Annotated in this window: 50 protein-coding genes and 2 pseudogenes (2 of these 52 running past the window's edge); 24 read left to right on the forward strand and 28 right to left on the reverse strand. The window is 64.6% G+C overall.

From position 1 onward, the window contains the following. Positions 1-795: the 5' portion of a glycerol kinase GlpK gene (gene glpK, locus AB4Z16_RS22000; RefSeq protein WP_441513472.1), read on the reverse strand. The gene continues 708 nt to the left of window position 1, outside the view; the window shows 795 of its 1,503 coding nt (coding positions 1-795); its start codon is at positions 793-795; the stop codon falls past the left edge of the window. Positions 796-1,010: 215 nt separating this feature from the next. On the opposite strand from glpK, the gene AB4Z16_RS22005 reads away from it, so the two are divergent. Together AB4Z16_RS22005 and AB4Z16_RS22010 are read left to right on the forward strand one after the other, a co-directional pair. Beyond that, positions 1,011-2,129, forward strand: coding sequence for a Ppx/GppA phosphatase family protein (locus AB4Z16_RS22005; RefSeq protein ID WP_441513473.1), 1,119 nt, complete (start codon positions 1,011-1,013; stop codon positions 2,127-2,129). Between the two features lie 9 nt (positions 2,130-2,138). Beyond that, positions 2,139-2,879: an RlmE family RNA methyltransferase gene (locus tag AB4Z16_RS22010; RefSeq protein ID WP_441513474.1), complete on the forward strand. Its 741-nt coding sequence runs from the start codon at positions 2,139-2,141 to the stop codon at positions 2,877-2,879. Between the two features lie 28 nt (positions 2,880-2,907). On the opposite strand, the gene AB4Z16_RS22015 is transcribed toward AB4Z16_RS22010, so the two are convergent. Further along, a complete protein-coding gene (locus tag AB4Z16_RS22015) occupies positions 2,908-4,347 on the reverse strand; it encodes an MFS transporter (protein ID WP_441513475.1) in 1,440 nt (479 codons plus the stop codon). Positions 4,348-4,638: 291 nt separating this feature from the next. Between AB4Z16_RS22015 and AB4Z16_RS22020 the strand changes: the two genes are divergently transcribed. The 8 genes from AB4Z16_RS22020 to AB4Z16_RS22055 all read left to right on the forward strand — a co-directional run bounded on the left by AB4Z16_RS22020 (position 4,639) and on the right by AB4Z16_RS22055 (position 14,474). Continuing rightward, a complete protein-coding gene (locus AB4Z16_RS22020; RefSeq protein WP_441513476.1) occupies positions 4,639-4,956 on the forward strand; it encodes a hypothetical protein in 318 nt (105 codons plus the stop codon). Between the two features lie 192 nt (positions 4,957-5,148). Further along, the gene (guaB, locus tag AB4Z16_RS22025) at positions 5,149-6,642 is read left to right on the forward strand and encodes an IMP dehydrogenase (RefSeq protein WP_441513477.1); all 1,494 of its coding nucleotides are present in this window, start codon (positions 5,149-5,151) and stop codon (positions 6,640-6,642) included. A 70-nt stretch (positions 6,643-6,712) separates the two neighbouring features. Continuing rightward, a complete protein-coding gene (locus AB4Z16_RS22030) occupies positions 6,713-7,123 on the forward strand; it encodes an MAPEG family protein (RefSeq protein ID WP_441513478.1) in 411 nt (136 codons plus the stop codon). 147 nt (positions 7,124-7,270) lie between these two features. Further along, complete coding sequence (locus AB4Z16_RS22035; protein WP_441513479.1) at positions 7,271-8,347, forward strand: DUF2865 domain-containing protein; 1,077 nt, start codon at positions 7,271-7,273, stop codon at positions 8,345-8,347. 223 nt (positions 8,348-8,570) lie between these two features. Further along, positions 8,571-9,581 (forward strand): extracellular solute-binding protein, encoded by a 1,011-nt coding sequence (locus AB4Z16_RS22040; protein ID WP_441513480.1) that lies wholly within the window; start codon positions 8,571-8,573, stop codon positions 9,579-9,581. Further along, positions 9,578-11,263, forward strand: a complete 1,686-nt coding sequence (locus AB4Z16_RS22045; RefSeq protein ID WP_441513481.1) for an ABC transporter permease — start codon at positions 9,578-9,580, stop codon at positions 11,261-11,263. The genes AB4Z16_RS22040 and AB4Z16_RS22045 overlap by 4 nt, the downstream gene beginning before the upstream one ends. 94 nt (positions 11,264-11,357) lie before the next feature. Next, a complete protein-coding gene (locus AB4Z16_RS22050) occupies positions 11,358-13,115 on the forward strand; it encodes an AsmA family protein (RefSeq protein WP_441513482.1) in 1,758 nt (585 codons plus the stop codon). A gap of 255 nt (positions 13,116-13,370) precedes the next feature. Then, a complete protein-coding gene (locus AB4Z16_RS22055; RefSeq protein WP_441513483.1) occupies positions 13,371-14,474 on the forward strand; it encodes an E22 family MetX-like putative esterase in 1,104 nt (367 codons plus the stop codon). Between the two features lie 34 nt (positions 14,475-14,508). Here AB4Z16_RS22055 and AB4Z16_RS22060 read toward each other — a convergent pair whose 3' ends face one another. Further along, entirely contained in the window at positions 14,509-15,474 is a 966-nt protein-coding gene (locus AB4Z16_RS22060) for a GlxA family transcriptional regulator (protein ID WP_441513525.1), read from the reverse strand. 73 nt (positions 15,475-15,547) lie between these two features. Between AB4Z16_RS22060 and AB4Z16_RS22065 the strand changes: the two genes are divergently transcribed. Both AB4Z16_RS22065 and AB4Z16_RS22070 read left to right on the forward strand, forming a co-directional pair. After that, positions 15,548-16,213, forward strand: a complete 666-nt coding sequence (locus AB4Z16_RS22065) for a DJ-1/PfpI family protein (RefSeq protein ID WP_441513484.1) — start codon at positions 15,548-15,550, stop codon at positions 16,211-16,213. A 182-nt stretch (positions 16,214-16,395) separates the two neighbouring features. Next, positions 16,396-17,991: an arylsulfatase gene (locus AB4Z16_RS22070; protein ID WP_441513485.1), complete on the forward strand. Its 1,596-nt coding sequence runs from the start codon at positions 16,396-16,398 to the stop codon at positions 17,989-17,991. Between the two features lie 109 nt (positions 17,992-18,100). Here AB4Z16_RS22070 and AB4Z16_RS22075 read toward each other — a convergent pair whose 3' ends face one another. Both AB4Z16_RS22075 and AB4Z16_RS22080 read right to left on the reverse strand, forming a co-directional pair. Further along, complete coding sequence (locus AB4Z16_RS22075) at positions 18,101-18,916, reverse strand: bestrophin-like domain (protein ID WP_441513486.1); 816 nt, start codon at positions 18,914-18,916, stop codon at positions 18,101-18,103. Positions 18,917-18,979: 63 nt separating this feature from the next. After that, on the reverse strand, positions 18,980-19,609 hold the full coding sequence (locus AB4Z16_RS22080; protein WP_441513487.1) for a MarC family protein: 630 nt from the start codon (positions 19,607-19,609) through the stop codon (positions 18,980-18,982). Positions 19,610-19,903: 294 nt separating this feature from the next. On the opposite strand from AB4Z16_RS22080, the gene gyrA reads away from it, so the two are divergent. Together gyrA and aat are read left to right on the forward strand one after the other, a co-directional pair. Then, positions 19,904-22,621: a DNA gyrase subunit A gene (gene gyrA / locus AB4Z16_RS22085; RefSeq protein ID WP_441513526.1), complete on the forward strand. Its 2,718-nt coding sequence runs from the start codon at positions 19,904-19,906 to the stop codon at positions 22,619-22,621. A gap of 222 nt (positions 22,622-22,843) precedes the next feature. Then, positions 22,844-23,515 carry a leucyl/phenylalanyl-tRNA--protein transferase gene (aat, locus tag AB4Z16_RS22090; protein WP_441513488.1) on the forward strand — a complete coding sequence of 224 codons (672 nt, stop codon included), beginning with the start codon at positions 22,844-22,846 and terminating at the stop codon, positions 23,513-23,515. Here aat and AB4Z16_RS22095 read toward each other — a convergent pair. From AB4Z16_RS22095 to AB4Z16_RS22105, 3 genes are all read right to left on the reverse strand, one after another. Further along, a complete protein-coding gene (locus tag AB4Z16_RS22095; RefSeq protein ID WP_441513489.1) occupies positions 23,512-24,090 on the reverse strand; it encodes an FUSC family protein in 579 nt (192 codons plus the stop codon). The two genes, aat and AB4Z16_RS22095, sit on opposite strands and share 4 nt — an antisense overlap. A 3-nt stretch (positions 24,091-24,093) precedes the next feature. Further along, the gene (locus AB4Z16_RS22100) at positions 24,094-24,729 is read right to left on the reverse strand and encodes a DUF2155 domain-containing protein (RefSeq protein WP_441513490.1); all 636 of its coding nucleotides are present in this window, start codon (positions 24,727-24,729) and stop codon (positions 24,094-24,096) included. Between the two features lie 192 nt (positions 24,730-24,921). Further along, positions 24,922-25,332, reverse strand: coding sequence for an NADH:ubiquinone oxidoreductase subunit NDUFA12 (locus tag AB4Z16_RS22105; RefSeq protein WP_265054815.1), 411 nt, complete (start codon positions 25,330-25,332; stop codon positions 24,922-24,924). 866 nt (positions 25,333-26,198) lie between these two features. On the opposite strand from AB4Z16_RS22105, the gene AB4Z16_RS22110 reads away from it, so the two are divergent. Both AB4Z16_RS22110 and AB4Z16_RS22115 read left to right on the forward strand, forming a co-directional pair. Next, positions 26,199-29,924, forward strand: a complete 3,726-nt coding sequence (locus AB4Z16_RS22110; RefSeq protein WP_441513491.1) for a vitamin B12-dependent ribonucleotide reductase — start codon at positions 26,199-26,201, stop codon at positions 29,922-29,924. A gap of 482 nt (positions 29,925-30,406) precedes the next feature. Beyond that, positions 30,407-31,144, forward strand: a complete 738-nt coding sequence (locus tag AB4Z16_RS22115; protein ID WP_441513492.1) for a hypothetical protein — start codon at positions 30,407-30,409, stop codon at positions 31,142-31,144. 127 nt (positions 31,145-31,271) lie between these two features. Here the strand turns inward: AB4Z16_RS22115 and AB4Z16_RS22120 are convergent, their stop codons facing one another. Further along, a complete protein-coding gene (locus AB4Z16_RS22120; protein ID WP_441513493.1) occupies positions 31,272-32,720 on the reverse strand; it encodes an AAA family ATPase in 1,449 nt (482 codons plus the stop codon). 204 nt (positions 32,721-32,924) lie between these two features. Here AB4Z16_RS22120 and AB4Z16_RS22125 point away from each other — a divergent pair, with 204 nt between their 5' ends. The 4 genes from AB4Z16_RS22125 to AB4Z16_RS22140 all read left to right on the forward strand — a co-directional run bounded on the left by AB4Z16_RS22125 (position 32,925) and on the right by AB4Z16_RS22140 (position 35,651). Then, positions 32,925-33,356: a hypothetical protein gene (locus tag AB4Z16_RS22125; RefSeq protein WP_441513494.1), complete on the forward strand. Its 432-nt coding sequence runs from the start codon at positions 32,925-32,927 to the stop codon at positions 33,354-33,356. Positions 33,357-33,863: 507 nt separating this feature from the next. Next, entirely contained in the window at positions 33,864-34,106 is a 243-nt protein-coding gene (locus AB4Z16_RS22130) for an SLATT domain-containing protein (RefSeq protein ID WP_441470837.1), read from the forward strand. Positions 34,107-34,164: 58 nt separating this feature from the next. Beyond that, positions 34,165-34,638 carry a hypothetical protein gene (locus AB4Z16_RS22135; protein ID WP_441470836.1) on the forward strand — a complete coding sequence of 158 codons (474 nt, stop codon included), beginning with the start codon at positions 34,165-34,167 and terminating at the stop codon, positions 34,636-34,638. A gap of 245 nt (positions 34,639-34,883) precedes the next feature. After that, positions 34,884-35,651 carry a helix-turn-helix domain-containing protein gene (locus AB4Z16_RS22140; protein WP_441513495.1) on the forward strand — a complete coding sequence of 256 codons (768 nt, stop codon included), beginning with the start codon at positions 34,884-34,886 and terminating at the stop codon, positions 35,649-35,651. Positions 35,652-35,684: 33 nt separating this feature from the next. Here the strand turns inward: AB4Z16_RS22140 and AB4Z16_RS22145 are convergent, their stop codons facing one another. The 6 genes and pseudogenes from AB4Z16_RS22145 to AB4Z16_RS22170 all read right to left on the reverse strand — a co-directional run. After that, positions 35,685-37,481: an ABC-three component system protein gene (locus tag AB4Z16_RS22145; RefSeq protein ID WP_441513496.1), complete on the reverse strand. Its 1,797-nt coding sequence runs from the start codon at positions 37,479-37,481 to the stop codon at positions 35,685-35,687. Beyond that, positions 37,478-37,726, reverse strand: coding sequence for an ABC-three component system middle component 6 (locus AB4Z16_RS22150; RefSeq protein ID WP_441513497.1), 249 nt, complete (start codon positions 37,724-37,726; stop codon positions 37,478-37,480). The genes AB4Z16_RS22145 and AB4Z16_RS22150 overlap by 4 nt, the downstream gene beginning before the upstream one ends. Further along, complete coding sequence (locus tag AB4Z16_RS22155) at positions 37,723-38,664, reverse strand: hypothetical protein (RefSeq protein WP_441513498.1); 942 nt, start codon at positions 38,662-38,664, stop codon at positions 37,723-37,725. Before AB4Z16_RS22155 ends, AB4Z16_RS22150 begins: the two co-directional genes overlap by 4 nt. A 212-nt stretch (positions 38,665-38,876) precedes the next feature. After that, entirely contained in the window at positions 38,877-39,590 is a 714-nt protein-coding gene (locus AB4Z16_RS22160) for a DUF2971 domain-containing protein (protein ID WP_441513499.1), read from the reverse strand. A gap of 230 nt (positions 39,591-39,820) precedes the next feature. Then, positions 39,821-40,429, reverse strand: a complete 609-nt coding sequence (locus AB4Z16_RS22165) for a LysR substrate-binding domain-containing protein (protein ID WP_441513527.1) — start codon at positions 40,427-40,429, stop codon at positions 39,821-39,823. Positions 40,430-40,579: 150 nt separating this feature from the next. Next, positions 40,580-40,711 (reverse strand): annotated as a pseudogene (locus AB4Z16_RS22170) (LysR family transcriptional regulator); the annotation flags it as partial. A 93-nt stretch (positions 40,712-40,804) separates the two neighbouring features. Between AB4Z16_RS22170 and AB4Z16_RS22175 the strand changes: the two are divergent. Continuing rightward, the gene (locus AB4Z16_RS22175) at positions 40,805-42,220 is read left to right on the forward strand and encodes an aldehyde dehydrogenase family protein (RefSeq protein ID WP_142022995.1); all 1,416 of its coding nucleotides are present in this window, start codon (positions 40,805-40,807) and stop codon (positions 42,218-42,220) included. Positions 42,221-42,281: 61 nt separating this feature from the next. Here AB4Z16_RS22175 and AB4Z16_RS22180 read toward each other — a convergent pair whose 3' ends face one another. The 7 genes from AB4Z16_RS22180 to AB4Z16_RS22210 form a co-directional block, all read right to left on the reverse strand. Further along, the gene (locus AB4Z16_RS22180) at positions 42,282-43,172 is read right to left on the reverse strand and encodes a LysR family transcriptional regulator (RefSeq protein ID WP_142022871.1); all 891 of its coding nucleotides are present in this window, start codon (positions 43,170-43,172) and stop codon (positions 42,282-42,284) included. Positions 43,173-43,266: 94 nt separating this feature from the next. Further along, positions 43,267-43,614, reverse strand: coding sequence for a hypothetical protein (locus tag AB4Z16_RS22185; protein WP_142022872.1), 348 nt, complete (start codon positions 43,612-43,614; stop codon positions 43,267-43,269). Between the two features lie 28 nt (positions 43,615-43,642). After that, positions 43,643-44,107 carry a nuclear transport factor 2 family protein gene (locus AB4Z16_RS22190; protein WP_441513500.1) on the reverse strand — a complete coding sequence of 155 codons (465 nt, stop codon included), beginning with the start codon at positions 44,105-44,107 and terminating at the stop codon, positions 43,643-43,645. A gap of 65 nt (positions 44,108-44,172) precedes the next feature. Continuing rightward, positions 44,173-44,721 (reverse strand): carboxymuconolactone decarboxylase family protein, encoded by a 549-nt coding sequence (locus AB4Z16_RS22195; protein WP_142022874.1) that lies wholly within the window; start codon positions 44,719-44,721, stop codon positions 44,173-44,175. 134 nt (positions 44,722-44,855) lie between these two features. After that, positions 44,856-46,925: a 2Fe-2S iron-sulfur cluster-binding protein gene (locus tag AB4Z16_RS22200; protein ID WP_142022875.1), complete on the reverse strand. Its 2,070-nt coding sequence runs from the start codon at positions 46,923-46,925 to the stop codon at positions 44,856-44,858. Between the two features lie 59 nt (positions 46,926-46,984). After that, a complete protein-coding gene (locus AB4Z16_RS22205; RefSeq protein WP_142022876.1) occupies positions 46,985-47,596 on the reverse strand; it encodes a glutathione S-transferase family protein in 612 nt (203 codons plus the stop codon). Positions 47,597-47,782: 186 nt separating this feature from the next. Continuing rightward, positions 47,783-48,673 (reverse strand): pirin family protein, encoded by an 891-nt coding sequence (locus AB4Z16_RS22210; RefSeq protein WP_441513501.1) that lies wholly within the window; start codon positions 48,671-48,673, stop codon positions 47,783-47,785. Between AB4Z16_RS22210 and AB4Z16_RS22215 the strand changes: the two genes are divergently transcribed. Further along, positions 48,641-49,516: a LysR family transcriptional regulator gene (locus AB4Z16_RS22215; RefSeq protein WP_441513502.1), complete on the forward strand. Its 876-nt coding sequence runs from the start codon at positions 48,641-48,643 to the stop codon at positions 49,514-49,516. The two genes, AB4Z16_RS22210 and AB4Z16_RS22215, sit on opposite strands and share 33 nt — an antisense overlap. 1 nt (position 49,517) lies before the next feature. Here the strand turns inward: AB4Z16_RS22215 and AB4Z16_RS22220 are convergent, their stop codons facing one another. The 3 genes from AB4Z16_RS22220 to gcvA form a co-directional block, all read right to left on the reverse strand. Continuing rightward, positions 49,518-50,525 carry a zinc-dependent alcohol dehydrogenase family protein gene (locus tag AB4Z16_RS22220; protein ID WP_142022879.1) on the reverse strand — a complete coding sequence of 336 codons (1,008 nt, stop codon included), beginning with the start codon at positions 50,523-50,525 and terminating at the stop codon, positions 49,518-49,520. Positions 50,526-50,726: 201 nt separating this feature from the next. After that, positions 50,727-51,302 carry an isochorismatase family protein gene (locus AB4Z16_RS22225; protein ID WP_142022880.1) on the reverse strand — a complete coding sequence of 192 codons (576 nt, stop codon included), beginning with the start codon at positions 51,300-51,302 and terminating at the stop codon, positions 50,727-50,729. 439 nt (positions 51,303-51,741) lie between these two features. Beyond that, positions 51,742-52,617, reverse strand: coding sequence for a transcriptional regulator GcvA (gcvA, locus tag AB4Z16_RS22230; protein ID WP_061971254.1), 876 nt, complete (start codon positions 52,615-52,617; stop codon positions 51,742-51,744). Between the two features lie 170 nt (positions 52,618-52,787). On the opposite strand from gcvA, the gene AB4Z16_RS22235 reads away from it, so the two are divergent. After that, entirely contained in the window at positions 52,788-54,203 is a 1,416-nt protein-coding gene (locus tag AB4Z16_RS22235; protein WP_142022881.1) for an amidase, read from the forward strand. 63 nt (positions 54,204-54,266) lie between these two features. Beyond that, positions 54,267-55,508, forward strand: a complete 1,242-nt coding sequence (locus tag AB4Z16_RS22240; protein WP_061971250.1) for an MFS transporter — start codon at positions 54,267-54,269, stop codon at positions 55,506-55,508. Between the two features lie 194 nt (positions 55,509-55,702). On the opposite strand, the gene AB4Z16_RS22245 is transcribed toward AB4Z16_RS22240, so the two are convergent. The 3 genes and pseudogenes from AB4Z16_RS22245 to AB4Z16_RS22255 all read right to left on the reverse strand — a co-directional run. Then, entirely contained in the window at positions 55,703-56,059 is a 357-nt protein-coding gene (locus AB4Z16_RS22245) for a DUF2200 domain-containing protein (protein ID WP_061971248.1), read from the reverse strand. A 112-nt stretch (positions 56,060-56,171) separates the two neighbouring features. Next, positions 56,172-56,618: pseudogene (locus AB4Z16_RS22250) on the reverse strand (alpha/beta hydrolase family protein). 248 nt (positions 56,619-56,866) lie between these two features. Then, positions 56,867-57,004: the end of a LysR family transcriptional regulator gene (locus AB4Z16_RS22255; RefSeq protein WP_061971247.1), read on the reverse strand. 726 nt of this gene lie beyond the right edge of the window; only the last 138 of its 864 coding nucleotides appear in the window; its start codon lies off the right edge, out of view; its stop codon occupies positions 56,867-56,869.

Raw genomic sequence — 57,004 nt, forward strand, 5'->3', positions numbered from 1 at the left:
GCCGTAGGTCGACTTCACCATGCCCGGCGTGAAGCAGGCCTGGCCGATGGTCGCCGCCTGCTGGTCCCCCGCGATACCGCGCACCGGGATCGACTTTCCGAAGAGCTCCGGCACCGTGTCGCCGAAATGCGCGGCACAGTCGCGCACCTCCGGGAGGATCGCCGCCGGAATGTCGAAGAGGCCGAGCAGTTCGGGGTCCCAGATGCCACGGCCGATGTCGAACAGCATGGTGCGCGCCGCATTGGTGGCATCGGTGGCATGTACCGCCCCGCCCGTCAGCCGCCACAGCAGGAAGGAATCGACGGTGCCGAAGGCGAGTTCGCCCGCTTCGGCCCGCCGCCGCGCGCCGGGCACATTGTCCAGCAACCAGGCGATCTTGGTCGCGGAGAAATAGGGGTCGATGCGCAGCCCGGTACGCTGGGCCACGAGGTTTTCGTGGCCGGCGGCCGCGAGATCGGCACAGGCCTGCGCCGTGCGCCGGTCCTGCCACACGATGGCGCGGTGAATCGCCTTGCCTGTCCGCCGGTCCCAGATCAGCGTCGTCTCGCGCTGGTTGGTGATTCCGATACCGGCGATGTCGCCCGCATTCAGCCCCGCCTTGCCGATCGCTGCCCGGGCCGTCGCCAGCACGCTTTCCCAGATATCCTCAGGCTCATGCTCCACCCAGCCGGATGCGGGGAAATGCTGCGGAAACTCCTGCTGGGCCGACGCGACGACCGCGAGCGAGGCATCGAACAAGATCGCCCGCGAGGATGTCGTGCCCTGGTCGATTGCGAGGATGTGTCTGGCAGCCATGGCGAATCCCTTGCCCTTCATGCGTCCTGGCCGGCAGGCCGGCCGGCGGACACTGGCCGATCAGCCGCCGCGGATGCAAGGCCGGCCGGTATCCCTGCAAGGTTCCGCTTGGCACGGGGCTTGCCGTGCAGTTACCTTGACGACGAAGCAACCGGCCGCGCGACGCTGCGGCCCCTGTCCGGCCTTGTGCTGACAGGTCGAGGGATTGGAAAACGGTGGCGGTCGAGGACCGGCAGCAACGGGACGTCACGCATGTGGCGCCGCCGCATAGGCATACCACCGATCCGCAACGGGCCGGTGGCGCGTTGGTTTCCGATGCCTTCAAGAGCTGCAACCCGGCATTGATCCATCAGCAGCCCAGCGCGACCTATGCGGCGCTGGATCTCGGCACCAACAACTGCCGCCTCCTGATCGCGCGCCCGGCGCAGCATGGCTTTCGGGTGGTCGATGCGTTTTCCCGCATCGTCCGCCTCGGCGAAGGGCTCGCTGCCAGCAGCCGCCTGGCCGATGCGGCGATGGACCGGGCTGTCGAGGCGCTGAAGATCTGCCGCGGCAAGATGGCGAATCGCGGCGTCACCCGCGCCCGCCTCGTCACTACCGAAGCCTGCCGCGCGGCGACCAACGGACTGGACTTCATCCGCCGTGTCGCTGCAGAGGCCGAGCTCGCGCTCGAAATCATCGATCAGCGCACCGAGGCGGCGCTCGCCGTCTCCGGCTGTGCAGCGCTGACGGACCCGGCGGCCGAGAGCGTCATCGTCTTCGACATCGGCGGCGGCTCGACCGAGATCATCTGGCTCGGCGGGCGCAGCGAGGCGCGCGACCCCGCTGCCCGTATCCGCGAATGGGCCTCCCTGCCGATCGGCGTCGTTACCGTGGCTGAACGCTATGGCGGCATCGAGGTCGGCCGCGAGCTCTTCGAGCAAATGGTTGATGACTGCACGCAAGCGCTTGAACCTTTTGCAAAAAAGGCTGCGGCCGCCTGCGGCTCCAAGGGCTTCCATCTGCTCGGCACGTCCGGCACGGTCACGACCGTCGCCGGCATCCATCTCGACCTGCCTCGCTATGATCGCCGCGAGGTCGACGGGCTGTGGATGCACCAGCACGATGTCGCAGCCGTCATCGACCGCTTGATCGATATGGACTATGCCGCCCGGGCGGCCAATGCCTGCATCGGCCGCGAGCGCGCGGATCTGGTGCTGGCCGGCTGCGCGATCTTCGAGGCGATCCATCGCGCCTTCCCGAGCGAGCGCGTCCGCATCGCCGATCGCGGGCTGCGCGAGGGCATCTTGCTGCGCATGATGCACGAGGACCGTGCCTGGTGGCGACGGAAATAGGTTGAGGCGATGAGCACCGAAAAATCGGGCGGCAAGGCCGGCAGCGGCAAAGGCTCCGCCGGCGCGCGCGACATGCGCGTCAAGGTGAAAAAGGCCGGCAAGCTCAAGCATTCGTCGCAGCTCTGGCTCGAGCGCCAGCTCAACGACCCCTATGTGAAGCGGGCGAAGGAACTGGGCTATCGCTCCCGCGCCGCCTTCAAGCTCGAGGAGATGGACGACCGCTACAAGTTCCTGAAGCCCGGCCAGCGCCTCGTCGACCTCGGCTGCGCGCCCGGCGGCTGGTGCCAGGTCGCGGCCAAGCGAATCGGGCTTGAGCGCGGCAAGGGATGCGTCATCGGCATCGATCTGCTGCCGGTCGATCCGATCCCCGGCGTCGAACTGATCCAACTCGACTTCATGGCCGAAGAGGCCCCGGCCCTGCTGACCGAGCGCCTCGGCGGCCAAGCCGACGGCGTCATGTCCGACATGGCAGCCAACACCACCGGCCACAAGAAGACCGACCATCTCAAGATCATCGCGCTGGCCGAAGCCGCGGTCGAGTTCGCGCACAGCGTGCTGGCGCCGGGCGGCTTCTTCCTCGCCAAGTTGTTCCAGGGCGGCGACAGCGCCGACCTCCTCACCGCGCTGAAGCGCGACTTCACCACCGTGCGGAACGTCAAGCCAGCCGCGAGCCGCGCCGACTCCTCCGAACTCTATGTGCTGGCGACCGGCTATCGACGGAAGACGGCCGACGAAAGCGCCGACGCCTGAGGGGCGCGATTTCAGGGCGTCGGTGCGCTCACTCCAGCGGCTTCTGGTCGGCGAGCGCCTCGGCCGTGACCTTGCGCGCGCTCACCGGAACGTGGCCTGAGACTTCCGTGCCGGCATCGGGAGCCAGCTGCACCATCCAGAGCGCCGAGGATGCCGAGATCAGCCCGACGATCGCGAAGGCCGGCCAGAAATCGCCGGCTGCCAGAGCCTTGCCGCCGTTGAAGGTGTTGGCGGCCTCCAGCGCGAAGGCGCCGATGGTCACGCCCATGCTGAGCGAGAGCTGCTGGGCGACGCTCGAGAGGCTTGTAGCGCTCGACATGTCGCGGTTGGAGACGTCGGCATAGCTCAGCGCGTTGATGCCGGTGAACTGCAGCGAGCGGAAGCAACCGCCGATCAGCAGCACGGCGAGCATGATCGCATGCGGCGTGGTCGGGGTGAACAGGCCCGACGCGGCGAGAAAGGCGGCGCCGATCACGGCATTGATGGCCAGCACGCTGCGAAAGCCGAAGCGCGCCAGGATCGTCCTCGCCAACGTCTTCATGATCAGCGCGCCGGCTGCCGAAACGAAGGTGATCAGGCCCGACTGCAAGGCGTCGAGCCCGAATCCGAGCTGGAGCATCAAAGGCAGCAGGAAGGGGATCGCTCCGATGCCGGTGCGGAAGATCGAGCCGCCGACGACGCCGATCCGGAAGGTCGGTATCCGGAACAGCGACAGGTTGAGTACCGGATAGGGCACGCGCCGGGCGTGGAACCAATAGGCCGCAAGCGCCGCCGCCCCGGCCAGCACGCAGCCATAGGAAACGTAGACAGGGACGAGGTGCCGCCCCCCGGTCGCCAGGCCGAGCATCAGGCTGGCGAAGCCGAAGGAGGACAGCAGAAAGCCCTTCACATCCAGAGGAGCGACATCCTCCTCGCGGATATCCTCGAAGAACAGGCTCGACAGCACGATGCCGACGAAGCCGATGGGGATGTTGATGAAGAAGATCCAGCGCCAGTCGAAATAGGTGGTGATGAAGCCGCCGAGCGGCGGCCCGACCACGGGTCCGACCAGCGCCGGGACCGTCAGATAGGCCAGCGCGCCGACGATCTCGGATTTGCTGACGCTGCGCAGAATGACGAGGCGCCCGACCGGAACCATCATCGCTCCGCCCATGCCCTGAACGAAGCGCGCGCCGACGAAGGCGCCGAGCGAGTTCGATACGGCACAGAGGATCGAGCCGAGCATGAAGACGCACAGCGCAGAGCGGAAGATCGTGCGGGCGCCGAACCGGTCGGCCATCCAGCCCGAGATCGGGATAAAGACGGCGAGGCTGACGAGATAGGAGGTCAGAGCGAGCTTCAGCGCGATCGGGTCCTCCCCCAGCGACCTGGCGATGACCGGCAACGAGGTCGCGATCACGGTCGAGTCGGTGTTCTCCATGAAGAGAGCACAAGCGACGATGAGAGGAAGCAGTCTGGCGCGTTGCAAGGCGGTAACCTTCCACGCTCACGCTGTTGTGTGAGCGCGTGTTGAATTCATAAGCTAGGTTATTAATGCGAGCACCACGACGTGACGAGAGGCGAAGTTGCTTTTTCCGGCCATTTCACGCGATCGCCACGCGCTCCTGCCATGCACGCACCTTCTGCCCCATCATCAAACACAAATCCGCCATGCGTCCGCCGCACTCCTACACGCATTGGGAAGTCACCATCTTTCTTCCATCCGGCCTGGGTCCGGATCGGCGCGAGGGGCGCGCGTCGTAACCTCCGGAGAGCTGACATGACCCCTGTTTCAACAATTTCGGCGCTTGCGCGCCGTATTCCCGTCGGCGTGCGGCTGGCAGGCCTGGCACTGGTGGCCGGGCTGAGCTACGGCGCAGCCGCCACGCCTGCTTCCGCCGCCATGACCGACTGGCAGATGGCCTGCCAGGACAAGGCCGCGCCTCAGGGTTATGGCGAAAGCATTCGCTACAACAACTGCGTGCGGCAGCGGGATTGCGAGCGCCTGGCGAACCAGATGGGGCATATGACGATGGCCATGGGCTGTTTCGGCGTGATGCCGGATGCCTCGGCCGCCCCTGCGCGGTCGCGCTACTGACGCGAACCGGCTTTTTGCGGACGGTCCCCGGAGCAGCCATGCGCCGGGGACCGTTGTCGCACTGCAAAAGAATCCCGCCCGCCGGACTAGCGAAGGCGCCGGGCGCATGCTAACGGGCCTCGTCAACTCGGCATCGGGCCTCTTGCCCTGCCTCCCCTGGAAAGCCGGTTCCGCCCGGCGTCGGAGTTGACGATGACGCTTTCTCTCGACGGTCTGATTCGCGACGGTTTCACCTTCGACGACGTGCTGCTTGAGCCCGGCCCGTCCGAGGTCATGCCCGCGGATGTCGACATCCGCACCAGGCTCACCAAGTCGATCTCGCTCAACCTGCCGATCATCGCCTCGGCGATGGACACGGTGACGGAGGCGCGCATGGCGATCGCCATGGCGCAGGCCGGAGGCCTCGGCGTCATCCACCGCAACCTGGATATCGACCAGCAGGCGGCGCAGGTGCGCCTCGTCAAGAAATTCGAATCAGGGATGATCGCCAACCCGATCACGATCCATCCCGACGAGACGCTGGCCGATGCGCTGGCGCTGATGAAGAACAACGGCATCTCCGGCATCCCCGTCGTCGAGCGCGGACCGCAGGGCCACAAGGGCAAACTGGTCGGCATCGTGACCAACCGCGACGTGCGCTTCGCCGCCAACCCGGCCCAGCCCGTCTCGGAGCTGATGACCAAGGAGCGGCTGATCACGGTGCGCGAGGGCGTGAGCCAGGAGGAGGCGCGGCGCCTGCTGCACCAGTTCCGCATCGAGAAGCTGCTCGTCGTCGATGACCACTATCGCTGCATCGGCCTGATCACCGTCAAGGACATGGAAAAGCAGGTAGCTCACCCCAACGCGGCGAAAGACGCGCAAGGGCGCCTGCTCGTCGCTGCAGCAACCACGACCGGCGACCAGGGCTTCGAGCGTTCGGAGATGCTGATCGACGCCGGCGTCGACCTCATCGTCGTCGATACGGCGCATGGCCACTCGTCCAAGGTGCTCGAAGCGGTCAGCCGGGTGAAGAAGCTCTCCAACGCGGTCCAGGTCATCGCCGGCAACGTCGCCACCGCCGGCGGGGCGCAGGCCCTGATTGATGCCGGCGCCGACGCGGTCAAGATCGGCATCGGCCCGGGCTCGATCTGCACGACCCGCATCGTCGCGGGCGTCGGCGTGCCCCAGCTCACAGCGATCATGGACGCGGCCTCGGCGGCGTCGAAGGCAGGCGTGCCGGTCATCGCCGACGGCGGCATCAAGTATTCGGGCGACCTCGCCAAGGCACTTGCCGCCGGTGCCTCCTGCGCCATGGTCGGCTCGCTGCTGGCCGGCACCGACGAGACGCCGGGCGAAACCTTCCTTTACCAGGGTCGCTCCTACAAGGCCTATCGCGGCATGGGTTCGGTCGGCGCCATGGCCCGCGGCTCGGCCGACCGCTACTTCCAGCAGGACATCAAGGACGCGCTGAAGCTCGTGCCGGAGGGCATCGAGGGCCAGGTCGCCTATAAGGGCCCGGTTTCCACCGTGCTCCACCAGCTCGCCGGCGGCCTGCGCGCCGCGATGGGGTATGTCGGCGGCCGCAACCTCGAGGATTATCGCAACAAGGCCCGCTTCATCCGCATCACCAGCGCCGGCCTGCGCGAGAGCCATGTCCATGACGTGACGATCGTGCGCGAGAGCCCGAACTATCCGACCCGGTCTTGAGTCGGCGCAGGCTTCGTGCAGCACTGGCCGGGACCATCCTGGCCTGCGCTGACACGAGGCGACCGCGACCGTGACCCTGAAGCTCGTCTATCCCACGCTGGCCCTGATCCTCTGGATCTTCATCGTCGGCGTCATCCTGATTCTGCGCCGGAAGGACGCCTTCACCTCCGGCGCCGTGCGGCACGAAGACGTCCAGGTTTCGGCCGAGCGTTACCCCGTCTCCGCCCGGCTCGCCTCGGCGAACTTCTCGAACCAGTTCGAGACGCCGGTCATCTATTTCGCGCTCATCATGCTCGCGATGGAAGTGGGCGCCACCAGCTATGCGATGGCGGTGCTGGCCTGGCTCTACGTCGCGACCCGCGTCATCCACACGCTCATCCATATCGGCCCCAACAAGCTGCCCGTGCGCGGAGCGGTCTACGGCATCGGCGCCCTCGCCCTGGTCGGCATGTGGATCGGCGTCCTGCTCGCCGTCGTCTGAGCGCCCTCGCCCGCCGCCTTGCCGCCTGTCGTTAAGCATTTCAGGCGTTTGCGGAGCGAGGCGCAGCGAAAACGTTGAATCTTAACGAAACGTAAACTACACCCAACCTGCGGCGGACGGTGAACAAGCGCAGGTTGGAGTGACGCGATGTTGCGTGTCCGTGAGATCCCCGTGCGGGCATTGCCCCGCAGCGGCGTGACCGGTTACGCCGGCTCTGTGAGCAAGGCCCCGGCCCGCTCGCGTGCCGGTCGCTGGGCTGCGGCGACCATCCTCGGCATTGCCGTCGGCTGCGGCGGCATGGTGCTGACGGCTTCGCTGGTCCAGGCTGACGACGATGCAGGCATCCGCTCGTTCTTCCTCGAGGAGGCGGCGCGCAGGGCTGCACGCGCTCCGGCGCAGAGCGCTGCCTATACGTCGACCCGCCCGACCGCCTATGCACCGGCGACGAATGGCTGGCGCCTGCCCCTGATGCAGATACGGCCGAACGGACGCATCGCTCACCCGGCGATCGAGCTCAACCCCTTCAAGCGAATCCCGAAAAAGGTCGCGGCCCGCCCGCACAGGCCGGTCGAAGGCAGCGCCGCCTTGGTTTCCGCCAATAATGCGCAGACTTTCTGCGTGCGGCTCTGCGACGGCTTCCATGCCCCGATCGGCCATCTGCGGTCGGCCAGCGATCTCAGCGCCCATGAGGCTCTCTGCAAGGCGATGAACCCCGGCATTCCCGTCAAGGTCTTTCGTGCGGCCGCCGGCTCGACCAGCATCGACGCCGCCGTCGCAGCCGACGGCCAGCGCTATGCGGCGCTGCCGATGGCCTATAGCCACGAGAAGGCAGCCGACCCGGCCTGCCGGCCGGCCATCGTCCAGGTCGGCGAGCGGCGCATCTCGCTCCTGCGGGACATCACGCTCCGCCCCGGCGACAGCGTCGTCCTCGACGGCAAGGTTTCGACCTTCACCGGCGGATCGAGCTGGCCCTATAGCCGGCGCGATTTCCGTGATTTTCGCACGGCGCCGGAGCTGAGCACGGGCCAGCGCCAGCAGATCGACGAACGGGTCGGCGTTTCACGCATGGAGGCGGAGGCGCGCAGCCTGCGGCGGCAGATGCTGGTGCGGGAGGCGCATCTGCAAGATGAGACCGTGGCCAGCGACGCCGTGCTGCGTGGCTCGATCGATCCCGAGACGCGCGTTGCCGTGCGCCTGATCCCGATCACGGCTGCGTCACGCTGACGCCGCGGAATGACCTAGACTGAAGTCGTACGACTTGCATGGTGCGGAATCGTCCCGCCATTCCAACATCATGGCTCAGATATTAGAATTCATCAAAATAAGAACCAGTCTGGAAATCGTCCAAGACGCTGATTCTAAAGGATGATTCCGTTGACAGCAGTGTCCGCCGCCCTTTAACCGTCGCCCGTCGCGCTTTGGCGCCCTGAACCGACGGAGCGAAGCAATGATCAAGAAGAAGCACCTCCAGGCCCTGACGCTGTCGTCCTGCCTGCTCGCCGCGCCGGCCCTCGCCCAGGAGGTCAATCTCTACACGACGCGCGAGCCCACATTGCTCAACCCGGCGCTTGAAGCCTTCAGCAAGGACACCGGCATCAAGGTCAATGCGGTCTTCCTGAAGGACGGCCTGCAGGAGCGCATCCGCGCCGAGGGGGCCAACAGCCCGGCCGACGTCATGCTGGTGGTCGATGTCGGCGAGATCAATGCCGCGGTCGCTGCCGGCGTCACGCAGCCGATCCATTCGCCGACCGTGGACAAGATCGTCCCGACGCAGCTGCGCCCCGACAACAACTGGGTCACGCTGACCAAGCGCGCCCGCATCGTCGTCGCCTCGAAGGAGCGCGTTGCGCAGGATGCGATCACCTATGAGGAGCTCGCGGATCCGAAGTGGAAGGGCAAGTTCTGCATCCGCGCCGGCCAGCACCCTTACAACAACGCGCTCTTCGCCGCCTATATCGCCCATAACGGCCCGGATAAGACCGAGACCTTCCTGAAGGCCCTGCGCGCGAACGCCGCCCGCAGGCCCGGCGGCGGCGATCGCGACGTTGCGCGCGACATCCAGTCCGGCCTCTGCGACGTCGCCGTGATCAACACCTATTATATCGGCCTGATGAGCCAGGCGAAGAACGAGCAGAAGGGCTGGTACGACGCGATCAAGCCGCTCAAGACGACCTTCGCCGATGGCGGCACCCATGTGAACGTCTCGGCCGCGGCGCTGGCCAAGAACGCACCGAACAAGGACAACGCGGTCAAGCTGATCGAATACATGCTCGGCGACAAGGCGCAGGCGCTCTACGCCAACGGCAATTTCGAGTTCCCGGTCAACACCGCCGTCACCGACTCGGCCGCAGTGAAGCTGCTCGGCGCGGTCACGCCGGACAAGCTGCCGCTCTCCGAGGTCGCCAAGCAGCGCAAGCCCGCCGCCGATCTCGTCGACAAGGTCGGTTTCGACAATTGAGCCTGAGCGCTCCGCTCACCGCCTCGCGACGGCCGCCATTCACGTGGCGGCCGTCGACGCGTTTTGCGCTGGCCTCGCTGATCGGGGCGGCGCTCGTGCTGACGCCGCTGCTCGCGCTCCTCGCGACGGCGCTGTCGTCCTCGCAGGCCGCGGAGATCTGGCCGCATCTCGCCGCCAATGTGCTGCCGACAGCGCTGGTCCAGACCGGGCTCCTGCTGGCCGGTGTCGGCCTCCTCAGTGCCGTTCTCGGTGTGGGGACGGCCTGGCTGGTGACGCAGTTCGAATTTCCCGGCCGGCGCCATTTCGACTGGCTTCTGGTGCTGCCGCTGGCGCTGCCGACCTATCTGATGGCCTATATCTACGTCGAATTTCTCGGCTTCCAGGGGCCATTGCAGAGTGTGCTGAGAGCGCTGACCGGGTGGCGCTCCTTGCGGGATTACTGGTTTCCCGATCCGCGCAGCCTGCCCGGTGCGATCGCGATCATGGCGATCGTGCTCTACCCATACGTCTACCTCAGCACGCGCGCCCTCTTCAGCATCCAGGGCGCGACCATCGTCGAGGCGGCCCGCAATCTCGGCGCGACGCCAGGCCGGCTGTTCTGGCGCATCGGCCTGCCGCTCGCCCGGCCCGCACTCGCGGCCGGGTTGACGCTCGTCCTGCTCGAAACGCTCAACGACATCGGCGCGACCGAATATCTCGGCGTCCGTTCGCTCACCCTCTCGATCTACACCACCTGGATCAACCGGGGCTCGCTGCCCGGGGCAGCGCAGATTGCCTGCGTGATGCTGGTCGTCGTCTTCCTCTTGATCTGGACGGAGGCTCGCCTGCGCGGCCAGCGCCGCTTCGCCCTCCCGGTGCGCCAGCCTCGCCCCCTCGGCCGCAGGGCCCTGCGGCCACGCGCGGCCCTCCTGGCCGCGATCGCCTGCTCTCTCCCCGTCCTGTTCGGCGCCATCCTGCCGGTCGGCTATCTCGCCGCAGAGATCCTGCGACGCGGATTGCTCATGCAACTCGACGCTGCGCTGCTGCGGCTGCTCGCCAATGTTCTCCTGCTCGCCGGCATTGCCGCCGCAATCGTGCTGCTGCTGGGGCTAGGCATCGCCACGGCGAGCCGTGCCGGCCGCGAAACCTGGCTGAAGCCCCTCGCCCGCCTCGCTTCGCTCGGCTACGCCGTGCCCGGCACCGTTCTCGCGCTTGGGCTGCTGATCCCGATCGCCGCGCTCGACAATGTGCTGGCTAGCGCGATCACGTCCCTGTCCGGCATCAAGCCCGGCCTGCTGCTGATCGGCTCCGGCGCGGCGCTGGTGATCGCCTATGTCGTGCGCTTCCTGACCATCGGCATCGCCGGCGTGGAGAGCGGCCTGAGCCGTGTTTCGCCGCGGATCGACGATGCCGCGCGTGCGCTCGGCGCCGGCCAGCCCGAGATCCTGCGCCGGATCCACTGGCCGCTGATGCGCCCGGCGGTGGCAGCCGCCGCGCTGCTCGTCTTCGTCGACTGCCTGAAGGAGCTGCCCGCGACGCTGCTGCTGCGCCCTCTCAATCTCGAAACGCTGGCGACCGTGGTCTATGGCCACGCCTCGCGCGGCGTCTTCGAGGACGGGGCACTCGCTGCCCTGCTGATCATCCTCGCCGGCCTCTATCCTGCCATGCTTCTGGCTAAAACCGGCACGGATCGTGCGGGATAGCGGGTTTCCCCGCCTCGACAAGCCATCAACATCGGCATACACCATCCGCCGCCAGGGGGCTGGCTGACTTCGGCCGGCGCCGATTCGGAAGTCCATGACCAGACGCGTAGCGATCCTCGCTTTCAGCCTTGTCGTCCTGATCGGCCTGCTTGGATTGCAGCCGTGGGACCTTGCGCTCGGGCGGGTGCAGCGGAGCGTCGTCGCCGCAATCGCCAAGAAGACGGGCTTCGTCGTCGAGACCGTCGAGCGCGCCGAGATCGCGCTCCTGCCGCTGCCGCGAATCAGCCTGTCCCAGGTTAGTTTCAGCCAGCGCGATGGCGCGCTTTCGGGCCAGGCTGTTCGCGTGCGGGCGCATCTACGCCTCCTGCCCTTGCTGGTCGGCACGCTCAGCTTCGACAGGATCGATCTCGTCGCGCCGCAGATCGACGTGGCGGTCGCGCCCGGCAGCGACGGCGTGGCGGAGTGGCTTGCGACGCCAATGGCCGAGCTCGAGCGGCTGCGCAACCAGAGCAAGATCGTCATCCAGGGCGGTTCGCTCTTCCTGCGCGCGAACGGCGCGATCCAGAGCGTGGTCCGCGACGTCCGTCTGGTCATCGACGAACGCAGCCAGAACGAGCCGCTGGAACTGTCCGGCTCCCTGACCTGGCGCGGCGTCCCGACCGAAGTGAGCCTGCTCTGGCCAATGGACGGCCGCAACGCCAAGGCCGCGCTCTCGGCCAATTCGCCGCTTTTGAAGCTCCGGTTCGACGGCACGCGGTCCGGACCGGACGAGCCGGTCCTCAATGGCCTTCTCGCCCTGTCCACCCCGTCCGTGCCACAGCTCTTGCGCTGGTTCGGCGAGGATTCGCGCCTGGCGGCGGCCCTCGGCGCGTTGACGCTGTCGGCCGATCTGCAGCTCAAGCCGCATGAAGCCTCCTTCAATAATGCGATCGCCAGCCTCGACGGCGAGCGCCTCGACGGCGTCCTCACGCTGTCCGAAACCGGGGCCGGACGCTTCGCGCTCTCGGGGACGCTGGCAGGGGCGACGCTCGATATCGGCCGCCTCGTCAACCGCTTGCCGATCCCGGCCATCGATGCCGGCGATCCCGGCCCGTTCGATCTCGACGGCTGGACAGGGCGCGAGGTCGATCTCAGAATCTCGGTCGACGCCGCCAAGCTGAACGGCGCCCGGCTCAACGACGTCGCCAGCTACCTGCTGATCAAGAAGGGACGATTCGAGACCGGGCTGGTCCGGGCCAGCGCCTATGGCGGCAGCGTCAAGACGCGGCTCCTGGCAGTCAGCGCTCCCGCGGGGGTCGATGTGAAACTCCAGGCCGGCCTCGAGCGCGTGAATTTCGGGCAAGCGTCGAGCGACCTGCCGCAGCTGTCGCGCCTCTCGGGCAATGGCACTTTCCAGCTTGCGCTCGACGGTGTCGGCCGGACCTTTGACGAGCTCCTCGGCTCGCTGGCCGGACGGGCCAATCTCTCCGTCAAACAGGGCGAGCTCGCCGGCGTCGCCTTCGTCGACATGCTGCGCCGCGCCGAGCGGAATCCCTCCCAGGCCTGGCGAGACTGGCACCAGGGCAAGACGCCGTTCGAGAACCTGACGGCCAATGCCGGCATCGCCGGCGGGCTACTGGTGCTGACCGACGCCCAGATGAGCGGACAGGCCTTTCGCTTCAACCTGAGCGGCAACGCCTCGCTGCGCACCCGCATCCTCGATATGGCGGCCTCGCTGGCGTCCACGACCAGCGCGCTGAAGCTGCCCTTCAGCCTCAAGGGGCCGGTGGACGCCCCGCTCTTCGAGCTCGAGACCGAGGCCTTCCTGAGCCCGGCCAGCGGCACGCCCTTCCCGTCTCTCCTGACGCGCTGATCGCCATGCGTCCTGACGGACGGGTGGTGGCGATCCTCCCTCGGCCAAAGGCATCGGATCTGTCCGAAAAGCGAATTCCCCCCTTTGGTCCTCTGCGCTGAGCGAAGGCGCTTCCGCCGCGCGTGGAAATCCGCTCTGATGCGGCGAAGGCCGCCTGACGGCTGGAGGGAGGAAGTGGTGATGAGGCAATGGATCACGGGCGTTCTCGCCCTTGCAGGATGGGTTGCAGCGGGAATGGCGGACGCACAGGATCTGATGACCGAAAAGAAGGTCTTCGAGCTGCCGAGCTTCACGACCCAATCGGGACGCACGCTGAAGCAGGTCCGCACCGGCTGGGAGAGCTACGGCACGCTCAACGCCGACAAATCCAATGCCGTGCTGATCTGCCATTTTTTCTCGGGTAACTCGCACGCCGCCGGCAAATATGACGCCAAGGACGCGCAGTCCGGCTACTGGGACGCGATCATCGGGCCGGGCAAGGCGATCGACACCGACAAGTATTTCGTCATCTCGTCGGACACGCTGGTGAACCTCAACACCGGCGACCCGAAGACCACCACCACCGGCCCGGCCTCGATCAATCCCGATACCGGCAAGCCCTATGCGCTGGACTTCCCGATCGTCACCGTCCGCGACTTCGTCGAGGTGCAGAAGGCTCTCGTCGAAAGCCTTGGAATCAAGAAGCTCGCACTGGTCGCCGGCCCCTCCATGGGTTCGCTCCAGACTTTCGAATGGGCTGCGAGCCATCCCGAGATGGTGGCCAAGGCGATGCCGGTGATCGGCGCGGCCGAGGCCGACGCGATGCTGATCGGCTGGCTCGACGTCTGGGCCGCGCCGATCCTGGTGGACCCCAACTGGAACAACGGCGATTATTACGGCAGGACGCCGCCGCTTGCCGGCCTCGCCAAGGCGCTGACCGCGGTGACGCTGCAGGCAAACCATCAGGATTGGGCGAACGCCACCTTCGGCCGCCGCCCCGCCAAGGAAGGTGAAGATCCGGCCAAGGCGCTCGCCAACAAGTTCCAGGTCCAGAGCGTGCTCGACAATGCCGGCGCAGCCCGCGCCAAAGTCTCCGACGCCAATCACTTCCTCTATCTCGTCAAGGCCAACCAGCTCTTCGCGGCCGGCGGCAACTCGCTGGCCGAGGGCATGGCGAAGACCAGGGCGCCGATGTTGCTGGTGACGCAGCCGAAGGATCTGGTCTTCACCCCTGACGCGGTGGAGCGCACGGTGAAAGCGGCGAAGGACGCCGGGCGCGACATCACCCATGTCACCATCGACGGCGCCCGCGGCCATCTCGACGGCGTGATGTCGATGAAGCAGGCGGAAGGCGCCATCCGGGCGTTCCTGGCGAAATAGAACCTGTTTCGTCCAGGCTGTACGCGGCTCCGGCTTATCCCGCGAACCGCTCGCGATAGGCTTGCGGGGTCGTGCCGAGCCGCCTGAGGAACGCGCGCCGCAGCGTTTCCTCCGAACCGAAGCCGCAGCGGCCGGCGACGCGGGAGACGGGATGCCCCTGATCCAGCAGGTGGCGCGCCGTCTCGATCCTGATCTCCTCAACGGCGCGGGCCGGGGTGCGGCCCGTCGCCCTCTGGTAATGGCGGGCAAAGCTGCGCAGGCTCATATTGGCCCGCGCCGCCAACCGCTCGAGCGACAAGTCGCTGCGGAGGTTCTCGACGATCCAGGCGTGCAGGCCGTCGAAGCGCTCATCCCGCCCCTGCAACGCGAGCGTGGTGCTGAACTGCGACTGCCCGCCCGGCCGTTTCAGGAAGACGACGAGCTGGCGCGCCACGGCCAATGCCGTCTCGCGGCCGAGATCGGCTTCGACCAATGCGAGGGCGAGGTCGATCCCCGCCGTCACCCCGGCCGAGGTCCAGACCTTGCCGTCGCGGATGAAGATCGGGTCCGGATCAAGCCGGACCTCGGGAAAGCGCGCGGCGAACTCGGCACAACGCCCCCAATGGGTGACGGCACGCCTGCCGTCCAGAAATCCGGCGGTCGCCAGCAGGAATGCGCCACTGCAGACGGAGGCCACACGCCGTGCCGCACCGGCCCGTTCGCGTAGCCATGCGACAAGGGCCGGGCTGTCGCATGCGGCCTGGATGCCGTAGCCGCCGGCGACGACCAGCGTATCGACGGGTTGGTCCGGCCCGGAAAGCGGCTCCGTCAGCAGCGCAAGTCCCGCCGAGGTCATCACATTGGGCTCGGCCGCCACCACCCGCACCTCATAGGGCACGTCAGTTCTCGCCATGGCGGCGAGATCGTTGGCCGTGGCGAAGACCTGCAACGGTCCTGTTACGTCCAGGACCTGCCCCTTCGGAAAGGTGAGGATCTCGATACGACGCGGCGTCTTTGGCATGAAACGAGGGGTGTTTGACAGAACAGCCAAAGGCTGGTCCGCTATCGTGGGCCTGTCAATCAGGAGCCGCTCCATGTCGTTTCATTTCGGCCTTCTCGTTTTCCCCGGCGTTCAGCAGCTTGATCTCACCGGGCCGTATGAGGTCTTCGCCTCGCTGCCGGGAGCCCGTGTCGATCTCATCTGGAAGACGCTCGCGCCCGTCCGGTCTGCAACCGGGCTTCCCTTCACGCCGACGATCACGCTGGCGGAGTGCCCGCCCCTCGATGTGCTCTGCGTTCCCGGCGGAGGCGGCGTCAACGCGCTCCTCACAGACGAAGCGGTGCTCGACTTCCTGCGCCGCCAGGCGCCGCTCGTGCGCTACCTCACCTCGGTCTGCACAGGCTCTTTGGTGCTCGGCGCCGCCGGCCTGCTATCCGGCAAGCGCGCCACCACGCATTGGAACGCGCATGACTTCCTCGGCCATCTCGGCGCAATCCCGGTCAAAGAGCGCGTCGTGCAGGACGGCAACCTCATCACGGCCGGGGGCGTCACCTCCGGCATCGATTTCGGCCTCACGGTCGTGGCGGCGCTGACCAGCCAGGCCGAAGCCGAGACGATCCAGCTCTCGCTGGAATACGCCCCCTCGCCGCCGTTCCGATCCGGCACACCGGAGGAAGCGACGCAGGCCACCGTGACCGAGGCCCGCCGCCGCATGGCCGCGTCCCGCGCGGAGCGAGAGGCAATCCTGCTGCGGAACTGAGCTCCGGCTCCCGGTGCGGCTTCCGTAACCGTAACAAGGCTGCGCGGCAGACGACGGCATCCTACGCTCCTCGGGCGCAAGGCGCAGGCATAGACGCCGCCCCTGAAGGATATGCTGGAGGACGTGTCGTGGAACCCAAGCATGAAGTTTCTTCGCAGAAGGCTGCCCTCAATCGACGCTCAATGCTTCTCGGCGGAACCGTTCTCGCGGCGACGGGGAGCTATCTCGCGAGTGCGCCCGTCCAGACCGCGCAGGCCCAGCAGCCCGCGCCCGCGCCGGCCGGCGGCAGGAAGCCCAATATCCTCGTCATCTTCGGCGACGACATCGGCATTCCCCAGGTCAGCGCCTACACGATGGGAATGATGGGCTACCGCACGCCCAATATCGACCGCATCGCCAGCGAGGGCGCGATCTTCACGGACGCCTATGGCCAGCAGAGCTGCACCGCCGGCCGCGCCTCCTTCATCCTCGGCCAGGAGCCGTTCCGGACCGGCCTGCTGACGATCGGCATGCCCGGCGACCCCCATGGCATCCAGGATTGGATGCCGACGATCGCCGACGCGCTGAAGACGGCGGGCTACGCCACCGGTCAGTTCGGCAAGAACCATCTCGGCGACCGCGACGAGCACCTGCCGACGCGGCACGGCTTCGACGAGTTCTTCGGCAATCTCTACCACCTCAATGCCGAGGAGGAGCCCGAGGGCTATTTCTATCCGAAGGATCCGAATTTCCGGCGCCAGTTCGGCCCGCGCGGCGTCATCAAATCCAGCGCGGACGGCAAGGTCGAGGATACCGGACCGCTCAACACCAAGCGCATGCCGACCGTCGACGAGGAATTCCTGGCTGGTGCCAAAGACTTCATCGACCGGCAGGTCAAGGCGCAAAAGCCGTTCTTCTGCTGGTTCAACTCGACCCGCATGCATGTCTTCACGCATCTCAAGCCGGAATCACTTGGCAAGACCGGCAAGGGCATCCATGCCGACGGCATGGTCGAGCATGACGGCCATATCGGACAGCTACTGAAGCAACTCGACGATCTCGGCATCACCGAGAACACCATCGTGCTCTACACCACCGATAACGGCGCCGAACTCGCGCTCTGGCCGGACGGGGCGATGACGCCGTTCCGCGGCGAAAAGGGCACCACCTGGGAAGGCGGCTTCCGCATCCCGATGATGGTGCGCTGGCCGGGAGTGGTGAAGCCCGGAACCCAGGTGAACGAAATGATCGCCCTGATCGACTGGTTCCCGACCTTCTGCGCCGCGGCCGGCCTTGGCGATATCAAGGAGAAGATGAAAACCGGCTTCCAGAGCGGCACCAAGACCTTCAAGGTGCATCTCGATGGCTACAACTTCATGCCCTATCTGAAGGGCGACGACAAAAGCCCTCCGCGCGACGCGATCTACTACTTCGACCAGGGCGGCAATCTCAACGCCATACGCTGGAACGACTGGAAGGTCAGCTTCGCCATTGCCAGCGAAGGCAACATCGCGACGGCCACGCGCGAGGTGACGTCATGGGCCGGCATCACCAACCTGCGAATGGACCCTTATGAGCGCGGGGCCAAGGAAGGCGGAAACGCGATGGACTTCTACGCCAGGCAGATATGGCTGCTTGTCCCGATCCAGGGGAAGGTGAAGGAGTTCTTCTCCGACTTCGAGCAGTTCCCCTACCAAACGGGCAATTCGCTGAACGCCGCCGGCATCAACTACGGCCTGCTGCAGCAGCAGGCGGCCCTGAAACGCCTCAATGAGCTGGAGCGTCTCGCGCCACGTTGACCTGCATGGGCCGGCGGGGCATCGCAACGGGTGCCTCGCCGCTGCCCACAGGGCAGCTTCTGTCAAGTTCCGTCGAAGCTGTAACGGTTACAGCGCCTGCCCGGGCGGATCACTGCGGCGCGGGCAGCGGCGGTATGGTTATTCCACCCTCGTAGCCTTTCAAGGCCCATTCATAGGCCGCCGTTCCCGTCCGAAACTTGCCGAGGCGCCCGGAGGCGAGATCGAGGATGTCGACGATGACCGACGTCCACATCAGCGTCAGCAAGGCGATGAGGATACGTAGCGGCTTGGCCCTGAGACCGAACTGGTAGCCGAGGCATGCCAGCGTGATGAGCGTGATGCCGACGAGCAGCCAGAAGAGCTGCATCGGCAGCCGCGTCTCGAAGGCGAAGCGTTCGTTGGTGCTGGCATCGAAGGCCTCGTTGAGCGAAGCCATCAACGCGCCGGAGATGGCGTCCGGACGCTCGCGGACGATGGCCGAAAGATGGCCCCAGATCCGCGACTGCAACGCGCTCGTCCGGCCGTTGAGATTCTCGACCGCTTCGGAATCGCGGCCCGCCCTGACGAAATCGGCCCGGATGGCTGTGTATTGTTCGAGGAGCGTGGCGATCTCGTCGCCGCGCGGCGTCCCGATCGCCTTCGCCCGCAGCCACGCCGTCCCGATGGCGTTGGCTTCGGACAGGCCGCCCATGCGCCGCTCGGCAAAGCGAGCGCTCGCGAAGCTCAGCGTCAGCGCCAGGACGAAGGCCAGGAGCGCGAGCATGCCGCCGACGACGACGCCGACCGCCTCGGGTGCATTGCCCGTCCTGTCGTGGAGCCGCCGACCGGTGCGGTAGCCCAGCTCATAGAAGACGAGATGAGCCAGGAAGAGGCAGATGGCGAAGGCCAGAATGCTGCGCTCGGCGATGATCGTCGCGATTTCCATTGCCACGTCCCCCTTGGGTCGAACGCCCACGGCAAACAGCAAACACGCTTCTCTTTGACCGCCCTACCCCGCCAGAGCGGCCTTCAACCCGTCGATCACGAACTGCACGGCGAGCGCCGCCAGGATCACGCCGAGCAGCCGCGTCAGCACGACATTGCCGGTGACGCCGAGGAGCTTCGCGATCGGCGTCGCGGCCAGGAACACGGCAAGGCAGCTCAGGATCACCAGCCCGCAGATCACAGCCAGCGCGACCAGCAGCAGCGGATCGCCGCCGGCGCGGCCAGCGAGAAGGATCATCGCGGTCAGCGCCCCCGGCCCCGCCATCAGCGGGATCGCCAGCGGAAAGGCCGCGACATTGCGGATATGATCCAGCGTGATCGCGGTCTCGGCCGTCTGCTGCTTGCGCTCGGTCCGGCGCTCGAACACCATCTCGAAGGCGATCCAGAACAGCAGGAGCCCGCCGGCGATGCGGAAGGCCGGCAGCGAGACGCCGAGCGCCTTCAGCACGACATCGCCCGCCACGGCGAAGAAAGCCATGATGCAGAAGGCGATGATCGAGGCGCGGATCGCGACCTGTTTCCGCTCGCTTTCCGACATTCCGCGCGTCAGCGACAGGAAGATCGGCGCCAGACCCGGCGGGTCGAGCGTCACCAGCATCGTGACGAGGGCGGATGTGACGAATTCGATGAACATGCGGAGGCGACTTCACCACGCCTTGCGGCTGCCGTCACCCGCGAAGAAAGGCGGGATTGTGGCAGCTGCTGTGGACGCCCGCAGAAATAGCCGACAACATATTGATATCGCTTGGATATTTTTTACTTGGACAGCGCCCGCTTTTGCTGGCGCGAAAGGCCGGAATCGGGTAGCCAGAAGCCTGAAAAATACTAGGAATCGGGACATTTCTCCTTGAGCGACGATACCGACGACAGGCGTGACGACGCCCCGGATTTCGGCGGCGACATCAAGCCGATCGCGATCACCGACGAGATGAAGAAGAGCTATCTCGATTACGCCATGAGCGTGATCGTGAGTCGCGCTCTGCCCGATGTCCGCGACGGCCTGAAGCCTGTGCACCGCCGCATCCTGTTCTCGATGCACGAGAACAAGAACCTGCCCGAGCGGCCCTACACCAAATGCGCCCGCATCGTCGGCGACACGATGGGTAAATACCATCCGCACGGCAATCTCGCGGTCTATGACGCACTGGTGCGCATGGCGCAGGATTTCTCCCTGCGCCTGCCGCTGATCGACGGCCAGGGCAATTTCGGCTCGATGGACGGCGATTCCGCCGCCGCCGATCGTTACACCGAGGCGCGCCTCGACAAGGCGGCGATGCCGCTGCTCGAGGACCTCGACCTCGACACTGTCGACTTCCAGCCGAACTACGACGGCAAGGAGCACGAGCCGACGGTCCTGCCGGCGCGCTATCCGAACCTGCTCGTCAACGGCGCCGGCGGCATCGCGGTCGGCATGGCGACCAATATCCCGCCGCACAATCTCGGCGAGGTCATCGACGCCTGCGTCGCCTATATCGACAATCCCGAGATCTCGATCGACGAGCTGATCGAGATCGTGCCCGGCCCGGATTTCCCGACCGGTGCCTCGATCATGGGCCGCAGCGGCCTCCATTCGGCCTATCACACCGGGCGCGGCTCGATCGTGATGCGCTCGAAGACGCATATCGAGGAGCTGCGCAAGGAGCGCGAGGCGATCATCGTCACCGAGGTTCCCTATCAGGTGAACAAGGCGACGATGGTCGAGAAGATCGCCGATCTCGTGCGCGAGAAGCGCATCGAGGGCATCTCGGACCTGCGCGACGAGTCGAGCCGCGAGGGCGTGCGCGTCGTCATCGAGGTCAAGCGCGATGCCGTCGCCGATGTCGTGCTGAACCAGCTCTACCGCTTCACGCCGCTGCAGACCTCCTTCGGCGCCAACATGGTGGCGCTGACCGGCGGCCGCCCGGAGGTCTTGAACCTCAAGGACTTCATCTCGGCCTTCGTCGAGTTCCGCGAGGAAGTCGTCTCCCGGCGCACGCGCTACCTGCTCAACAAGGCCCGCGAGCGCGCCCATGTGCTCTGCGGCCTCGCCACGGCGGTCGCGAATATCGACGAGGTCATCCGCCTGATCCGCACTGCGCCGACCCCGGCCGCGGCGCATGAAGCGCTGATGGCCCGCGACTGGCCTGCCGAAGACATCGCTCCGCTGATCGCGCTGGTCGACGATCCCCGCCATCCGATGAACGCCGATGGCACCTACCGCCTGTCGGATGCGCAGGCCAAGGCGATCCTCGAGCTGCGCCTCGCCCGCCTCACGGCTCTCGGCCGTGACGAGATCGGCGACGAGTTGCAGAAGCTCGCCACCGAAATCGCTGATTATCTCGACATCCTGCGCTCGCGCGCCCGCATCCAGTCGATCGTCAAGACCGAGCTCGCCGAGGTGAAGGCCGCCTTCGCCACGCCGCGCCGGACCGAGATCCAGGACTGGGGTTCCGACCTCGACGACGAGGATTTGATCGCCCGCGAGGACATGGTCGTGACCGTGTCCCATGGCGGCTACATCAAGCGCGTGCCGCTCTCGACCTATCGGGCGCAGCGCCGCGGCGGCAAGGGCCGCTCCGGCATGGCGACCAAGGACGAGGATTTCGTCGCGCGGCTGTTCGTGGCCAACACGCATACCCCGGTGCTGTTCTTCTCCTCCGAAGGCCAGGTCTACAAGGAGAAGGTCTGGCGCCTGCCGCTGGCGGCGCCGAACGCGCGCGGCAAGGCGCTGGTCAACATGCTGCCGATCGAACAGGGCGAGCGCATCACCACGATCATGCCGCTGCCTGAGGACGAGGCGAGCTGGGAGACGCTCGACGTGATGTTCGCCACCGCCTCGGGCGGGGTGCGGCGCAACAAGCTCTCCGACTTCGTCAACGTCAACCGCGCCGGCAAGATCGCGATGAAGCTCGACGAGGGCGACCACATCGTCGACGTGCAGATCTGCACCGAGAACGACGACGTGCTGCTGACCACCGCGGACGGGCAGTGCATTCGCTTCGCGGTGCCCGAGGTGCGCGTCTTCAAGGGCCGCGATTCGACCGGCGTGCGCGGCATCAATCTGGCGAAGGACGATAAGGTCATCTCGCTCGCGATCCTGCACCATCTCGACGCCACGCCCGACGAGCGCGCCGCCTATCTCAAGCGGGCCGCCGCGGCGCGCCGCGCCCTGACCGGCGAGGCCGACGAGGGTGCGGACGCTGCCCCCGCAGTCGAGGCCGATGCCGAGGAGAGCGCCGGCGACATTGAGCTTGGGCTCGATAAGTACACCGCCATGGGTGCGGCCGAGCAGTTCATCCTGACGATCTCGGAACGCGGCTACGGCAAGCGGACATCGTCCTTCGAGTATCGGGTCACCGGCCGCGGCGGCAAGGGCATCGTCGCCATGGTGGTCAATGACAGGAACGGCAAGCTCGTCGCCTCCTTCCCAGCTGTCGATACCGACCAGTTGATGCTCGTCACCGATGGCGGTCAGGTCATTCGCGTGCCGGTCGATGCCGGGCCGGACAACCGCATCCGCATCGCCGGTCGCTCGACCCAGGGAGTGACGGTGTTCAACACCGCCAAGGACGAGAAGGTCGTCTCGGTCGAGTGCATCAACGATGACGGCGAGAATGGCGAGGAGGCCGGCGACGAGGCTCCCGGCGAGGAGCAGGCGGAAGGCTGATTCGTCAGCCCTTTACGGCCAGTTTCTCAGCTTACCTCTGAGCTCTGGCCTCGCTGCCTGCTCGGCGCTGACGATGCCCGTCATTCCCCGGCGGCGCGAAACGTAGGCTCGAGAATCTCTGGCGGGAAGCAGCGCCTCTCCTTCACGAGATGCTCGGGTCGAGCCCGGGCATGACGCGCGACCTCGTTTGACTCGCAACGCCCCCCGCGCTCCCATGCGTCCATGAAGGCTCGTTCCGTGCCCGTCCGCTCGCCCGCGATCACGCCGGAGATCATGCTGCGCGCCTATGCCGCCGGCATCTTTCCGATGGCGGAAAGCGCCGATGACCCCGGCCTGTTCTGGGTGGAGCCGGAGCTGCGCGGCGTTATCCCGCTCGACGGCTTCCATCTCTCATCGCGCCTCGCGCGCACGGTCCGCTCGGACCACTTTGAGATCCGTGTCGACAGCGATTTCGAAGCGGTGATCGAAGCCTGCGGCGAGGCCCGGCCCGACCGGCCGGAAACCTGGATCAACACTCGCATCCGCGCGATCTTCGGCGAGCTTTTCGCGCTCGGCCACGTCCATACGGTGGAATGCTGGCGCGAGGGCCGTCTCGTCGGCGGGCTCTATGGATTGTCGCTCGGCGCCGCATTCTTCGGCGAAAGCATGTTCCACCGAGAGACCGACGCCTCCAAGGTCGCGCTCGTCCATCTCGTCGCACGGCTGCGGCGGGGCGGCTACCGCCTGCTCGACACCCAGTTCCAGACCGGCCATCTCGCACAGTTCGGCACCGTCGAGATCCCGCGCGATGCCTATCGGCTCAGGCTCGACGATGCGTTGCGCCACCAGGGCAATTGGGAAGCTTGGCCAAGGGAGCCGGTCGTGAGCGGCAGGCAGGCGCTCGCCGAACTCTAGTCTGAGGTCGGCCGGCGTGGATCGAGGCGCTCGGCCAGCCAGACGACGGCGATCGCGACGCTGACGCCCCAGCCGACCTCGAAGACGCGGGAGAGCATCATCTGCTGCGCGCTCGTTCCGGGATGGGGTACCAGCAGGATGATCGTCGCAGTGATGCCGGCGAGGCGCGCGGCGCTGGCGACGTTCAGCATCCAGGCTGCCAGGACGGAGAGCGCCGCCGCCAGCAGATAGCTCACGATGGTCTGGCCGGCGATGAGCACGACCGCGACGCCGATCGCGCCGCCGATGGCAGCCCCGACGAACTGGTCGCGCGCCGTCGTCCGCGTCGCGCCGAACTCGGTCTGAACCACGGCAATCGCGGTGATGGCGGCCCAGAAACCCTCGCGCAGCCCCAGCGCCTGCGTCGGCAGATAGGCAGCGAACGCCGCCGCGCTCGACATCAGCGCGTGTTCGAGGCCGTCGCGGAAGCGCCGCCCGGCGGGACTCCGCTTGCGCAGATCGGCGAGGTGACGGCGCAGGCGCCTGATGCGCGTCGTTTCGCGCCCGGCTCCCTTGTCAGCGCCGTCGGGCGGCACGGGTCAGCCGCCGCCGGTCGGGTCGCGGCCCTGTCCCGGATTGGTCGGGAAGAAGCGCTGGCTCGGCCGCTGCGGCTGCACCGGCACGCCGCGTGGCGGCTCGACATCGATGCGTCCGCCGGGCGGCGTCACAGGCTGCTGCAAGGGCGGCAGCAGGTTCGGATCGCGCGGCGGCGTGCGCGGGCGGCGCGGATCCTCCGGCGCCGGCGGTGGCTCGGGCTCCTTGGGATCGACGACGAGCTCGGTGCCGCCTTTGCACTCGGTCAGCCAGACATCGTAGATCGCGTGTTCGACGCCGTGCAGGCCGGGGCTCGCCGCATACATCCAGCCGGTGAAGATGCGCCGATACTCGTTCTTGAACGTCACCTCGTCGACTTCGACGAAGGCATCCGTCTGCGGTGCTTCCGTCGGTGGCCTGCTCCAGCAGACGCGCGGGGTCAGCTGCAGCGCGCCGAACTGCACCGTCTCGTCCACCGCCACTTCAAACGAGATGATGCGGCCGGTGATCTTGTCGAGCCCCGCAAAGACCGCCGTCGGATTGCGGATGCGGTCGGCCTGCGCCGGCCCCATCGCAGCAAGCAACGCGGCCGCGCTCGTGGCGAGGCCTGCCAGGGTCGAAAGGCGGAACAAGGACGGCATGCTGGCGCGAATCTCTTCCACAGCGCGGAAAGACCGCGACGGGGCGCAGTAACACGGCAAAGGCAGCGGAAAAAGGGCGTCGCGCCCGAAACGGCCATTTCAGCAGCGGCCGCCGCTGCGTTGCCACCCAGCAAAAAGGCCGCCCCGAAAGGAGCGGCCCCGATATCTCGCAACCTGCCTTGCGGCCTTGCCTCAGCGGCCCGGTGTCCAGGCCTGGTAGTCGCCGGTCGCGGCCGGGCGCTCGCCCTCCGCCAGCGTCGAGCCCTGCGGGCGATAGGCCAGCGCCGTGCCGGTCCAGTTCTGCTGGTGCGGCTCCTGCCACTCGCGCGGCTGGTAGCTCTCCTCCGAGGGGGCGACGTCGACGGTGTGGTGCAGCCAACCATTCCAGCCGGGCGGAACCTTGGAGGCCTCGGCCTCGCCCTTGTAGATCACCCAGCGGCGCTGGAAGCCGAGCGCCTTGTCCTTCACCCCGCCTGCGGTGCGGTAATAGACATTGCCGAACTCGTCCTCGCCCACCTTCTCGCCGAAGCGCCAGGTGTGGAAGCGCGTGCCGATGGTTTGGCCGTTCCACCAGGTGAAGATCTGCAGCAGCCAGTCCTTCATTGCCTTCAGTCCATGCGCTTGCAGCGCCGTGCGGAGAGGCCGGCGCGTCTTGGCCCGACTTATGGCGGCAGGGCCCTGCTCTGTCCAGTCCGGAACGCTGCCGCCGGGTCGCTTCGCCGCGCCGGCGGCGCTGGATGGTCTCCAACAATATCCACAAGAGCGTGCAAAACGATGGTCCAGCGGGTCGTCGCCCAGACCGCGCAGCGCGCGGCCTGATTCCTCCTGCGATCGGCTGCTGATTCCCGCCCACGCTCCGCCGGAATTTCGCCGCGATTAGGCTCGCTCGCCGCCATGATTCAGCGCCGAAGCGCACCGACTTCAAGTACTTGGAGCGCTCCCCGCAACCGCTATCTGCAAACCCGCGCTCGTCACCCGAGGCTCACACTTCATTTACCGTGAATAGTGGGGATTTTAGGAACTGCGCTTCGCACAGGGCTGTGGCAATGTTGCCGCGGGGCAGCGATTCTCTTCGCCATTTCCAAGGCTTAGCCAGGGCCTTGAAACTTATCCCCACAACCCACACATCCCTACCACATGTCGTATCCACAAGGATGGCGCTCCACTATTCCTTGACGGAGCAGCGCGAACGGCGCTAGATTTTGACCATCGCATGACGGCCGGCGGCACCCCCTCTGGATGACTGCGAACCCTAGTTTTCCAGAGTGCTTACGGGCCTGCCGCCGCATCCGCCGACATCAGCGGAAGCGAACGGATTTGCACGGGCATTTTGGGCGCGTCCGGGCCTGCAAGCGGGGCGACACCGCCAAGGACCCACGAGGCATCGAACCGAGTTTGGACTGACATCAGGAGCCGGCGATCAACCGGCCGCGCGGGGTATCCACCCGCGGCATGCAAGGACGAAGATCATGCGCATCGAGCGCCGCTATACCTCCGCCGGACAGTCGCCCTACGCCGCGATCCCGTTCCGATCGGCCGTCAGCGAGATCAAGAACCCGGACGGCTCCGTCGTCTTCCGGCTCGAAGGCATCGAGGTTCCCGAGGATTGGTCCCAGGTCGCGAGCGACGTGCTCGCTCAGAAGTATTTCCGCAAGGCCGGCGTGCCCGCGCGCATGAAGAAGGTCGAGGAAAACGGCGTCCCCTCCTTCCTCTGGCGTTCCGTTGCCGACGAGGCCGCGCTTGCCGAGCTGCCGGAAGGCGAGCGCTACGGCTCCGAGATTTCCTCCAAGCAGGTCTTCGATCGCCTCGCCGGCTGCTGGACTTATTGGGGCTGGAAGGGTGGCTATTTCTCCTCCGAGGAGGATGCTGCCGCCTTCCATGACGAATTGCGCTTCATGCTCGCGACCCAGCGCGTCGCGCCGAACTCGCCGCAATGGTTCAACACCGGCCTGCACTGGGCCTATGGCATCGACGGCCCCAGCCAGGGCCATTTCTACGTCGACTTCAAGACCGGCAAGCTGGTGAAGTCGAAGTCGAGCTACGAGCATCCGCAGCCGCATGCCTGCTTCATCCAGGGCGTGCAGGACGATCTCGTCAACGAGGGCGGCATCATGGACCTCTGGGTCCGTGAGGCCCGCCTGTTTAAGTATGGCTCCGGCACCGGCTCGAACTTCTCGATGCTGCGCGGCGAAGGCGAGAAGCTCGCCGGCGGCGGCAAGTCCTCGGGCCTGATGTCCTTCCTCAAGATCGGCGACCGCGCCGCCGGCGCCATCAAGTCGGGCGGCACCACCCGCCGCGCCGCCAAGATGGTCGTGGTCGATGCCGACCATCCCGATATCGAGGCCTATATCGACTGGAAGGTGAAGGAGGAGCAGAAGGTCGCCGCCCTCGTCACCGGCTCCAAGACCGTCAAGAAGCACATGAAGGCCGTGCTCAAGGCCTGCGTGAACTGCGAGGGCGACGCCGATTCCTGCTTCGACCCGGAGAAGAACCCGGCGCTGAAGCGCGAGGTCAAGCTCGCCCGCAAGGCGCTGGTGCCGGACAATTACATCAAGCGCGTCATCCAGTTCGCCAAGCAGGGCTACAAGGACATCTCCTTCGACACCTATGACACCGACTGGGATTCCGACGCCTATCTCACCGTCTCCGGCCAGAACTCGAACAACTCGGTCTCGCTGACCGACGACTTCCTCCGCGCCGTCGAGAACGACAACGACTGGAATCTGACCGCCCGCACCACCGGCAAGGTCCACAAGACGCTGAAGGCGCGCGACCTCTGGGAGAAGATCGGCTACGCCGCCTGGGCCTCGGCCGATCCCGGGCTGCACTTCAACTCGACGATGAACGACTGGCACACCTGCCCGGCTTCCGGCCGGATCCGGGCGTCCAACCCGTGCTCCGAGTACATGTTCCTCGACGACACCGCCTGCAACCTGGCCTCGGCCAACCTGCTGCAGTTCTACGACACGCAGACCAAGTCCTTCGACGTCGCGGCCTATGAGCATCTCTGCCGGCTCTGGACCGTCGTGCTCGAGATCTCGGTGACGATGGCGCAGTTCCCGAGCCGCGAGATCGCCGAGCTTTCCTACGAGTACCGCACGCTCGGCCTCGGCTACGCCAATATCGGCGGCCTGCTGATGACCATGGGCCTCGGCTACGACTCGGACGAGGGCCGCGCTTTAGCTGGTGCCCTCACCGCGATCATGACCGGCGTCGCCTATGCGACCTCTGCCGAGATGGCGGGCGAGCTCGGCCCCTTCCCCGGCTATAAGAAGAACGCCAGCCACATGCTGCGCGTCATCCGCAACCACCGCACGGCGGCCCATGGCCTCGCCGACGGCTATGAGGGCCTGAGCGTCACCCCGGTGCCGCTCGACCATGCGACGCTGGCCCGCCTCGGCGGCTCGGCTGTGACCATGGCGGAGCGCTCGCGCATCGTCTGGGACGAGGCTCTGGAGCAGGGCAAGCGCTACGGCTATCGCAACGCCCAGGCGACCGTGATCGCGCCGACCGGCACGATCGGCCTCGTCATGGATTGCGACACCACCGGCATCGAGCCCGACTTCGCGCTGGTGAAGTTCAAGAAGCTCGCCGGCGGCGGCTACTTCAAGATCATCAACCGCGCCGTTCCCGATGCGCTCCGCGCGCTGGGCTACCGCGAGGCCGATATCGCCGAGATCGAGGCCTATGCCGTCGGCCACGGCTCGATGAAGCAGGCGCCGGGCATCAACCCCTCGACGCTGCGCGCCAAGGGCTTCACCGACGAGAAGATCGAGGCGGTCGAGAAGGGGCTGAAGAGCGCCTTCGACATCAAGTTCGTCTTCAACAAGTGGACGCTGGGCGAGGATTTCCTCACCGGCACGCTCAAGGTCCCGGCCGAGAAGCTGAACGACATGTCGTTCGAGCTCCTGCCCTTCCTCGGCTTCACCAAGGCCGAGATCGAGGCCGCCAACGTCCATGTCTGCGGCGCGATGACGCTGGAAGGCGCCCCGCATCTCAAGACCGAGCACTACAACGTCTTCGATTGCGCCAATCCCTGCGGCCGCATCGGCAAGCGCTATCTCTCGGTCGAGAGCCATATCCGCATGATGGCGGCGGCGCAGCCCTTCATCTCGGGGGCGATCTCGAAGACCATCAACATGCCCAACGACGCGACGGTCGAGGACTGCAAGAGCGCCTATATGCTCTCCTGGAAGCTGGCGCTGAAGGCGAACGCCCTCTACCGCGACGGCTCCAAGCTCTCGCAGCCGCTGAACTCCGCGCTGATCTCGGACGATGACGACGAAACCGATGACGCCGTCGAGACCCTGGTGGCGGCGCCGATGGCGGCACGTGCCACGCAGATCTCGGAGAAGATCGTCGAACGCATCGTCGAGCGCATCGAGCGCAAGCGCGAGCGCGAGAAGCTGCCCGATCGCCGTACCGGCTACATCCAGAAGGCGGTGGTCGGCGGCCACAAGGTCTATGTCCACACCGGCGAGTATTCGGACGGGCGCCTGGGCGAGATCTTCATCGATATGCACAAGGAAGGCGCCGCCTTCCGGGCGATGATGAACAACTTCGCCATCGCGGTCTCGCTCGGCCTGCAATATGGCGTGCCACTGGAAGAGTATGTCGAGGCCTTCACCTTCACCCGCTTCGAGCCTTCGGGCTTCGTTGCCGGCAACCAGTCGATCAAGAACGCGACCTCGATTCTCGACTACGTCTTCCGCGAGCTCGCGATCTCCTATCTCGGCCGCAACGACCTCGCCCATGTCGACCCGAGCGAGATCGGCCATGACGTGATCGGCGGCGGCGTCGGCCAGGACAAGGCGCCGGATGCTGCGGCTCCGATCACCTCGACCCCCCTCGCCTCCACCGGCTTCCGCCGCGGCAAGCCGATCAACCTGCTCGCCATCCAGGGCGGCGGGGCGGCGAACGATGCGGTCGCCCGCTCGGCCTCGTCCGTGACGGCGCTGGCCACGGCCGGCGCGACCGCGCTGAAGGAGGAAACGGAGACCTATGGCGAGGCGGAGATGGCCAAGCTGGGCTTCGCGGCGCCAACTGCCCAGCCCACCCAGTCCGAGCGCCGCGCCGAGGCGATCATGAAGGGCTATGTCGGCGACAGCTGCGGCGAATGCGGCAACTTCACGCTGGTGCGGAACGGAACCTGCCTGAAGTGCAACACCTGCGGATCCACGACAGGCTGTAGTTGATTATTCCGGGGTGCCTGATTGTTGAAAAGAGAGGCATAATGTTGCCTCGATTTTAGGAAAAGTTCCGCAAACAGATTTGCGCCGCGCGGCCATCAAGCCGGGCGGCGCTTTGCTTTTCAGCCAATCAGATCGGGCATTCGGGGCCGCTAGCTTCCAACGGCCTGGAACACGGCGCGTCGGCCAGCATCCGTCAGGCCTGAACTAAACGTGAGGTCGAAGACGACGAGCTTCATCACTGACTCGTGCATGTCAGCCCCTCTGATCAACAGGAGTGGCAAAGGGACATGAAGGACTGAGTGATGACGAACAACACCATCCTAGCAATGGTGACAAGAGGCAGCGGCGCCTCTCGGCGTCGGCCGATCCACCCGTCGCTGAGCACCGCAATCCGATGACGATGGTCCCGAGGATGGGAGCTCGCTTCGCTCTTGCCGAGCGCTCCGCTACGATCGGATCGACCATTTTCCCGAGGTGTGATGCAAATGTCGGATGGGAATGAGGCGACGCAAGCCTATGAGGCACTCCTCAAGCAGCAGTACGGCTTTCCCGACGAGTGGTTCTACTACGAACGCATCGACGACCGCTCAGGAAGCGGGGGTGTCCGTGCATTCGACCAACCTCGATTGGATCGGATGCCCGAAAATCTGCTGAAGGACCGGGGCCTATTCAAGCGCCTGGTGCTGAGCGTCAGGGACCTGTCGCACGCCGGAAGCGCGATCGCCTTCATCGAGGAGGAGGTGGACCACGATGGACGATATCCCCTCGCGGCCGTGAGGAAGTTCCTCTGCTACGAAACGACCTTGATCGTCTCCTATTGCCGACCCTTCTCGGAATCGAGGGGAGACATTCCCTCCCTCTCCTACGGCGCCCTAGGGATCAAGCTCTCGCCATTCACCCGCGCCTTGCACGACGACCTCATCAGCAAGCGGAACACCATCTTCGCTCACAGCGACGCCAGCCAGGTCGCGTACAGAGCCCCCGTGGTGATGAAGGGCCGCGACGGCGCTGGCGAGCCTTTCACAACCCTGTTCCCGCCAAGGTTCAACGAGGGGATCATGCTGGACTACCAGCGCGTCCAGCAGGCCAAGATTCTCAACAAATCGCTGCTCGGCGCCGTCATGGCGCGCCTACAGGCGATGCACGTCCACTTCCTCGACGTTCTGCCGTCGATGGACATGGACCTGCACGACCCAGCCCCCGATGGCTACGATTCCGCGTAGCGCTGTACGTAGAGCTATGGGTTATTCTGTCCGCGACGAAAAACACCTGCTCACGCGTCGGCACGGTCGATACCCTCCACTCCCCCAGCGCACGATGCGCCGGAATGGCGAATGCCCGTTTGAGCCCCTACGCCTCTTCCAGATCGCGCGGTGGGGCCGCCGCGACCAACTTGCGATCATTCGTCGGCAGCAGGCCGGCCCGTTTTTCCGTAACCCAGGAAATCCTGCCGTACCGGAGCTCGACCGCGTCTTCGAACTTGGCGCGATCGAGGCCGAGCGTCTTCAGACCCCGTCGCAGCCGGAAACGGGCCACACCGTCCAGCAGGTTTTGGAACCCGATCTTCGGCTTCTGCTGCAACTCGCGGACCGTATGGTAAAGGCCGGTGAGACCCAAGATGCCGGCGGTCGCGACTGCAGCGGACTGAGGCAGTCCGACCACCGATCCAGCAGCTCCGGCCGAAAGGATGACAACCGTCGACCAAGTCAGTCCTGTTTCGAGGCGACCGATGAACCTGTTCGATCCCGAGATCAATGTGTCAACTCTGTCGATCTCGCCCTGTCTGGCCGCCAAGGCGATCCCGTGGAGTCGCTTGCGCTCCGCGCGCAACGCTTCCAGCTCAGCGTCTCGTTGCCCCAAAGCTCGTTTCGCCTCGGCGACATCTGCCTCATGGGCCTCTTTGAGCTCCCGCTTTTCCTGCCCGTGACGCTGCGCGGCCACCCGGGCCTTCCTCTCATATTCGCTGCGGACCTCGTTGGCGGTCGCGTTGCGCATCTCTTCCAGGAGCATCTGGGGATTGGCGGTGGTCGCTAGGCGTTCGAGGCCGAGCGTCTCGTCCATCAGCCGTTCGACACTGCGCTGGTCGGAGAGCAGCAGCTCGAACTGCTGGGCGCGTTCGGGGTCAAACTCCTTCAGCTTGTCGTGGACGGCCTTCAGCACTTCCTTACGCGGCCTGAGGACGCGTTCGCAGGAGGCGATGAGATGCCCGCGCGGAATGTCGACCTGCTTGGCCTTAGCATCGTCCCTGACGAGGCCGGTCCGAAGCCAGGCCGTCATCGCGAGCTCGCGCTTGATGATGACGGGCGGTGTTTGCCGATCGTTGATCATCCGGTTCTTGCGGCAGAAGTCGCGGGCGTAGTCCACGAAGATCGGGTTCGTGGTGACGAAGACGAACCTGGAGGTCAACGGGTCGGCGCTCTTGTGCCCCGCCCTCAGCCGCATGGTGAGCGCTGCGCAGGTTGCATCGTGCTCCCGGGCGTCGACGGAATCGACCTTCCAGCGGATACCGGCGAAAAAGTCGTCATAGGTCGCCTTGTCGAAGAACTTCGTCTGGGAGGGCGTCGTGGTCAGGTCGATCGGACGCACCGTAACACCGACCTGCTGGAGAGCGCGCTCGGGATCCCGGATCACCGACCTAACGAAATCCTCGTTGATCTCGTTTTTCATCAGGGCCGAGTGCGTCGGCCCATGGCGGGCGGAGAGCGGCTGGGAGAGCATGCTCTGCAGGTTTCTCGACATCTCCTCCACGCTGACCGGAAGGACGATGACGTTGCAACCGATGCCGCGCAGCGAGGTCACGACGTTGGCGATGTCCTCGCAGGCCTCCTTCCCCGACAATCCCAAAAGATCGAGCGCAACCGGGGTATCGAGGATCAGCGTGAGGTCGGACTTCTTGGTCTCCCCGGTCGGCTTGACGAAATCCTCGACGACCTCGGTGAGCAATCCGATCGAGGCCAACCTGGCGAGGTGAGGAACGAATTCGCTCTTGTTCTTGACCAAGTCGTGAACAAAGCGGGCGCACAGGTACTGCTCCTCGCGGCTCAGCGTCCGTCCGCCCTCCTCAAGCCGATCGAGGACAGCCTGGTTCGCCATCCCCAATCGGATGCGCTCGACATGCAGGGCGAACGCCTCCTCCGTGAACGCGTCGAAGGAAACCAGGAAGCGTATCAGAATGTCCTTCAAGCTCTCGCGATCCAGGGAGAACTGGAACAGGTCAGTGACCTTCGGTGGGAACTTTTCGAAATCGTCCACAATCCGATCCAGGACCTGAACAATCTCGATCTGGTTCTCGTCATCGTCAGCCGCAGGCTGGAACGAGACCGTGAAGACGGCGCCAGCCTGTCGCTTCAGATAACCTTTCGCAAGCAGGCGGCCTGTAAAGCTCTCGGCGACATCCTTGTTGAACCTCCACCCATAGATCTTCTGGACGCCTAGCGAGAGAAGGCCGCCGTCGAAGATGGTGCCGTTCATCGCGGCCAGGACCGGTTCGAGGAACGGGATGAGGGCGTCGAGCACGTCGCCGTCCTGGTTCACCTTCAACCCCGAAAGGGCGGCGTATACTCTCAGAGCATGTCTGGTGACCGTGGTCATTGGGATCGCTCACCAACCGACTTGGCAGGGAAATCCCGAGCCACGTCCCGTGGCGTACGGCATTGCAGGTCGACGCGCCGCCACGCAGCGCCAGGATGATGGCCGGCCATTCGCGAATCTCCCAGGCAACACCATTAGATCGCGTCGCGAGCTCCTCCACCAGCGGCAACTCCGCGATTAATCCCAAGTGTTCTTTAGGGATCCGAGTTCCTCGGCCCAGTTTGAGGTGGACAACTACCAGATGTCGCTCTCGCCGAGTATTGCTCCTTCCGGTTTCATCCTAGCCTCGCGACGAATATCTAAAGGAAGCTTGCGAGCGTGCCCGTGTCTGTTGCAATATCTGATAAGGTCGTGGCCGAGCTGCTGCGGATGGAGGAGGATTGCACCCACTCCGGCAAGGCTCATTTCAACGCCGCGACCCGCTGGACGAGGTGGAACTATATCTTCGGCATTCCCTCCGTAGGGCTGAGCGCGCTAGCGGGGGGCGCCTTCTTCCAGGATTACGCTGTCTCCGCAGGATTGATGTCGTCTGGCGTCACCGTGCTCACGGCGCTGATGACGTTCCTCAAGCCAGACGAGAAGCTTCATCACTGACTCGTGCATGTCAGCCACTCTGAAACAAGAGCGGCAAAGGGACATGAAGGGCCGGGCGATGACGAACAACACCATCCTCGCAATGGTGAAAAACCGCCTCCGCGACAACCTTCAGCAGCTCAATCATAAGATTTCCGATGAAGACACCGCTCGGTTGGCACGCTTCCTACTCGAGGACCTTGATGCCGCCCAGTGGCGGCTCGTTCCAGCAGCGCCGACGCGGGAAATGGTCACCGCATCGATGACCGCCATGCGTAAGCGCCGCAAACGTCAAGGCAGAGTTGCCGAGAGGCTGAAGCATGCGTGGAGGCTGGCCGCGGGCATTGAGGCTGCTCCTCATTGGAATGTTACCAAGCAACCATCTGGCGCGCTCCTCAGCGTCGACAAGAATGGCGGGCTTCGAGACGACGAACGACTACAGCTTCATGACAATGCACTGAACGTTGGGACGCTCGAGAGCATGTCGGATGAACTCTTCGAAGAGCCTAACGCCGAGCTAGCCCAGTACGAACGCGAGGGCGATAGTTCGTGACTTCACGTCGATATACGGGCTCCGTTGGCCGAAATGCCTACTTCGGCCTCTCCAAGGTGGCCGACAGTCGCTCAGCCGGAACCGGCCCATTGCTGACGCTGGCAATGTCCGCTTTCGGGCATGCCGATTGTTTACACCCTAGCGTAAATGATGGGGCTCGCCTGTTGAGAGCTGAAGGGTTTTCCGGCCTCTTTTAATCGAGCGAATGGCGTCACTCTCATAGTCGTCCAACGCAGGGAGTGGCCATGAACCCGAAAGAACTCATCGACCGTATCGTCTCAATGCCGCCGCCGGCTCAGGGCGTCGCCGCCACGCCACCCGCAGAGGTCGTCGCGATGGTCGTCCGCATGGCCCGCGGGCTAAGACAGTGGAAGCAAGACACGCTCGCCGACTTCGCGCGCGTCAGCATGTCCACGGTCGAGCGCGTCGAGCGCGCTGAGCCGGTCAGTATCGAAAGCCTCGACCGAATCGCTCAGGCACTCGGTTACGAACCCGGCGCCTTCTCAGCGCCCCGCCTGCCAATCCCCAAGGAAGAGGCGGCCACGCAGATGGTCGATCAGCTCGGAAATCTCCAGCAGGTCGAGGTGCGCCCGTTCGAAACCCACCGCCAGATTAGAATGATCGCAGCCACCCAGGCCTGTTACATCCACCGCCCCGAGGTAGGGGCCGCCTACGACGAGCAGGTAGCGGGCCTGCGGGAGTGGCTAGACTTGGCGTCCTTCGCACTGGGGCCTGCCCCCGTCGACGGGGGCAGGCCGATCCGTCGGCGGGCACTCTGCGACGGCATCCTGGCCGCGGTTGCCGATCTGCGCCGCCGCGGCGTCACGGTTCTCGTCGGCATCGCCGACGCGCCAATCCCGGGATCCGCCGATTGGAAAGTGGCGATCATCTCGCTCACGCCCAAGCTCTCCGATCCCGGCGCGCCCAAGCGCCGGGCGATCTTCGTCGATAAGCGCTGCTTGCGTCCCGGTCCCGGCTATCTGGAACACCTGTCCGACGAGGCGGACCTCTAGATAGAGATCGTTCGCGGGATGCTGCCGGCGCGATCAGTCGAATCGGAAGCCGAAGAGCCCGGTCGTCTCGTCCCGATCCGATAGCCTCGGTTCTATGATCGCGGCCTCACGGTCGATGCCGTCTTCGAGCTTCAGTGAATCGTAGATGTCGCTGTTCATCGTGACGATGTACTGCCGCCCGTAATCTCTGGCGGCAGCGGCACCCAGACCTATGGCACGCGCAACCTGCCGGGGATCGACACCGTCGAAGAGGTGGCTGTCGTGGATAAGAAAGCCTGGTCCGTTCCCTCGCTTCGACCAGATGCAGAACAAGGCGTAGTCTAGGCAGAAGATCTCCATGCTTGAGATGCCCCCGCCACGGTCGCCCTGGATCGTGATCCGGAACTCTGGACCGTTCTCCGTGGCCTCGACCTCGAACTTGCCCTTCCTGTCCTCGTAGAGCTTTTTGATCGCCGCTCCGACGAGGAGGATGGCCTCGTTCAGCCGCTCGTGTCGGTTCTGGTGATCGAGCTGGAGCCGTTGCTTGATGCTCGCTCGCTCGATGGTGAGCTCCGTGCCCTCGCTGGCAAGGACCGTTGCCGACTGGAAGCGATCGCGCAGCGAGGCGGCCTCGGCCTCGGCATCGGCCAGCCGCTTCTGCAAGCCGACGAAATCCTCAAGAGCCCCACGCCCTTCCAGCAGTTGCAGGATCTCGCTCCGCTCGGCGTCCAGGATCGCGAACCGGTCCTCGCCCTTCTTGATCTGCCGCTCGGTCTCATCGACCTCCTCACTGAGGTGGGTGCGCCTGTTATCGATCACGCTCTTATGGAAGCGGGCAACATCGTCGAATCGCCGAATGGCCACGTCCGGCAATTCGATGCCCACGGCAGCGTACAGCCGGCCGACGTCGCTTCGCTCGGGAACGCGTTCCACCTCGATGGCGTTGCGTAGGTGCGCGACGGTCTCGCGAAGCGGCACCGCACGTCGCGAAATCGCCTGCATCTCCACCTTGGCCCTGGTGGCCTGGTCCATCATCTCGCGATAGGCTTCGTGGACCTGGAACCGGCCCAGTTCCTCCTTGAGCTTGATAGCCCTCGCCTCAGCCTCGGCGAGCGCCGATCGTAGCTCGCCGACGCTCCCGATCACCTGTCCGAACGCGCCGTCTTCAACCGCCTTCTTCAGCTCTTCGAGCTGCTTCTCGCGCTTCCGAATGGACTGAAGCGCCCTGGGAATTCGCCAGTCCAGGCCGAGCAGGTAGGAGAGGCTCACCTGCCAATCCGGGCGCTGCTGGGCCTCGGCCTGGCGCTCAACGTAGGAGTAGCCGCGCGAGCCCTGACGGCGGGCGAAGTAGCCGATCAGCGACCGGAAGCTTGGAGAGAAGCTCTCCTCGAACGCCGAGCCCTTCATCACGGACGGGAATTCGAACATGTGATGGGCGAGGAAGTCCTTCCATTCCTCGTTGGATATCGACAGCCCGCCGATATTCGAGGCCGAGCCGACGCCCGCCTTGTCCTTCTTCGCCGTCAGCTTGAAGTGCTCGACGCTCGCCGCGTCGATGTAGATGCGGCTCGGCTTCGATCCGCTCCTCTCGACCTCGACGTCGCGGCCCGCCACGCGGAAGGTCCCGCGGAAGGTGTTCTCGATCAGGGCCTTGTGGCGTAGGAGGCTATCCGGATCTGCCTTGGCCCCAAGCAGGAAGTGAATGATCTCGATGAGGCTCGACTTCCCAGCGCTGTTGCGCGTCTTGGCGTCGTCCTCCTTCGACGACTTATCAGACAGCAGGACGTTGAGCCCGCCATGGAAGCGCACGGGCTTGAACGTCTTCAGGTCGCTGTTGATCGAGATGATCATGCCGGCTCCGCCGGCCGCATCAGCCCGCCTGTCTCATCGATGGCCTTGATCGCATAAAGGAAGGTCAGAGCGAGGACGAACCAGTCGAACGAGATCGGGCTGGCCTCCTGAAGCGCCGCTCGTGACGCGCGCACGCGTTCCCAGAGCTCGGAAACGTCCCGGGGACGGTCGAGCTGGGCAAGGATCTCCGCGCCAACGCCGACGATGGCGCGATGCGGTGATAGATGTTTCCCGGGAAGGATCATGCGGCGGCCTTGGACGGATCATCCTTAAAGATATCGCAGGCCTCAAAGAGGTAGGCGAGAAGCGCCTGCGCGGCGACTTGCCGCTCCGGCGGGACGCTGCCGATCCCAGTGATGCCTTCGTAGAGCGCTGTCAGGATCGCGTGCGGAGGCAGGTTCTGGGCGTCGAGGTCGGCATAGCGTTGCGAGAATACCTTGGCTACCTGTTTCCCGAGTTCCGGATCGGGATGCTGGTCGACATAGGTCGCCACGACGGTCGCATTGCCACTCGCGCCGATCAAGGTCCGCCGCCAGTGTCCTTGGATCCGGTTGATCTCAAGCTTATTCACGGGCGGCTGGTTGGGTTTGGCATCGGCGAAGGGCGCCTCGTCCATGCCCTTGATGACGCCGGCCATCAGCGTCGCGACCTCCTCCACCTGCATGTTCATGCTGTCCTCGGCCGAGGCGACCGGGCCGAGAAGGTACACGATGTCGTTCTCTGACAGGCCGAGGACGCGGTCGCTGAACGCCGGCGGCCCGATCAGTCCAAAACGGTGCTTCGAGTACTGGCGGCCGAAAGCCTCGATCAACTCGATGACATCGACGGGTACGCCGTCGAACAGGTTATGGACGAAGTGCCATTCCTTCATGATTGATGGCAGCTTCGACGCCGCGGCGGCGTAGTCGTCCTTCATCTTCTTCGTCACTGTGGCGGCGCTCACCGGCGTGTCGTGGCGCTTGCCGTAACACTGGAAGACGAACCCCGAACCTCGCAGGTAACCGTCGCAGCCCTTGTCACCGAGGCTGCCCATCGCTCTTGCCGGAACGAAGTCGGCGCCATGGAGCCGCTCCATCACTTCGGAAAAGAACTCCTGGAAGCCGTCTCCGTGAATTCGGCGCAGCTTGAGCTCAAGGGACATCTGCCATTGCAGACGCTGGTGTGGGGTCATCCAGTCGGACATGACCGCTCGCGATTGTTGGAGGGAACACTCACTAAAGGGCCAAGGCATCTCTCAGGCAACGTCCTAGCCCGCGTTATGCCCAAGCCGCGTCAATCCTGGTTAGCCTACGATGTTTCGAGAAATTGCTCGCTTCCACGCCACCATCTCGTCAGGCCAGTGATCAAGGGTATTTCTAGCGTCGACGTCGGCAGGTTAATGGACCTCATTTCTGATCAGCGGCGCCGCATGCGAGCTTCAGTGTTGTCGAAGCTTAGTCGATAGCCATTGAGCTGCATCTCAGAGCAATCGATGTTTTGTTGCCGCGCCAGCCTTTCGATGGTGTGGCGGATGTCCGGGTCGATCCGATGACCGAAGTAGATCGTGCGGACAGTGGCTGGGTTGCGATAGCCGATCCGGCCCAGCCGCTGCGTGAACATGCGCCACTCACGTTCGTAACCCCACTTCTGGCTCTTCGAAGACAGCACTCTACGGACATCGGTTTCGAGATCGTTCTCTCCGAGATCAAGGTTCGGTGGGCTCTCGGTGTAGAAGAGCCGCGAGAACGCAGCGTTTCCCTCAAGGGAATCGCGCAGGTCTGAGAAATCGTATGCGATGCAAATGCCGCGGAACTCGTCGGCATAGTGCGCCCACATGAGCTCATTAGTTGGCGTCTCGCTGAAGCAGGCGATCCCGGTCCGCTGCTTGCCCTCGCGAATCGATTCGAGAATGGTCTGGAAGTAGAGATCGCCCGGACCGTGGCGGCGAGCGAAGAATGTGCCTTCCATCGGATCGTTCATCTGATGGTACGCCGCGGCCCAAATATACCCCTCCTGGATAGCCGCCAGTTCGCGGCGCTGAACCTCAACGGTATCGTCGTCGAAGCGTCGGAAGCTTCGATAGCGATAAAGCTGCGTAGGTGTGACGTAGTCGACTATGCGGCCCGGCATGCGATCCTCCCGCTATAAATGCTGGATACCAGCGACGTAGGACCACTGCGAGAACGACTTGAAAATGCGACCCATAGGCTTGATTGGGCGATGGACCGCCGTGTGCGAAGTGATTCCACGCTGGAATGAGCAGCCCGCCGCACTCGGGCAGGAAAGTCCGTTTTTAGGCAAGTGGCCAGAGTCGGCTCCTGGCGCTTCTCGTTCATCCCACTCTGTTAATGTGCCGTAAGCTATCGGCCTCCCTCTCTGATCAGATCAATGAGCGCGCGAAGCTTCAGCGGGATGTTCCGGCGCCCAGAGAAATACAGCGACAAGCCCGGAAAAGGCGGCGTCCACTCGCTAAGCACCTCGATGAGCCGGCCAGCTTCGACATGCGGGCGGGCCGAAGTCTCCTCGACGTAGGCGAGACCGACGCCTGCCAGAGCAGCGGATAGAGCGAGTTCTGTGGCGTCGAAGATGAGCACGCCTGGTACATCGACAGTCATTGCTTCGCCACGGCGCTCGAACTCCCACCGATAAAGGCGACCGTTGGCCATCCGATGATGGATGCACTGATGCTTCGCCACGTCGAGCGGGGATGAAGGCCTTTGGCGCTCTGCAAAATAGTTGGGCGCACCGACGACGATCATCCTGAGCCAGGGAAAGATCGGCACGGCGACCATATCAGGGGGCACTGCGTCGGCCAGCCGTGCACCGGCATCGAACGATCCGTCCGCAAGATCGACAAAGGCCGCATCGGTCGCGATCTCCAGCGTCACCTTGGGGTAGCGTGTCGAATAGGCGAGCAGGATCGGCTCCAGCATCATGCGCGCTGCGCCCAAGGATGTGGTGATGCGCAACGTCCCCGACGGCTCGCTCGCCTCCGCGCCGAGTTCGTCAATCGTATGACCGATCGACTGGAGGGCCGGACCGATGCCGTTGACGAATTGCTCACCGGCTGCCGTCAGCGAGACGCTCCGGGTCGTGCGATTGAACAGCTTGACCGCCAGCCGGTTCTCCAAACCAGCGACGGCATGGCTCAGCGCAGACGAGGTCTGCCCGAGCGAGCGCCCGGCCGCGCGGAATCCTCCATGGCGCGCCACGGCGATAACCGCCTCGGCCTCCGCAAAGCTCAGCTTCATTGCTCGATTCTTCTCATTGATCCGATGAGATTGACGTGGCTTCTTTCATCGCACGTCGCCCTGCATATCGAAAGCCAGACACAGGAGCTTTCGATGCGAACAATCAATCAGAACTATATCGATGGCCGCTTCGTGCCGGTGCAAGGCACTGACCTAGGGCCGCTGTTCAACCCCGCGACGGAGGAGCAGATCGGCACGGTCCATTTGTCGAATGCCGCGGATGTTGATGCAGCGGTTCGAGCGGCTGTGGCCGCTTATGCGGAGATTTCGACGATGTCGAACAGCAAGCGCGTCGCGATGCTGCATCGGCTATCGGATGTCGTCTCGCGACGCAGCGCGTATCTCGCCGAGGCCATGAGCGAAGAATACGGCGCACCCGCGCCATTCGTGGAGGCCAGCGCCAGCCGGGCAGGACAGGTCTTCCTCGACATGGCACGAACGGTCGAGGCCTATCCTTGGCAGCGCCAAATCGGATCGGCACTGGTCGAGATGCGCCCGGTTGGCGTGGCCGCCGCTGTCACGCCCTGGAACAGCAATCTCGGCTTCATCTGCTCGAAGCTCGCCACAGCCATCGCGGCGGGCACCTCGATCGTGATCAAGCCTTCGGAGATGAGCGCCTGGCAGACGCAGGTGCTCGCGGAGGCGCTCGATGAGGCCGAACTGCCGAACGGCGTCTACAACATCATCAACGGGACTGGAGCATTGGCCGGGGACGCTCTGACCCGTCATCGCGACATCGCCAAAATTACATTCACCGGGTCGACTGAGACCGGGCGGGCGATCCTTCGCGCAGCATCGGATACAATGAAGCGGGTCACGCTCGAACTAGGCGGAAAAGGCGCGCAGATCGTTCTCGACGATGCCGATCCAGACGCTGCCGCGGCTCAAGTGCTCGCCAACGGCTTCATCAATAGCGGGCAGGCCTGTATCGCAGGAACGCGCATTCTGGTCCCGGAACACAAGCTGACGACGATGCAAGAGCGCTTGGTGGCAGGCTTGGCGAACTGGTCGGTCGGACCCGGCAATGATCCGGCTTCGCGCATAGGCCCGATGGTCAGCGCCAGGCAGTGGGAGCGCGTCCAGTCTTACATCGCGCTCGGCCCACAAGAGGGGGCTCGCGTTCTCGCGGGTGGCGAAGGCAGGCCCGACGGCCTGAATAGCGGTTGGTTCGTCAAACCGACGCTTTTTGGCGAGGTCGATAACAGCATGCGGATCGCACGGGAGGAGATATTCGGACCGGTGCTTTGCGTTCTGCCCTATCGTGACGAGGACCACGCGATTAGCATCGCAAACGACACGGACTACGGCCTTCAGAATTATGTCATCGGTACCGACCCAGAGCGTTGCCGGCGCATTGCGTCGCAGCTGCATTCGGGCCGCGTCGTCATCAATGGAGCGAAACACGAACCGCACGCGCCCTTCGGCGGCTTCAAGCAGTCGGGTATCGGACGCGAGTACGGCTCATTCGGACTGGAGGCATTCCTGGAACCGCGCTCCATTTTGGGGTGAGGGTTGGCGCACGGGGCCCGGACGGCAATGAACGGGCCGAACTGGCCTTCCTGGCAGGGGATCAGTTCAGGAGACGGTTGGCGCGGAGCGCCGTCACGGCGGCGTCCACAAATGTGCGTACCTTGGCCGGGGCTTGGCGACCTTCCGTATACACGACGTGGATCGGCAAGGGCGGTTCTTCGTCGTCGCTGAGCACGACCTGGAGGCGTCCATCCAACAATGCCGGACCGATTTGATAATGCAGGACGCGGGTCAACCCCCACCCAGCAATGGCGGCCGCAATGACCGCGTCGTTGGTATTACACTGAAGCGAGGGATGGACGGTGACCCGCTGGTCGCGAGCGAACCGCCACTCCGGCGAAGCCCAGGCACTCGTCGAGGCCGCGATCCGATGGTCCTTGAGCTGCTGGGGGGTCGTTGGGACACCATGCTTCTCGAAATAGGACGGGGCGCCGCAGACAACCCGCCGAACCGAGCCGACCTTCACTGCGGTGAAGCCGGAATCTGCGAGATGCCCTATCCGGACCGCGACATCGATACCTTCCTCGACGATATTGACCTGGCGGTCCAGGAACAGGGTCCTTGCCGCCATGGTCGGATAGGCGTCAAGATAATCCGTGACGATCGGCAGGACGTACATCTGGCCGAACAGGAGCGACGCGGTGACCGCGAGCGTTCCTGAGGGCGTCGCATAGGACCCTGCAGCCGCAGCTTCCGCCTCCAGGATGTCCGAGAGGATTCGGCGGCAATCGTCGAAGTAGCGGTCGCCGGCTTCGGTGAGCTTTACGGATCGGGTCGTGCGCACGAACAAGCGCGCGCCGATGGCGTCTTCCAGGGCAGCCACGGAGCGCGTCACGGCAGGCGCGCTCATATGCAATTGGCGCGCGCTTTCCGAAAAGCTCGCGGTCTCCGCTACCTTCACGAAGATGCGCATGGCCTGCCAGCGATCCATCAATTGCCCCCTACGGCCGGTCTGCCCGCTGCAATGCTGTCAGCAGCCTATAGCGGGTCGCAAAGAGGTTGCGCAAAACTGGGCCGCCATGGGCTTACGCCCTGCTGGCCGAGCCTTGTTTGAATGTCGCGATGAAGCGTCTGGCGAAGGTCTCGATCTTTCGGCATGTGTCCTCGCACAGGCCGAGGCTCTCCGCCCTCGCGCGAGCGGCAGCTCGCAGCGCCTCATCTTCGGACAGTGCCGCGATCGCGACCGCCTGAACCGTAGCGGTCTGGACATCGAAGCTCCGCCCCTCTCTTGCAATGTCGATCTCAGCCTCACTCATCCCGAGCCGCTTGGCGTCCGCATACTGTTGCCAATATGCGGACGGGTCATCGGGGCCTTCAATCAAGGCAAGCTCAATCGAGACGCGAACGCGCTCGTTGATTGGATCGGGAATCACGGCCGCGTCTCCGCAAGAACGAAGGATTTCAAAAGCCGAAATGGCTGAGGCCGGGGTGATCGTCAGGGCGACGGCCCAGAGGCCAGCGGAACTTGCGCTCGGCCTCGCTGATCGGCATTTCGTTGATGCTTGCATGGCGCGACCGCATCAGCCCATCCTCGGCGAACTCCCAGTTTTCGTTGCCATAAGCCCGGAACCACTGGCCGCTGTCGTCATGATACTCGTAGGCATAGCGCACGGCGATCCGGTTGCCGCGGAAGGCCCAGAGCTCCTTGATAAGGCGGTAGCCGAGCTCCCGATTCCACTTGCGGGTCAGGAAGGCCTGGGCCTCATCGCGACCGTTGCAGAATTCCGCCCGGTTCCGCCATTTCGTGTCGAGCGTGTAGGCGAGCGCGACCTTGGCGGCATCGCGCGTATTCCAGCCGTCTTCAGCCAGGCGGACTTTCTCGATGGCGCTCTCTTCAGTGAAGGGCGGCAGCGGCGGGCGGGACATTTTCAATCTCCTGGAATTGGGTGGAAAGCGGCGGCCGGGCGCATCGAGCGCGCCGGCCGTCGACTTCAGGCCGCGAGACGCTCGACGAGGGGGAAATCGACCTCGGTGCCGAGCGCTTCGTTGACGTAGTTGGTGAAGGTGTTGACAGCGACATGGCCGATGATTTCGAGGATCTCGGCATCGCTGTACCCGGCGGCCCGAACCTGATCGAGCGCGGCCGGGCCGACCGATCCCCGCGAGACCACCAGGGCCCGCGCGAAGGCGACCGCCGCAGCCGCCTTGGGATCCTGGGAGGTGCCCTCCAGATTGGCCGCAATCTCATCGTCGCTGAGCTTGGCGAACTTGCCGCCGAAATAGGTGTGCGCCGCCTGGCAGTAATCGCAGCCGTTGACGCCGGCCATCGCCAGCGCGATCCGCTCGCGAGTCGCCGGTGCAAGCTTGCCCTTGCCCAAGGCGGCCTGGAAGCCGGTGAGGCCCGTCAGAGCGGCGGTGCTGGTCGAAACCAGCCGGAAGATGTTCGGCACCGTGCCGATCTGCTTGCGGATCGTCTCGAGGATCGGTTGCGAGCCTTCGGGCGCCTCTTCGATCGTCGCGGGAGTCGGGATGTAGGACATGATGTTTCTCCTGTTTTGAAGGCGAGAGAACCGCTCTCGTCTGAGTTGAAGAATGATCGGTTGGGCCATCGTGTTGAATGCTCGAAAGGCGGAAGGGATTATTGCGCGCCAGACAGCAATGACGGCGGATGAGATTAGACCGCTAGCTGGATCCTGTTGTCGCCGCTCCCCTCCGGCTCGGCCGGAACGGTCGAGCAGAGCAGGATCTCGCCCTCTTCCAATGCGGCCGCAGGCTCCCGGACATAAGCGACACGGCCTTTGACGAGCTTGGTCCGGCATGTGCCGCAATGGCCCTCGCGGCAGCTGAATGCCGGCTCCAGCCCGCGCGCCTCGGCCAGTTCCAGGAGCGTGCCGGAGCCCGGCGTCCAGCGGGCTTCCTTGAGCGATTCCGTAAAGGCGACAGGAACCGCCTGCGTCGCGGGCTGTGGCCTGACAGCGATCTCGATCGGGGCTGCCGGAGCCGTGCGCTTGAGTGACGACGGTCCGAAGGCTTCGGCATGAATACGGTCGTCTGCGATGTTGAGGCCGCGCAGGCCATCATACAGGGCCTGGGTGAAGGACGGCGGACCGCAGAGGAAGAAGTCGTAATCGCCGAAGGGGAGGAAGCGACTCAGCGCAGCCACGTCCAGCCGGCCCGAGACGTCGTAATCACGCTCTGGCTCTGCATCGGTCGTATCACTGAGAAGGCGCACCAGCTTGACCGCACCCTGTGCAGCCGCGACCAACTCGGAAAGCTCGTGGTCGAATGCCCTATCCTTCTTGGTACGAGCGGCCTGGAATATGGTGACCGGCCGGATGCGCTGCTTGCGCACCCCCTCGTAGACGATGTGCCGGAGCATCGCGAGCAGCGGGGTGATACCGACGCCACCCGCCAGCATCACGACAGGACGTGTCGCTCGTGCGTCGATGGTGAAGGAGCCTGCAGGCGCGCGCGCCTCAATGGTATCGCCCACCCGCAGATTGTCGTGCAGATGGGTCGAGACCAGACCGTCGCGTCGCACGCTGATCCGGTAGACGCCATCTGAGGGTGCTGCCGACATGGTGTAGGTTCTCACCACAGGCTGCTCGGCGCCTTTGGGCGTCAGACGGATCGGGAGGTGCTGCCCGGCGAGGTGAGCGAGCAGTCCCGCTCCATCCGTGGGCTGCAGATAAAACGATCGGATCGAAGCGCTCTCGTCGACGATCCTCGCAATGCGCACTGGCCTCCAGCGCGTCGCCAGCTCCGCCGCCCGAAGCCGGTCGGCGGCCTGCTCCCAATCGCCGGTCATCAGCGAGTTCGCAGACCAGCCGTTCTGCCGGAAGTTCCAGCGCAGGGCGAGCGCGGCGCGGCGTCGGACGATCCGGCGCGCCTTGAAGGTCCAGAGCCGTTCGGCCCCCTGGAAGGCGGCGATCTCCGGCGAGTCCAGAACAAGCGCCGCGTCTCCCGTCAGTTGGAGCACATCGCCGGTTTCGAAATCGACGAACAGCAGCCCGGCCTTACCGTTCAGATGAATGTTGCCGAGGGTGGCGAAGAACAGGTTGCCGTCGAAATCCGGGATGGTCAGCGTTCCGTCCTCGCCGACGCGGACGAAGCCGGCCTTGCCGCCGCGGTGCGAGACGTCCACCTGGCGGCGATCTCCTCGATCGGCATAGGAGGCAACGAAGAACGCGTCCGCACGCTGTATCGTCTCGCGCGCAGCATCGTCCAGCGACGCCAGGCTCTCGGCAATCAACCCCGGCTGCATGTCGGGCTCCCGGCTGAACGAGAAATCCCGCAACTGTATATAGCGGGGGCAGTTGCCGAAGCTCTGGTCGACCGCGACGCTGAGGCCTGCGGCGGACGTCGAGACGAAGCCGTTCATGCGGTTGCGGCGGCGGGTATGCATTTCGATGCCGAGCAGCCCGATGGGAGCGCCATCCGCCATGCCCTCGGCCGCCGGATCGCCCGCGGCCGGATGTGCTGCGATATCGAGAACGGTCGGCGACGGTGACGACATGAAGCCGGGCCGCCCCTCGATGAACGTTGCCCAGGCATCCCCGGCAGGATCGACGCTGCCGAGCACGATGAAGGGCAGCTGCGCATAGAACTCGCGGTGCTGGTCCGGCATGAAGTCACGGACCACCCGTTGCCCGGCGACGGCCATGCGTTCGGCCATGCCGGCCTTTTCCTGCAGATACCGTTCTCCCTCATGCCATACAGGCAGCTTCGCGAGTGTCGTATCCATGTCCCCGCTCCTTCGAATGAAAGGTCCGGGCGCGCCGGCGGGCGCGCTCCGGCACATCGTCACGCAGCCAGGCCGACGGGGGTCTGCACAAAGGGTACGAACCCGGGCAGGGCCTCGACGCGCCGCAGAAACGCGTTGACATTCGGGTAGCCGGTCAGATCGACATTGCCTTCCGGCGCGCGGGCAACATAGCTGTAGATCGCCACGTCCGCGATGGTGGGGCCGTCGCCGACGAGCCAATCGCGACCGTCGAGCCGGCTCTCAAGCCTCGCCAGCAGCACATGAGCGCGGGCGATGACCTCCTCGGGGTTGTACTTGGCCCCGAATACCGTGATGAGCCGTGCGGCAGCCGGACCGTAGGCGACCTCGCCTGCAGCGACCGACAGCCAGCGCTGGACCGCGGCGGCGCCCTTTGCATCGTCTGGAAGCCAATCGTTCCGTCCTGCCTTCTTGGCCAGGTAGACGAGAATGGCATTCGAGTCGGCGATGGCGACCTCGCCGTCTTCTAGAGCGGGAACCTGACCGAACGGGTTTATCCGGAGGAAGTCGGGCTTCTTGTGCGCGCCGGCCTTGAGGTCGACCTCGACGAGTTCGTGCGGCAGCCCCAGAAGAGAAGCGAAGAGACGGGCGCGGTGGGCATGGCCCGAAAGGGGATGATGATAGAGCTTCACGGCTCACTCCTGCGATGATGGACGGGCCTGTTCCCGATCCGCATCGCCAAGGTGCCGCAGGTTTCACTCTTGCAGAATGCTCAAGCTCGGCAGTTCATTGTTACGCGACGTGGAAGAATGGCCGATTCACATGCGCCTGGCCATCCAGGCGAAACGCCCAATATTGGCCCGATATCGGCCGCTCGATCATGCCTGCGCGACGTTCCCGCTGAACATGCCGCCCTTGAAGACCGGAGCCGTGGTATCAGTGGTAAACAGAACGATGTCTGCGTCGGTAACCGCCGCGATGCCAGCCTCGCTGTCGCCAAGATGGTAGAGTTCTCCAGCATCGATCGCGAGGTCGCCGACGCGCACCTTGCCTGAGAAGACAAAGAGGAGACTGACGAAACCGGGCGCTATGACGTCGGGCAAAGCCAGAGTGTGACCGGCGTGCAAATGCGCATCTCGAACCCACGCTTGCGAACGAACTTCGAAAGCCGCTCCCTGCGGGGCAACGAGAAGCCGCCAGGCATCGTCGCTGCGCTCCGCATCCATCTCGTGGAACTGAACCTTCGGCTCCAGATCGCCCTCGCGCGGACGCAGGAAGATCTGGAGCGCCTGCGTGGGCTCGTCGCCCAGGACATGTTCCTCGTGCTGAAAGCTATGCCCGGCGTTCATCATCATCAAACGGCGGGGCGTCACCTCCTCGCGGTTGCCGACGGTATCGAGATGAAGCATACGGCCCGCCCTCTTGTAGGTGAAGATCTCGTCATCCTTGTGCGGATGCATTCCGATGATGTGTCCGGGCTGAATCTGAGCGCGGTCAATCCGGCCGATCGCGCCGATGCCGCTGTCGACCTCGTTCGACAGGGAGCCCGGATAGAACACCTTGATGCCGAAGCCGTGCTTCCAGTCGCCCCGTGTGATCGACGGCATGATTTTGGTCGGTTGCATGATGACACTCCTCAGGTCCGGGATGGACTTCTCGCCAGAAGAGGTAGCGTTGCTGTATGCGGGCGAGTAGCCACGTCTGACGGTCAGCTGAGTTTCGGCAAGAGGAACGCCATGGATGTCGACGATTTGAGGACCTTCGTTCAAGTCGCTGACGCCGGAGGGGTATCGCCTGCCGCGAGGCGTCTCGGCTTGGCCAAGTCGATCGTCAGCCGGCGTCTGGTGCGGCTGGAAGAAGAGCTGGGGGCACAATTGCTGGCGCGAACCACCCGCGGTGCGGCGCTGACCGAGGCCGGAGTGACGTTTCGGGAGCACGCCGCTCGGATATGTTCGGAGCTGGATGCCGCGCGCGAAGAGATCATGCCCTCGGGCGAACTGCGCGGACCGCTGCGATTGGCGGCACCGTCATCCTTCGGCCCCGAATATTTTGCGCCTGTCCTTGCCGAGATGGCGAAGCGCCATCCGCTTCTGCACGTCCACACTCTGTTCAACGACCGCTATGTCGATCTCATCAGCGAGGGCTTCGACTGCGGTATCCGGGTCGGCTATCTGCCGGACTCAAACCTGGTGGCGAGACGCATCGGCACGCTGCCCGTCAGGCTCTTTGCCAGCCCCGACTATGTGGTCGCCCATGGGGCACCATCGGTTCCCGCGGAGGTAGCCGGTCATTCGGCGGTGATGATCGGAACGGAGAGCTGGAAATTCGAACGCGACGGCACGGTCACGCAAATTCACCCGCATGGTCGCTTCAAGGCAGACAGCGCCGTGGCGATCGCCGAGGCGACCGCGGCCGGCATCGGGATCGCGGCACTGCCGCAGTTGATTGCCGAGCGCTATGTCGCGGCGGGCCGGCTGGTGCCGATCATGATCGAGTGGTCGCTGCCATCGGTTGGCATCTTCGTCGTGCGCCCGCCCGGTCAGCACCTCCCGCGCAAAGTGAGGGTGCTGACGGAAATCCTCATCGAGAGGATCGGGCCGGCTGCGAAATGACCTACCACTCGATGCCGATCTTGCCGAAATGGCCGGAGGACTGCTGAAAGCGGAAGGCTTCCGCAAGTTTGCCGAGCGGGAAACGCCGGTCCACCACCGGACGGATTCCGGTCACATCGATGGCGCGCACGAACTCCTGCTGCTGCCGCCGCGATCCGACGATCAAGCCTTGCAATCGCGCCTGCTTGGCCATCAGTGCGGCGGTCGGCACGTCGCCCGCGACGCCTGTTACAGTGCCGATAAGCGCGATGTGCCCGCCTACGCGGACCGCCGCGATCGAGTTGGCGAGAGTGCCGGCACCGCCCAGCTCAAGGACGTGGTCGACGCCCCGGCCACCGGTCCAATCCGCGACAGCACGGCCCCAACCCTTCACCTCCCGATAGTTGACGACATGGTCGGCGCCGAGGTCGCGTGCACGCTCAAGCTTCTCGCCGGACGAGGACGTGACGATCGCGGTCGCACCCATCGCCTTTGCGATTTGCAAGGCCCAAATAGAGACCCCGCCTGTGCCGAGCAGCAGCACGGTATCGCCAGCCTTTAAACCACCATCGGCTATCAGGGCTCGCCATGCCGTCAAACCGGCCGTCGTTATCGTCGCGGCCTCGACATGATCATAGTCGCGCGGCGCATGGGTGAAGGCGGTCGCGCGGGTGACAACGAACTCGGTCGCGAAGCCGTCGATCCCATCGCCGGGCGTGCGCGCGAAATTGCCGATCGTCGGCGCGCCGTCTTGCCAGTCGGGAAAGAAGCAGGAAACCACCCGGTCTCCCACTGCGAACTCGGTGACACCGTTTCCGACAGCCTCGACCGTTCCACCGGCATCCGCTAGCGCGATACGGCCAGCCTCCGCCGGCATGCGTCCCGTGACCACACCCAAATCGTGAAAGTTCAGTGAGCTACCGTGCAATGCGACACGGATCTCGCCTTCTCCGGGCTGGCCTGGGTCCGGCTTTTCGCTGAAACCCAGGGTCTCCAGGGTTGCCGGGGAACCAACGGTCATCGCCTTCATGGGGTGTTCCTTCGTTCAGGAGTTGCGGCGCCGCGCGGTAAATGACGGGGGAGCGAAGGGTTCGGTCGAACGCCAGAGAGGCCCATCGTCTTCGCCATGGCCATACGAGCAGGTACGATACCGCCCGGATGGCCATAGCTGAAAGCGGGCCGACGACATCGCTTCTCGGCCGGAAGGGCTTACGAGCGCGGCAAGTAGCGCTCAGTGATAAGCCAGGATGCCGGACAGGCGCTGGCCCAGTGGCGTGCTCCAGTCGACGGCCAGCTCCGAAATCAACTGGTCATGCGTTATGATCACCGCGCCCGCACGCTCCATCCGGCGCAAGGCGAGGTCGTCGCCATATTTGGTGTAGGAGGCCGAAGCATCTGCCGCCACCTGCACTTCGTAACCTTCGTCCAACATCTGCAGCACCGGGAAGAGGACACAGATCTCGGTCGTGATCCCTGCGACGATCAGCTTCTTGCGGCCAAGCGCCTTGACCGCAGCGTTGAAGCCGTCGTGATGCATCGCATTGACGATACCGGGCCGCTTGATGCGCTTCGCGTAAGCCTCCGGCAGGATCTGCTGAAGCTCGGGAATGAGCGGCCCTTGCGCATGATCTTCCATGCTGACGGTCAGAAGCACCGGGATATCGGCGCCGACCGCGATCTTCGCCAACTTCACAGCATTGGCCTTGACCAGATTGATGTCGTGGGAGTGGGTCCACGACATAGTGCCGACCTGATGATCGATCAGCAGCATCGCTGCATTCTCGGGAGTGTAAACATTCTTGTGCATGGTCGTTCTCCGCCGTCTCGATAAGTGGCAAGGCATAGGCGCCTCGCCCTGTCCTCAAGCACCGACCTCATGTCTTCTGCCGGGGACAAGGAGAAAATCGCCGCTCTCAACGAGGAACACTAGATTCGTAACGAGGACTTCTGCGTTCCTCAGGCAGGAACGCATCGGGCCACCGGAGGAGCTAAGCCCAAGCTGTTCAACTCACGGTAACGAACCAAAGCCTATCGCGCCCGGATCGGCCGCTTGCCTCCATGAGACCAACGCCAGTCTAAAGAAGGTCTGCTTTTGGGCGTCAGTCCAATGTCAGCATTTGGCGCTAGCCCGCTGTCGCCAATGGCAATTTCCCACCACCCTAACGGGGCCTTGGTCAGTTGAAGCGTGGATATCTACTCTCTGCTGAAGTCAGTACCTGAGGATGTAACTCCGTCCCCTCTTGCCGTCATGTGTTCAAGATCCAATCCCGGAACGCTGCGATCTTGGGCTGCTGCTGTCGGTTGTCCGGACAGACGAGATAATAGGCAAACTCCTCCATTCGAGCGGGCGGAAACAACTGGATCAAACGCTCGTCGCGCAGTTCATCCTCAAGCAGGGCAGCCGGGAGCAGTCCCGCGCCTTGACCGGCGAGCACCGCTTTTAGCAAGAGGCCGCTGTCATCGAAGGAGAGGCCACGCGCAGTCGTCCTTTCAGCAACGCCGTGCGTGTCAAACCACAGGCTCCAGCCCTTTCGTTCGGCATCGTGAACCTGCGGCCAACGCACGAGATCCGATGGCCGGTTCGGACGGCCGGCTCGGTCGATCAGATCGGGGGTGGCCACGGCGATCATCTCGACCGTGACGACGCGGTCGCTGCGAAGTCCGGGATATCGGCCCATCCCATGGCGGATCGCAACATCCGTGTCCGAGCGAGAAAAATCAACCAGTGCATTGCTGGTGACGATCTGCAGATCGATGCTGGGCTGCGCCGTTCGAAAGGATGACAATCGCGGCACCAGCCATGCCGATGCAAAAAAGGGCGTGGTGCTGACAGTGAGCAGCCCAGAATCCAGCTGGGCTGCGATCCGCTCGGATGCACCGGCGATCTGGCGGAATGCATTGCGTATCGATGGCAGATAATCGCGGCCCGCGTCAGTCAGAAAAATCCCTCGCGTCACCCGCTCAAAGAGCTTCACGCCGAGATTTTCCTCCAGAACCCGGATCATCTGGCTGACGGCCCCCGGCGTCACGCACAATTCTTCCGCGGCCAGTTTGATCGAGAGGTGGCGGGCAGCGGCCTCGAATGCCTTCAGCGCGTTAAGGGGAGGCAATCGACTCGGCATGAATTAGAAAATCTGATTCATCAGGGTTAAGTCTTCTGGTTTGTCCAAGCAGCGAGCGTCAGCATAATTCCCGCCGATATCAAGCGTCAATGCTGCAAGCAAGCCGCCAAGAATCGCATGAATTCTAAATCATAGACTGTCGTGCGTGGCCGCTGGAGAGGTTGGATCGGATGTCTTTCAACGTGGAGTTCTATGGTCTCACAGAGGTCGGAGAGCTTATCTCTCGCCGCGCCATCGCCTCAAAGGATGTCACCGAGGCGCTCCTTTCGCGCATTCGGCGTCTTGATGGTGAATTGCAGGCTTATGCAAGCGTCCTGGACGAGAGCGCCCTCCGCCAGGCGGAGGTTGCCGACCGCGAGATCGAGGCGGGAATCCACCGGGGCCCCCTCCATGGCGTTCCCATAGCCGTAAAGGACCTTTGCTGGATCAGGGGCGTCGCAACGGCGGCCGGCACCGTGGTCCATAAGGACTATGTGCCGGCGCGCGATGCGACCGTCGTGCGAAAGCTCATCGACGCAGGGGCAGTGCTGATCGGCAAGACCCAGCTCACCGAGGGGGCGTATTCCGACTACCACCCATCGATTCCGCCAGTGCAAAACCCATGGAACGGCGACTATTGGGCGGGCATCTCCTCCAGCGGATCAGCGGTCGCGACCGCCGCCGGCCTGTGCTTCGGCGCCATCGCGTCCGACACGGGCGGGTCGATCCGTTGGCCCTCGGCCGCCAACGGCGTCAGCGGCCTGAAGCCGACCTGGGGGCGCGTCAGCCGTTATGGGACATTCGACCTCGCTCCCTCGCTCGACCATATCGGCCCGATTGCCCGGAACGTGATCGACGTCGCGGCGATCCTCAATGTCATTGCCGGGCATGACCTCAATGACCCGACGACGAGCGTTCGTCCGGTTCCCGACTACTTGGCCGACGCAAGCGGGAATGTACGCGGCAAGCGTATCGGGATCGACCCGCACTGGAACTCCGAAGACGTCGACGATTGGACACAGGCCGCACTGACGGAAGCCTGCGCGATATTCTCGAACCTGGGCGCCGAGATCGCCGAGGTGTCATTTCCCGATGTCCGCCAGATCGTGGCGGACTGGACACCGAACTGCGCGGTTGAAGCGGCAGTTGCCCATCAAGCGCCCTATGCCCTCCATAAGGAACAGTATGGCGCCATCCTATCGTCCGTCATCGAGAACGGAATGGCCGTTTCGGGGATGGCCTATCAGGAAATCCTTCGTCGCCGCGCGGCATTCCGTGGCCAGGTCGAGGCCCTGCTATCATCGGTCGACGCCATCCTGACGCCCGTCCATCCTTTCGCGCCGCTCACGCTGAAGACGATCGCAACCCTTGGCGAGCAGCCGGAGCTGATCGCCAAGCTGCAACGCTACACCTGCCCCTTCAACATGAGCGGCCATCCAACGCTGGCCTTCCCCGGGAGCGCCTCGGTGGAAGGCATGCCCATCGGCCTGCAATTGATCGCTGCCGAGTTCGACGAAAGCGCGCTTCTTGCTCTCGGCGCAGCGTTTCAGGGCGCAACGTCCTGGCATCGTCGTCAACCGGGCCTCAGTGGCCCGAAGCGATCCTAAGGTCTTGGGAGCGGCCCGCATATCGCACGCCGAGACGGCTCGGCCCGCCAACAGAGGATAATCATGAACCTGGAAAGGCAATCGGCGATTTTTTACGGTTGGCTTGTGGTCGCCGCAGCCTTCGTCATAACCTTCGTCGGCTTCGGGAGCGCATACACATTCAGCTCGTTCCTGGACTCGCTCCAGCACGAGTTCGCGGCATCGCGCGGTTCGGTCTCGGCGGTTTTTTCGCTGGCCGGATTTATGTACTTCTCGCTCGGCATCGTTTCCGCGCCGCTCGCGGATCGAATCGGCGTGAAGGCGCTTTCCGCAATCGGAATGACGCTAGTCGGCCTCGGCCTCATTCTGGCCGGACAGGCGCAAACCATTCTCCAGGTCTATGCGGCCTATAGCATCGGTATCGGCGTCGGTGTCGGCTGTGCCTATGTGCCCACACTTGGCGCTGTGCAACGCTGGTTCGTCAAGCGCCGTGGTCTCGCATCCGGGTTGGCGGTCAGCGGCATTGGCGTCGGGACGCTCGTGATGCCGCCGTTCGCGCTTTGGCTGATCGCGGACATCGGCTGGCGGAACGCCTACACCACGCTCGGCGTCCTCGCGATCGTGGTCGGCCTGGCAGCGGCGTTCGTCATGGAGGACGAGCCTGGCCGCCGCGGCCTGCAGCCCGACGGCATCACACGTACCATCGTCGTTGGCTCCCTGCAGGCGGGCAATGATACGCCCGTGGGCCAAGCAATCCGGACGCGACGATTTGCGGGGCTCTATCTTGCGTCGTTCCTGAGCGCGCTTGGTGTCTTCGTACCGTTCGTGCATCTCGCGCCCTACGCGGTCGACCATGGTGTTCCCGCTTCGGCGGCAGTCTGGCTGCTTGGTGCCATCGGCATCGGCAGCACGATCGGCCGCTTCTTCCTCGGCGGCATCGCGGACAGGATGGGCCGCGAGAGCTTCCTGATCGCCATGTACATTGGCATGGCCGCCTCACTTCCGACCTGGATCCTTGGTGGCTCCTTGAGCCAGCTCATACTGTTTGCGTTGATCTTCGGTCTCTTCTACGGAGGGTGGGTCGCGATTTTGCCAGCAGTGGTCGCCGATCTGTTCGGTGCGCGTCATGCCGGCCGCATCATCGGGGTGCTCTATTCGAGCGTTGCCCTAGGCACGCTCGTTGGCCCAGGCGCGGCAGGCTTCATCTACGATCGCAGCCATAGCTACGTCATACCCATTGCCGTCAGCGCTCTCGCAAACGCCGGTGCCGCTGCCGTCATGTTTCTGGCGGCACGTCGAGCCTCCGCTGGCAGGGTGAGCAGATGAGCCAATCCATCCCACCCTATTGAGCCGCGGTGGAATTCGGTCGCCTTGGCCGCACCTCCGAACACTCCTTCGCAGTCTAACGCAGCGTATTTGGTGACCCGGAGCGCGCGCCCTTGAAGGGCGTCGCTATACGCGAACAGGTTCGGTTCCTTGTCCAAAATCTAAGAATGGCGTCCCCCCGGCAAGCGCGCTGACTATGGTCGACGGCATAAGATCTTGTCGATCGCCTTCCCTCGGGCGAGTTCATCGATGAGCTTGTCCAAGTAGCGGATTTCCCGCATCACTGGCTCGGCGATTTCCTCGACGCGGACACCGCAGACAATTCCCCTTATGCTGAGGCGCGCGGGATTGAGTGCCGGCGCCTGGGCGAAAAAGGTCTCATAGTCCGAGTTTTTCGCCAGCTGAGAGGCAAGTGCCTCTTGGCCGTAGCCGGTCAGCCAGTGGATGATCTGGTCGACCTCCACCTTCGTGCGCCCCTTCCTCTCCGCCTTGGCGACCAGAAGAGGATAAATCTTGGCAAAGCTCATTCTGTAGATGCGGTGCTGCGTCATCACTTGCTCTTTCCCGGCGCTGCTCGTGGCGTTTCCCGATGTCCATCTTCATATCGCGACCCTGCCGGGGGTTTGAGCTGCCCGGCCCAGGTAAGAGTTGCGTCGGACATGGTCACGAGATGATCGGCCGCTCAATGAGGGTGGGATTTTTCAGATCGACAAGGTGGCCGGTGCGCAATTGCTCCGGCTTGCCGGGCGGATGGAAAGGATAACGGAGGCAAAGAAGGCGACGAATCCGTCCACTCTCTAACAGCGTGTCCGCGACCATGCTCGCGGCGCGCCCGCCCATCGACTTGCCACCGATAACAAGCTCTCCCTGCCGAGCGCGTCGACGGCAGCGATATATCGCGGGTTTAGCTTTTCAGCGCGGGCCGACGGCATGCGCCCAACTGCGGTCCGCCGCCGCCATATAGTCGAACTCAAAGCGGGCAACGCGAAAGCCCTCTCCGGCTAAGGCATTTGCGGACGCCGTCATTGATCGCGAGCCCATCGGAGCTTCGGCCCCATGCGCCAGGAGGATCGTCACGTCGGCCTGGTCGGGGCCGTCGAAAAGAAACATTGCGCTGTCCCACGGGGCCGCTGTCAGCCGCAAACTTACCGCAGCAGATCTCCCGCGTCGGAGCCTTCCCAATGAGCAGTGGCGGCGACTCCTTCGGCACTGTTCGGCTTGCGGCCGGGCCCGTGCCTCTCTCTCAGGTCAGTGCCGGCTCTTCGGTTGCGTTGTCCAGATCTCTGCCCGCTTTCACACTGACCACTAGTGTCCATTGTTGGCGCACGCCTTTGAAAACAATCGTCTCCATGCTCAGCTTAAAGCTCGGCGACAATCCACCTCTTAAAGGCCACCATGGCGCCGGTTTCGGTCCGTGACCTCAATCGCGTCATCCAGTAGGCCCCGGTAACGATACCGACGTCGAGAGGCTGTACAATCCGACCGGAAGAGATATC

Origin of the sequence: Allobosea sp. TAF32, assembly GCF_052113585.1 — a bacterium.
Taxonomy (GTDB): domain Bacteria; phylum Pseudomonadota; class Alphaproteobacteria; order Rhizobiales; family Beijerinckiaceae; genus Allobosea.

Excerpts from the sequence above, each read along its gene's own strand:
- AB4Z16_RS22010 (WP_441513474.1), top strand. The coding sequence starts at position 2,139 with ATGAGCACCGAAAAATCGGGCGGCAAGGCCGGCAGCGGCAAAGGCTCC.
- AB4Z16_RS22020 (WP_441513476.1), top strand. The coding sequence starts at position 4,639 with ATGACCCCTGTTTCAACAATTTCGGCGCTTGCGCGCCGTATTCCCGTC.
- guaB (WP_441513477.1), top strand. The coding sequence starts at position 5,149 with ATGACGCTTTCTCTCGACGGTCTGATTCGCGACGGTTTCACCTTCGAC.
- AB4Z16_RS22035 (WP_441513479.1), top strand. The coding sequence starts at position 7,271 with ATGTTGCGTGTCCGTGAGATCCCCGTGCGGGCATTGCCCCGCAGCGGC.
- AB4Z16_RS22040 (WP_441513480.1), top strand. The coding sequence starts at position 8,571 with ATGATCAAGAAGAAGCACCTCCAGGCCCTGACGCTGTCGTCCTGCCTG.
- AB4Z16_RS22050 (WP_441513482.1), top strand. The coding sequence starts at position 11,358 with ATGACCAGACGCGTAGCGATCCTCGCTTTCAGCCTTGTCGTCCTGATC.
- AB4Z16_RS22055 (WP_441513483.1), top strand. The coding sequence starts at position 13,371 with ATGACCGAAAAGAAGGTCTTCGAGCTGCCGAGCTTCACGACCCAATCG.
- AB4Z16_RS22060 (WP_441513525.1), bottom strand. The coding sequence starts at position 15,474 with ATGCCAAAGACGCCGCGTCGTATCGAGATCCTCACCTTTCCGAAGGGG.
- AB4Z16_RS22065 (WP_441513484.1), top strand. The coding sequence starts at position 15,548 with ATGTCGTTTCATTTCGGCCTTCTCGTTTTCCCCGGCGTTCAGCAGCTT.
- AB4Z16_RS22070 (WP_441513485.1), top strand. The coding sequence starts at position 16,396 with ATGCTTCTCGGCGGAACCGTTCTCGCGGCGACGGGGAGCTATCTCGCG.
- AB4Z16_RS22075 (WP_441513486.1), bottom strand. The coding sequence starts at position 18,916 with ATGGAAATCGCGACGATCATCGCCGAGCGCAGCATTCTGGCCTTCGCC.
- AB4Z16_RS22080 (WP_441513487.1), bottom strand. The coding sequence starts at position 19,609 with ATGTTCATCGAATTCGTCACATCCGCCCTCGTCACGATGCTGGTGACG.
- gyrA (WP_441513526.1), top strand. The coding sequence starts at position 19,904 with ATGAAGAAGAGCTATCTCGATTACGCCATGAGCGTGATCGTGAGTCGC.
- aat (WP_441513488.1), top strand. The coding sequence starts at position 22,844 with ATGAAGGCTCGTTCCGTGCCCGTCCGCTCGCCCGCGATCACGCCGGAG.
- AB4Z16_RS22100 (WP_441513490.1), bottom strand. The coding sequence starts at position 24,729 with ATGCCGTCCTTGTTCCGCCTTTCGACCCTGGCAGGCCTCGCCACGAGC.
- AB4Z16_RS22105 (WP_265054815.1), bottom strand. The coding sequence starts at position 25,332 with ATGAAGGACTGGCTGCTGCAGATCTTCACCTGGTGGAACGGCCAAACC.
- AB4Z16_RS22110 (WP_441513491.1), top strand. The coding sequence starts at position 26,199 with ATGCGCATCGAGCGCCGCTATACCTCCGCCGGACAGTCGCCCTACGCC.
- AB4Z16_RS22115 (WP_441513492.1), top strand. The coding sequence starts at position 30,407 with ATGTCGGATGGGAATGAGGCGACGCAAGCCTATGAGGCACTCCTCAAG.
- AB4Z16_RS22135 (WP_441470836.1), top strand. The coding sequence starts at position 34,165 with ATGACGAACAACACCATCCTCGCAATGGTGAAAAACCGCCTCCGCGAC.
- AB4Z16_RS22140 (WP_441513495.1), top strand. The coding sequence starts at position 34,884 with ATGAACCCGAAAGAACTCATCGACCGTATCGTCTCAATGCCGCCGCCG.
- AB4Z16_RS22145 (WP_441513496.1), bottom strand. The coding sequence starts at position 37,481 with ATGATCATCTCGATCAACAGCGACCTGAAGACGTTCAAGCCCGTGCGC.
- AB4Z16_RS22150 (WP_441513497.1), bottom strand. The coding sequence starts at position 37,726 with ATGATCCTTCCCGGGAAACATCTATCACCGCATCGCGCCATCGTCGGC.
- AB4Z16_RS22155 (WP_441513498.1), bottom strand. The coding sequence starts at position 38,664 with ATGTCCGACTGGATGACCCCACACCAGCGTCTGCAATGGCAGATGTCC.
- AB4Z16_RS22160 (WP_441513499.1), bottom strand. The coding sequence starts at position 39,590 with ATGCCGGGCCGCATAGTCGACTACGTCACACCTACGCAGCTTTATCGC.
- AB4Z16_RS22175 (WP_142022995.1), top strand. The coding sequence starts at position 40,805 with ATGCGAACAATCAATCAGAACTATATCGATGGCCGCTTCGTGCCGGTG.
- AB4Z16_RS22180 (WP_142022871.1), bottom strand. The coding sequence starts at position 43,172 with ATGGATCGCTGGCAGGCCATGCGCATCTTCGTGAAGGTAGCGGAGACC.
- AB4Z16_RS22190 (WP_441513500.1), bottom strand. The coding sequence starts at position 44,107 with ATGTCCCGCCCGCCGCTGCCGCCCTTCACTGAAGAGAGCGCCATCGAG.
- AB4Z16_RS22195 (WP_142022874.1), bottom strand. The coding sequence starts at position 44,721 with ATGTCCTACATCCCGACTCCCGCGACGATCGAAGAGGCGCCCGAAGGC.
- AB4Z16_RS22200 (WP_142022875.1), bottom strand. The coding sequence starts at position 46,925 with ATGGATACGACACTCGCGAAGCTGCCTGTATGGCATGAGGGAGAACGG.
- AB4Z16_RS22215 (WP_441513502.1), top strand. The coding sequence starts at position 48,641 with ATGGATGTCGACGATTTGAGGACCTTCGTTCAAGTCGCTGACGCCGGA.
- AB4Z16_RS22220 (WP_142022879.1), bottom strand. The coding sequence starts at position 50,525 with ATGAAGGCGATGACCGTTGGTTCCCCGGCAACCCTGGAGACCCTGGGT.
- AB4Z16_RS22225 (WP_142022880.1), bottom strand. The coding sequence starts at position 51,302 with ATGCACAAGAATGTTTACACTCCCGAGAATGCAGCGATGCTGCTGATC.
- gcvA (WP_061971254.1), bottom strand. The coding sequence starts at position 52,617 with ATGCCGAGTCGATTGCCTCCCCTTAACGCGCTGAAGGCATTCGAGGCC.
- AB4Z16_RS22235 (WP_142022881.1), top strand. The coding sequence starts at position 52,788 with ATGTCTTTCAACGTGGAGTTCTATGGTCTCACAGAGGTCGGAGAGCTT.
- AB4Z16_RS22240 (WP_061971250.1), top strand. The coding sequence starts at position 54,267 with ATGAACCTGGAAAGGCAATCGGCGATTTTTTACGGTTGGCTTGTGGTC.
- AB4Z16_RS22245 (WP_061971248.1), bottom strand. The coding sequence starts at position 56,059 with ATGACGCAGCACCGCATCTACAGAATGAGCTTTGCCAAGATTTATCCT.